Origin of the sequence: Mycobacterium sp. M26 (assembly GCF_001494595.1) — a bacterium.
GTDB lineage: Bacteria > Actinomycetota > Actinomycetes > Mycobacteriales > Mycobacteriaceae > Mycobacterium.
The window spans coordinates 1-55,158 of sequence record NZ_LN929907.1 but is presented as its reverse complement, the minus strand read 5'-3'; the positions used below and the strand labels follow the sequence as shown (position 1 = coordinate 55,158).

Here is a 55,158-nt window from a genome sequence, read left to right as displayed (position 1 = left end):
GCAACCGGTATCGATCGTTCGTAACGGGAACGGTGCTAGATCGTGGGGTCGTCGGGGACCTTCAAGTGAGTCCAGGCATCCGGTGAAATGATCCGGAATCCTCCGCCGACCTTCTCCTGAAGGATCAATGCGCCTCCGGAAGTTACCTTCATTCGATAGACGCCGGGTCGGTCGAATCCCACTAGACCTCTCGGTATCTGATCGTCCTTCCAGAAAATGAAGAAGTCCTCGTACCAGTCAGTCGCATCAATCGCCATGTCGTTAGTGTCCCGATTTTGCGCTTGAGGATGATGCGATTCAGAGTTTCAGACGCGTATCGACCGCGGTATTGCGGCGCTGACTCACTTCATTTGTCTACCGCGAGGCGCCTCACCTTTTGCCGCCGAAAGGCCGTTCGCGGATGAAAGCATGTCGCGTCCCGGTGAGAAGATCGTCCTTAAGGCGCTAGGGACTCAGATCCAGGCTCACATCTTCCGCCCCAGCGTTGGCATCCAAAGTCAGCGGAAGCGATTGTTATCGTCAAAGTTATGGACTTGCAGCAACAGGCTGCTCAGCAATTGGTTGACGCTCTGACGTCTCGCCACGTGAGTAGCGGACAGTCCTCGAGTGCACTTGGCTACACCGTATGGACCACCGATAACCCGGGCGTGCGAGTGCGTTTCGGGTATGACCACCTTCGTGGTCTCCTGGTTGAACTTTTGTCCGATGACGCTGGGGCCCAACGTCTCGACTATCCTTTGCCTACCCGAGAGTCGGCTGAGGGTCTAGCCAACTTCTTGTTGGCGAAGATCTCTGAGCGTGGCGGGTGACCCAGAACCCACTGACTTGCGACAATCTCCCACACGGCGCCTGCCGCAGGGGCGGGCTGATGTTAGAGCCGGGCAGACCGCCGGAACATACGTCCTAGAATTCGTTCCAGCGGTGTCCATTCAACGGAGAAATCCATCGCGCACCGTACCGGGTCCTGCAGTTCGCGGTGAACCCGTTCAAGCCCTGGGAAAACTGACCTTCCACGGCAATTCGGCCTGCCGCGTTTACCCCTGTGTTAATTAAGGGCATGACGCTGCCCGGATGGTGCTTCCGGTGATCGAGGCGGTGATCCTCATCCTCGCCGGTGTGGCTGCGGCGTTCCTCAATACGGCCGCCTCCAGCGGGTCAGCGGTGACGATCCCCGTGATGATCATGATCGGTGTCGAACCGGTGATCGCCAACGCCTCCAACCGGCTTCCGATCGTGATCGGCTGCGCCACGGCGATCTGGGCGTTCCACCGCGCCGGGCACCTGCCGTGGCGGGACGCTTCGCGATTCGCCATCCCGGCGGCGCTTGGCGCTCTGATCGGCGCCTCGCTGGCGTCGGTGTTCGATGACGTCCGCACCACGAACCTCGTCATCGTCGCGGTGGTGGTGGCACTGCTGCTGCTGTTCGCCAATCCGGCGAAATGGTTGGCAGCCGACCGCACGGATCGTCCGCCGAACCGCGGCCCGCTGGTCTTGGGGCTGATCGGATTGGTCGGGCTGTGGGCGGGGCTGATTGCCGTCGACTCGGGCACCTACGCCCTGGCGGCGCTGGTCCTGGTCGGGCGCTTTCCGATCCGCGAAGCCAACGCCATCAAAGTGACCGCACTCGGAGTGGCGGCACTAGTATCGCTCGCGGTGTTCTCCGGTAAAGGTGAAATCGACTGGCGGGTAGCCGGATTCCTTGCTCTGGGCTCCGTGGTCGGGGCATTCCTCGGTGCCCGGCTCGCACTCGGACCGCACGCGGCCACATGGGTGTTCCGGCTGCTGGTCCTCGTGCTCACCCTCGAGGTGGCCCACCTGGTGCTGGGCGTGGTCGCGCCTGAGCTTCTGAGCCCGGTGCGCTGAGGTTCAGCGGCTGTCGCGCTTGGCCTGCCGTCGGGCGCCGGTCGCGATCGAACCCGCCTCGCGCTTCTTGCGGCCCGGCGACTTTCGCGTCTGGTCCACCCGGGCGCGGCCCAGCGTCGCGACCTTGCCCTTGCCCTTGGCCGGCGGCTTCGGGGCGGTGCTGTCCTGCCGGGCCCGGGCCAGTCGTTCGGCCTTGAGCTCGCGGGCGCTGCGCTGGGCGGCGATGCCCAGCTGCTTGCTCACCCGGCCGAGCGCGCCTTCGAAGATCTCGGCCTTGGCGCCGTTGCGTTCGTTCGCCGAGCGCGCCGAGCCGCGGGCACCCTTTGCCGACACCTTGGCTGCGCCGGTGCGACGGTACAGCCCGACATATTTGTTGCGGGCGCGACGAATCCGCCGGTGCAGCTCCAGCAGGGCGTCCTCGTCGAGGTCGGCCAGCGCGGCTGGTTCCGTTTCGCGGATCAACAGAAACTCGGACTCGGTCAACGAGTTCAGCAGCTTGCTCATCTTTGCTTCATAGCGCGTCGGCGACGATTGCGTGCGAAAACGGCAGTGCGAAGCGTGATCTGCATTCACATCCTTTTCAAAGCCCCTTCCTAAGGCACGCTAGGCAGGTGGCTCGGATGATCGAGGTATGACCGATACACCAGAGCGGGTCGAGGAACCCGTTACCGGACCCGTCGCCACCCTGCCCCCGCCGCCTCCGCCGCCCCCGGACCCGTCCCCCCCCTGCCCCCCCCGCCTCCGCCGCCCGCCTACGTGGCGCCGGTGCCCGAGCGCCCCAACCGGCTTTATCAGGTGGCCGCCTGGGTGGCCATTGTCGCGGGCGTCATCTTCATCGTCGGCGCGGTGTTCTTCACCGGCTTCGCGCTCGGCCGCCACAGCGGCAACGACGGCGGCTGGCGCCACCACTACTCCGAGATGCGGGACCGCGGTGACCGTCCGATGATGCCGATGATGCCGGGCGGTCCTGGCGGTTTCGGCCCGGGTGGACCCGGTGGCCCTGGTGCCTTCGGACCCGGTGGCCCTGGCGGCTTCGGACCCGGTGGCCCCGGCCAGGGACCGGGATTCGGTCCGATGATGCCGGGCAGCGGTGGGCCCGGTGCTACCGCGACGCCGACACCTCGCCCCTGACCTGATACCGACGAGAGCCCAGTGCCCCCGCGCTGGGCTCTCGTCGTTGTCTGGGGGCCGGCCGAAGTGGGTACACCCCGGTGATGACCGAGAAGTATGCGACCACCGATGCCGGCGCCCCGGCTCCCAGCTTGGAGCATTCCCTGACCGTCGGCCCGGACGGACCGATCCTGCTGCAGGATCACTATCTGATCGAGCAGATGGCCAACTTCAACCGGGAACGCATCCCGGAGCGTCAGCCGCACGCCAAAGGTGGCGGCGCCTTCGGCACGTTCGAGGTGACCCACGACGTCAGCGCCTTCACCCGGGCCGCGTTCCTGCAGCCCGGCATCACGACCGATATGGTGGCCCGGTTCTCCACGGTCGCCGGTGAGCGGGGCAGCCCAGATACCTGGCGTGACCCGCGCGGATTCGCGCTGAAGTTCTACACCTCCGAAGGCAACTTCGACATGGTCGGCAACAACACCCCGGTGTTCTTCATCCGCGATCCTATGAAGTTCCAGAACTTCATCCGCTCGCAGAAACGCCTGCAGTCGAGCAACCTTCGCGACCACCACATGCAGTGGGACTTCTGGACGCTGTCACCGGAGTCCGCGCACCAGGTCACCTGGCTGATGGGGGACCGCGGTATCCCGAAGACGTGGCGGCATATGAACGGCTACTCCAGCCACACCTACAGCTGGCTGAATGCTGCCGGTGAGCTGTTCTGGGTGAAGTACCACTTCAAGAGCGACCAGGGCATCGCGTTCCTCACCCAGGAGGAAGGTGACGAGATGGCCGGCACTGACGGTGACGCCCATCAGCGCGACCTGTTCGACTCGATCGACGGCGGGGACTTCCCGAGCTGGACCCTGCACGTCCAGATCATGCCGTTCGAGGACGCGAAGACCTACCGGTTCAACCCGTTCGATCTGACCAAGGTGTGGCCGCACAGCGACTACCCGCTCCACGAGGTCGGCCGGATGACGTTGAACCGCAACGTCACCGACTACCACGCGGAGATCGAGCAGGCCGCCTTCGAGCCGAACAACATCGTGCCGGGCACCGGGCTCAGCCCCGACAAGATGCTGTTGGCCCGCGGGTTCTCCTACAGCGATGCGCACCGGCACCGACTTGGCGTGAACTACAAGCAGATTCCCGTCAACACCCCGAAGGTGGAGGTGCACAGTTACTCCAAGGACGGGGCGATGCGCATCCGCAATGTCACCGACCCGGTGTATGCGCCGAATTCGATGGGCGGGCCGCAGGCTGATCCGGCGCGCGCCGCCGAAGTGCACTGGGTGTCCGACGGCGACATGGTGCGCACCGCCTACGCCCTGCGCGAGGATGACGACGACTGGGGCCAGGCCGGCACGCTGGTGCGGGAGGTCCTCGACGACGAGGCCCGGGAACGGCTGGCGCACAACATCATCGGCCATGTCTCCAAGGGTGTGAAAGAGCCGGTGCTCTCGCGGGTGTTCGAATACTGGCGCAACGTCGACCCCGACCTCGGCAAGGCCGTCGAAGAGGGTGTGCGGGCAAACCTGGAGGGGTAACGCGCGCCGTCGGCTGGCATGATCGATCACATGCGTGTGAAGGTCAGCGGCTGCGCCGCCGCGGCGGCCGCGCTGGCCGGTCTGGTCCTGGCGATACCGGCGGCTGCGCGTCCATCGGATCCGGGTGTGGTGTCCTACGCCGTCCTCGGCAAGGGTTCGGTGGGCAACATCGTCGGCGCCCCGATGACCTGGGAGTCGGTGTTCACCGACCCGTTCCAGGCGTACTGGGTGGATCTGCCGGTCTGCAATAACTGGGCCGACATCGGCCTGCCCGAGGTGTTCTACGACCCCGACCTCGCCTCCTTCAACGGAGCCGTGACGCAGACGTCGGCCACCGATCAGGGCCACCTGGTCAAGCAGGCGATCGGGGTGTTCGCCACCACCGACGCGGCCGCCCGCGCCTACCACCGAGTGGTCGACCGCACGGTGGGCTGCTCGGGTCAGACCACGGCCATGCACCTCGAGGACGGCACCACCGAGGTGTGGACGTTCAACGGGGCGGCGCCCAGCGCCACCGACGCGGTGTGGGTCAAACAGGAAGCCGAGAATGACCGGCGCTGCTTCACCCAGACCCGACTCCGGGAGAACGTCCTGCTACAGGCCAAGGTCTGCCAGTCCGGTAACGGCGGCCCCGCGGTGAACGTGCTGGCCGGTGCGATGCAGAACACCCTGGGTCAGTAGCGGTAACGATCCGCCACTTTGGGTACACGTCACAAACGTGTCGCTCGATCAGCGGGGAGTTTTGTCGGTGCGGGCTGGAAGATGGATCTCATGACGTTCGCCGTCACGTCCCAACCGGGCCGACCGCGCTGCGGGCCGGAGGCTGGCGAGCACGTGCTGACGGACTCGACCTCGGCGGCTCTGCACATCGCGGGGGCATCGCTGTTCGACAGCCCGGTGGGCCGAGTCGGCCTGGAACTCGAAGCGCACTGCTTCGACCTGGATGATCCCCATCGCCGCCCGGGCTGGGCCGAACTGCGGGACGTCATCGCCACGGTGCCGCCGCTGCCGGGCGGCAGTGCGATCACGGTCGAGCCGGGCGGGGCCATCGAGTTGTCCGGCCCGCCGCTGGACGGTCCGGCGCCGGCGATCGCGGCGCTGGCCCGCGACCGCGACGCCCTCCGGTCGGTGTTCGAGCAGGCCGGTCTCGGACTGGTGCTCCTCGGCGCCGACCCACTGCGCAAGGCCCAGCGGATCAACCCCGGCGACCGGTATCAGGCGATGGAGCGGTTCTTCATCGCCACGCGCACTGCCGGGGCGGGCGCGGCGATGATGACGTCGACGGCCTCCATGCAGATCAACCTCGACGCCGGTCCTCGGGAGGGCTGGGCCGATCGGGTGCGCCTGGCCCACGCATTGGGCCCCACGATGGTCGCGATCTCTGCAAACTCTCCGCTGCTGGCGGGCAAGTTCACCGGCTGGCAGTCCAGCAGGCAGCGGGTGTGGGGGCAGCTGGACTCCGCGCGGTGCGGCCCGATCCTGGGCGCCAGCGGGGACGACCCGTGCACCGATTGGGCGCGCTACGCGCTGAAGGCGCCGGTCATGTTGGTGAACACCCCGCAGGCGGTGCCGCTGACCACCCACGTGCCGTTCGCGGACTGGGCCGACGGTCTGGTCGACCTCGACGGCAGGCGGCCCACCACCGCCGATCTGGACTATCACCTGACCACCCTGTTCCCGCCGGTCCGCCCGCGCGGCTGGCTGGAGATCCGCTATCTCGATAGCGTTCCCGACGCGCTGTGGCCGGCCCTGGTGTTCCTGCTGACCACCCTGCTCGACGATCCGCAGGCAGCCGACCTGGCCGCCGAGGCCGTCGAACCGGTGGCGACGGCGTGGGACCTGGCCGCCCGGGTGGGCCTGACCGACAAGCGGCTCTACACCGCAGCCAACCGGTGCGTGGCCGCCGTCGCCGATCGGGCGCCCGCGGAATTATCGGAGTCCATGGCGCGGTTGGTGCACAACGTGGAAGCCGGCCGCAGCCCCGCCGATGACATCGCCGACCGGGTGATCCGCAGCGGGATCGTGCCCGCCGTGCGACGGCTGGCCAGGGAGCAGGAGTGATCTCCCGCGAAGTGCTGGCCCGCGACCTCGACCGGGCCCGGCAGCGCACGCTGGCCCTCACCGACTTCGACGACGCCGAACTGCACCGCCAGTACAACCCCCTGATGAGTCCGCTGGTGTGGGACCTCGCCCATATCGGCCAGCAGGAGGAACTCTGGCTGCTGCGGGACGGCAACCCGGATCGTCCCGGGATGTTGCCCGCCACCGTCGAGGGTCTCTACGACGCGTTCGTGCACAGCCGGGCCAGCCGGGTCGACCTGCCGTTGCTGTCCCCGGCCCAGTCCCGGGCCTACTGCGCGACGGTGCGCGCCGCCGCCCTCGACGTCCTCGACGCGGCACCGGAGCACGACGAGGAGGTCGGGTTCCGCTTCGGGCTGGTGATCAGCCACGAGAACCAGCACGACGAGACCATGCTGCAGGCGCTCAACCTGCGCACCGGCGCCCCGATCCTCGGGCCGCGGACCGCGCTGCCCGCGGGCCGCCCCGGGGTGGCCGGCACCTCGGTCCTGGTTCCCGGCGGGCCGTTCGTCCTCGGTGTCGACGCCGAGGACGAACCGCTCTCGTTGGACAACGAGCGACCCGCCCATGTGGTCGACGTGCCGTCCTTCCGCATCGGCCGGGTGCCCGTCACCAACGGCGAGTGGCGGCAGTTCATCGACGACGGCGGTTACGCCCAGCCGCGGTGGTGGTCGACGCGCGGGTGGGAGCATCGGGTCCAGGCTGGGCTGAGCGCGCCGCAGTTCTGGAACGCCGACGGCAGCCGCAGCCGCTTCGGTCACGTCGAGCAGATTCCCGACGACGAACCCGTCCAGCACGTCACGTTTTTCGAAGCCGAGGCCTACGCGGCGTGGGCCGGTGCCCGCCTGCCCACCGAGATCGAGTGGGAAAAGGCGTGTGCCTGGGACCCCGACACCGGAACCCGGCGCCGCTACCCGTGGGGAGCCGAGGCACCCACCGCGCGGCTGGCCAACCTCGGCGGTGATGCGCTCCGCCCCGCCCCGGTCGGCGCCTACCCGCAGGGCGCCTCGGCCTACGGTGCCGAGCAGATGCTCGGCGAGGTCTGGGAGTGGACCACCTCGCCGCTGCGGCCGTGGCCGGGTTTCACGCCGATGATCTACCAGCGTTATTCCGAGCCGTTCTTCGACGGCGACTACAAGGTGCTGCGGGGTGGATCGTGGGCGGTGGCCGCCGACATCCTGCGGCCCAGCTTCCGCAACTGGGATCACCCCATCCGGCGGCAGATCTTCTCCGGTGTCCGATTGGCGTGGGACGTCTGATGTGCCGTCATCTGGGGTGGCTGGGCGAACCGGTGTCGGTGGCCTCGCTGGTGCTCGACCCACCGTCGGGCCTGCTGGTGCAGTCCTATGCTCCGCGCCGGCAGAAGCACGGTCTGCTCAACGCCGACGGGTGGGGTGTGGGCTTTGTCGACGCCGGCGGGCAGGAGCGAAGCGACTCGGGGATCGGGCACGGCGGGCAGGAGCGAAGCGACTCGGGGATCGGGCACGGCGGGCAGGTACGACGGTGGCGCAGTGCCGCCCCGCTGTGGGGGGATGCGTCCTTCGCCTCGGTGGCTCCTGCGCTGCACAGTGGCTGCGTGGTGGCCGCCGTCCGTTCGGCCACGATCGGCATGCCGATCGAACCCAGCGCGTCAGCCCCGTTCACTGACGGCCGATGGTTGTTGTCGCACAACGGGATTGTCGATCGAGCAGTACTTCCACTCACGTCGGCTGCTGAGTCCACCGTCGACAGCGCGATCCTGGCCGCGTTGATCTTCGAGCGCGGCCTCGACAGCCTCGGCGACACCGTCGTCGAGGTGGCCGCCGCCGATCCGAATGCGCGGCTGAACATCGTGGCGGCCAACGGTTCCCGGCTGCTGGCCACCACGTGGGGCGACACTCTGTCGGTGCTCGAACGCGACGACGGCGTGGTACTGGCCAGTGAGCCCTATGACGACCACCCGGGCTGGCGGGACATCCCTGACCGCCACCTGGTCGAGGTCAGTGAACGTCGCGTGACCCTGACCCCGCTGAGAGGATCGTCGTGACCTTCACGCTGTCGAACTTCCTGGCCGCCGACGCCGCAGCGCAGGCTCTGCGCAGCGACGTCCGCACCGGATTGCAGCAGAGCCCGAAATCCCTGCCGCCCAAGTGGTTTTACGATGCGGTGGGCAGCGATCTGTTCGATCAGATCACCCGCTTGCCGGAGTACTACCCCACCCGCGCCGAATCCCAGATCCTGCGCGCCGAGTCGGCTGCCATCTCCGCCGCCAGCGGCGCGGACACCCTGGTCGAACTCGGCAGCGGCACCTCGGAGAAGACCAGGATGCTGCTGGCCGCCCTGCGCGAGCACGGATCGCTGCGCCGCTTCATCCCCTTCGACGTCGACGCCGGTGTTCTGGAATCTGCCGGTGCGGCACTGCAATCGGAGTTCCCGGGTCTCGAGATCGACGCGGTGTGTGGCGACTTCGAGGAACACCTGGCCAAGATCCCGGGCGGCGGGCGGCGGCTGTTCGTCTTCCTCGGCTCGACCATCGGCAACCTGACCCCCGGGCCGCGCGCGGAGTTCCTGTCTTCGCTGGCCGACGTGCTGGAGCCAGGTGATTCCCTGCTGCTCGGCACTGATCTGGTCAAGGACGCCGAGCGGTTGGTCCGCGCCTACGACGACAGCGCGGGTGTAACGGCGCAGTTCAACCGCAACGTGCTGGCCGTGGTGAATCGCGAACTCGATGCCGACTTCGCCGTCGAACAGTTCACCCACGTCGCCCGGTGGAACGCGGACGAGGAACGTATCGAGATGTGGCTGCGTGCCGACACGCCGCAACACGTCCACATCGGGGCACTGGACCTCAGCGTCGACTTCGGCGAAGGTGAACAGATGCTGACCGAGGTCTCCTGCAAGTTCCGGCCGGACGCCGTCGCGCGCGAACTGGCCGATGCCGGGCTGCGCCGCACCCACTGGTGGACCGATCCGGCGGGGGACTTCGGCCTCTCGCTGGCCGTGAAGTGAGCGACCTCCCACAACGCTGGCGCGCCGCCCGGCTGCCGGCGGCCGGGGTGCACCTGGACAGCGCCGCCTGTTCCCGTCAGAGCCTGGCCGCCATCGAGGCTGGCACCGCACACGCCCGCCACGAGAGCGAGGTCGGTGGCTATGTCGCGGCCGAGGCGGCCACCCCGGCGCTCGATGCCGGCCGGGCCGGGGTCGCCGCACTGACCGGAATGTCCTCGGGCGACGTGGTTTTCACCACCGGCTCGGGTAACGCGCTCGACCTGCTGCTCGGGGCCTGGCCACTGGCCAGGACGGTGGCCTGCCTGCCCGGGGAGTACGGGCCCAACCTCGCGCAGTTCGCCGCACACGGGTTCACCACCTCGCCGCTCCCGGTCGACGGCCTGGGCCGACTGGATCCCGATGCCGCCGCAGCAGCGCTGAAGGCCGCGCCGCCGGCACTGGTGCACCTGACGGCTGTCGGCAGCCACCGCGGCGTGGTGCAGCCGGTGCCGCAGCTGGCCACGCTCTGCCGCGACCTCGGACTCCCACTGGTGGTCGACGCCGCGCAGGCGCTCGGGCAGATCGACTGCGTGGTGGACGCCGATGCCGTCTACTCCTCCTCCCGCAAATGGATGGCCGGTCCCCGCGGGGTCGGGGTGCTGGCCGTCCGCCCAGCCCTAGCCGACCTGCTGCGCTCGCCGCAGTGGGCCGGTGAGCTGTCAGCGTTGCAGTGCCTGGAGCTGGGTGAAGCCAATGTAGCTGCCCGAGTGGGTTTTTCGGTGGCCGTGGGGGAGTACCTGGCGGCCGGTCCGGACTCGGTACGCGAGCACCTGATCGGGCTCACCCGGGCCGCCCGGGGTGTGCTGGCCGAGGTCCCCGGCTGGCGCGTGGTGGAACCCGAGGACGAGCCCAGCGCCATCACCACGCTGACCCCGACCGACGGCGCCGACCCGGCGACGGTGCGGGCCCGGCTGATCGCCGAGCACGGCATCGTCACCACTGCCGCCGGGGTGGAGCGGGCTCCCATGGAGATGCAGACGCCGGTGCTGCGGGTGTCACCGCACGTCGACAACACCCTGACCGACATCGAGGTACTGGCCGCCGCGTTGGCCGCGCTGGTCTGACACCCTCAGCCCAGGAACTCCGCCAGCGCTTCGCGTACGGCGGCGGACTGCGAGCGGTCCTGCAGTTCGAGCAGAGCCGCCTCGGCCGTCATCGCCACCCACAGGTGCGCACTATGCAGGGGCTGGCGGCGCCCGAGGGCCTGGAAGTCTTCTGAGCAGACCGTCGCGAACGTGGCATTGCGGTGGCTGATCTCCTGCGCCACAGCGGGTTCCGCACGGGCTTCCAGGAGAAGCGCCCGAATCCCACGTTGCTCCAGGCAGTAGTCGAGATAGGTTGCGCTGCCGGCCAGCAGCCGTTCCCGCCCGGGTGGCAGGGCGGTCGACACCTCGGCGATCTGCTCGGCGACGCGGTCGTGGAACTCGCGATGGAGTGCGAGTAGATAGCTCGCCCGATCGCCGAAGTGGTGGAAGAAGCTGCCCTTGGACACACCGGCTTCCTCGACCACGAGGTTGGCGCTCAGCCCGGTCAGTCCGGTCCGCTCGGCCAGCCGTAACCCGGCGTCGATCAGCTTGGCGCGGGTTTCGGCGGCGGCGGCCTGGCGTCCGGTGAGTGGTTGTGTCGGCACGCTCTCGAGGATAGCATCGTCATTGACCGACCGGTCGGTCAATGAAAGGGGCGATCATGCCAGTAGTCGAAACCCGGGTTGGTCCGGTCGCCTATTCGGTCGACGGAGACGGGCCGGTGGTGGTGGCCCTGCACGCCGCCCTGCACGATCGGCGTGACTTCGATGCCGTCACGCCCGCACTGGCCCGGCACTATCGGGTGATCCGGGTGGACTGGCCCGGCCATGGTGAATCACCTTTCCCCCGAGCACCTTTCGATCCCGGTGCCGCGGTGTATGCCGACGTTCTCGACGATGTCATCGCAGCCCTCGACCTGCCACCCGCGGTGTACGTCGGTAACTCGGTCGGCGGCTTCGCCGCGGCACACCTCGCGCTGAGCGCACCGCAACGGGTGGCCGGTCTGGTCCTGGTGGACACCGGCGGATTCCTCGGCAGCCCGCTGACCAACGCCTACTGCCGGCTGCTCGGCACACCCGCGGTGCTCAAACGGGTGCTGCCGCGGTTCGTGCGCAGCTACCTGCAGGCGCACAGTGAGCACGACCAGGCCGTCCTGCAGCGGGTCGGCCAGCGGGCGCGCAGCGCCGAGGGGGTGGACCTGGCCGCTGCGCTGTGGCGCAGTTTCGCCGCGCCGGAGGCCAGCCTGCGCGGGCGCGCCGACCAGATCGGTGCGCCGACCCTGATCGTGTGGGGAGCCCGCGACACCGCGATCCCGCTTCGGTTCGGCCGGGCCACCCAGCGGGCGATCCCCGGCTCACGGCTGGCGGTGTTCGATACCGGGCACCTGCCGTTCTCGTCGCAGCCGGAGCAGTTCCTCGGCGTGGTCGAGCCGTTCCTGGCGGAGGTCAGCTCGCCTTGTGCGCGCTGAGCAGATAGGCCGGCATCATCATCCGGCCCTTCTCGTCGGTGTCGAACGGCGGCGGGCCGGCGGGCATATCGGGGAATTCCGGCTTGTGCGAATGGATCTTGGCCGGCCTGACCTCGTCGATCACGAAGTACTTCGACACCGCGCTGCGTAATTCGTCCTCGTCGACCTCGTTCGGCTTGGTCTCGATGTCGGGCGGGAAGGCCCCTTTGGCGAACACCAGGATGTAGTAGTGCGCACCCGGGGCGGCCGCCCGGTGCACCGACTGCAGATAGCCGTCGCGCAGCTCAACGGGCAGCGAGTGGAACAGCGTGCTGTCGATGATCGTGTCGAACCGGCCGTCGAAACCGGTGAACGCCGTGATGTCGTCGCAGACGAATGTCGCGCTGGGCAGTCCGCGTTCCTCGGCGGCCCGGGTGGCGGCGGCGATCGCGGTCGGGGAGACGTCGATACCGACCACGGTGTAACCCTGCGCGGCCAGCGCCAACGCCAGCTCGGCATGCCCGCAGCCGGCGTCGAGCACCTCGCCGGTGACCTTGCCGCCGGCGATCAGTGCCGCCAACTCGGGCTGCGGCTCACCGATGTTCCACGGCGGGGGACCCGGAAATGCTCCGTCCTGCCGGTACGCGCTGTCCCAATCCATCACTTCGTTAGCCATGGAAACGACGCTACTCCGCCATCCGGCTCAGCCGGGTTGCTCCCAGGTGTGCACCGGCGCATTGCTGTGCATCAGCTCGCAGTAGCGCCGCAGCATCTCGGCCAGCGCCTGCGGCCGGGCCATCCCCTGCTCCTGCAACGCCCGTACCGTTGCGACCTGCCACGCCGACCCGTTGCGGCCGGTCTTGGCCCGGCCCTCGATCACCCCGAGGTAGCGATCCCGCACCTCGGCCGCCACCTTCCAGCGGCGCAGACCTTCGTCGGCCATCGGCAGCAGGGTGCGTAGCACCAACTCGTCGGCGGTCACCTCACCCAAGCCCGGCCAGTACAGCCGGCCGTCCAAACCGTTGCGGGCAGACTCCAGGAAATTGTCATGTGCCGCAGTGAAACTCATTTTCGTCCACAATGGACGGTCCTCTTCGGACAGGTAGCGCAGGGCCCCGTAGTAGAACGCCGAGTTGGCCATCATGTCGACGACGGTGGGCCCGGCGGGCAGCACCCGGTTCTCCACCCGCAGGTGTGGACGGCCGTCCACGACGTCGTAGACCGGACGGTTCCAGCGATACACCGTGCCGTTGTGCAGCCGCAGTTCGGGCAGATGCGGGGTGCGCCCGGCCGCCAGTTCGGCCACCGGATCCTCCTCGGACAGCTCGGGTAGCAGCGACGGGAAGTAGCGGACGTTCTCCTCGAAGAGGTCGAAGATCGAGGTGATCCAGCGCTCCCCGAACCACACTCGCGGCCGCACCCCCTGCGCCTTCAACTCGTCGGGCCGGGTGTCGGTGGCCTGGGCGAACAGTTCAATGCGGGTCTCCGCCCAGAGTTGGTGGCCGAAGAAGTACGGCGAGTTCGCGCCCAGCGCCAACTGCGGGCCGGCCAGTACCTGGGCGGCGTTCCAGTTGCTGGCGAAATCAGCCGGCGAAACTTGAAGATGCAATTGCATACTGGTGCAGGCGGATTCGGGCGCGATGGACTCCGCATGCAGGCTCAGCCGTTCTGGGCCGGCGATATCGATCAGGATGTCCTCGCCGCGGGCGGTGAAGATCGAGTCGTTGAGGGCCTGATAGCGCATCGACGGACTCATCCAGTGCCCGGTCAGATGCTGCGGCATCAAGGTCGGCAGGATGCCGATCATCACGATGTGCGCCCCGTCGGTGTTGGCCTTCGACTCCGCGGCGTTGAGGCTGGCGCGGATCTCGTCCTCCAGTTCCAGCGCGGTCCGGCCGGGCAGGCGTCGAGGCGGAACGTTGAATTCGATGTTGTAGGCGCCCAATTCGGTTTGATAAGCCGGGTCGGCGATCGCGGCGAGCACCTCCTGGTTGGACATCGCCGGCTGATAGCCGGCATCCACCAGGTTGCATTCGATCTCCATCCCGGTCAGCGGCCGGTCGAAGTCGAAACTGGACTGAGCCAGCATGGTTTCGAACACGTCCAGGCACAGCTGCACCTTGCGCCGGTACTCCTGCCGGTGCGCCCGGTTATAGCTGGCGTGCTTGACCTCTTCGCCCACGGGGTCGATGCAACCGGTTCGGTGCCGAGCGCGCAAGCAAATCGCCGAGATCAGCCCCGGCGGCGGACCACCACTGTCTGCCGGTCGAAGTGGCTGCTGCTGACCTCGACGTCGACCCCCGCGTAGTCACCCAGAGCCTGCAGTGCCGAGCGGCTGTAGGCCCGCAGCGAGCTGATCAGCCCGTCGTGCGCGAACGGCCACCACAGCGCGAATGGCGCGAACGTCGCGAGCTTCACCAGGTGCAGTGGCGAGGGCAGCCGCGGGAGATCGATGACCACCAATTCGGTGGCCACCCGGGTGCCCTCAGCGAAGACGCGGGCCGCCAGGTCCGGCGGCAGGTGATGAAACGACAGCGCGAAGACCGCCAGGTCGTACGCGTCGTCGGGGGCGTCGATCGCGGTCGCGTCGATGGTGCGGATGGTGGCGCGCGGGTGCTCGCCGAGGTCGGAGGCCGCCATCGCCGCCACCGATTCGGGGTTGATGTCGGACACCGTGACCTCGACGGTCGGGTGTTGTTCGAGCAGGATGCGCGATAGCGCACCGTGCCCGGCGCCCAGTTCGAGGATCTTCGGGTCGGGGACGTCGGCGACCTTCTTGAGCACCAGTGCAGCGTTGTGTTCGTGCTCCCGGAACAGCGAGCCCATCACGTCCAGCGCGCGGATCACGCCGCGCTTAACCTTGTCGTCGACGTCGTCGCGGTCCAGGTATTCGGGACGGTCGGTTTCCAGCATCCGGTCCAACCAGGACGCATCCGGGCCGCCCCGGGGCATGTCGGCGATGTCGGCCACTGGCTTTGCCACGTAGGCCATCATGGACGATGCACCGCCACCTTTTCTAGGAGCACTGTTGGCCGACTTCGTCGCATCCATTGACCAGGGCACCACCAGCACCCGCTGCATGATCTTCGATCACAACGGTCTGGAGGTGGGGCGCCATCAGCTCGAGCACGAGCAGATCCTGCCGCAGGCGGGCTGGGTGGAACACAACCCGGTGGAGATCTGGGAGCGCACGCAGACGGTCGTGCAGTCGGCGCTGAACGCCACCAAGCTGCGGGCGGGGGACCTGGCGGCACTCGGTATCACCAACCAGCGCGAGACCACCCTGGTGTGGAACCGCAAGACCGGCCGGCCGTACTACAACGCGATCGTCTGGCAGGACACCCGCACCGACCGCATCGCCACCGCGCTGGATCGTGACGGCCGCGGTGACGTGATCCGGCACAAGGCAGGCCTGCCGCCGGCGACGTACTTCTCCGGCGGCAAACTGCAGTGGATCCTGGACAACGTCGACGGGGTGCGTGCGGACGCCGAGCGCGGTGACGCGCTGTTCGGTACTCCGGACACCTGGGTGTTGTGGAATCTCACCGGTGGTGCGGCAGGGGGCGTGCACGTCACCGATGTGACCAACGCCAGCCGGACCATGCTGATGAACCTGGAAACCCTGGACTGGGACGACGAACTGTTGTCGTTCTTCGGGATTCCGCGGGCGATGCTGCCCGAGATCCGGCCGTCGTCCTCGCCGGACCCCTATGGCATGACGCATCCGGCCGGGCCCACCGGCGGTGAGGTGCCGGTGACGGCGAGCCTGGGTGATCAGCAGGCCGCGATGGTGGGCCAGGTGTGTCTGGCGCCGGGTGAGGCCAAGAACACCTACGGCACCGGCAATTTCCTGCTGCTCAACACCGGCGAGAAGATCGTGCGCTCGAACAATGGTCTGCTGACGACGGTGTGCTATCAGTTCGGAGACGCGAAACCTGTTTATGCCCTTGAGGGTTCGATCGCGGTGACCGGATCTGCCGTGCAGTGGCTGCGCGATCAGCTGGGCATCATCAGCGGCGCGGCCGACAGTGAGACGCTGGCCGCGCAGGTGCCCGACAACGGCGGGGTGTACTTCGTGCCGGCGTTCTCCGGGTTGTTCGCGCCGTACTGGCGCTCCGATGCGCGCGGTGCGATCGTGGGCCTGTCCCGGTTCAACTCGAATGCTCATGTGGCGCGGGCGACGCTGGAGGCGATCTGCTATCAGAGCCGCGATGTGGTCGACGCGATGGAGGCGGACTCCGGTGTGCACCTGGAGGTGCTCAAAGTCGACGGCGGGGTGACGCTCAACGAGTTGTGCATGCAGATCCAGGCCGACGTGCTGGGAGTGGACGTGGTGCGACCGGTGGTGGCCGAGACCACCGCGCTGGGCGCGGCATATGCGGCGGGCCTGGCGACTGGCTTCTGGGCGGATCCTGATGACCTGCGGGCGAATTGGCAGGAGGACCGCCGGTGGTCGCCGGCCTGGACTGAGGGGCAGCGGGCCGACGGCTACGCCGGTTGGCGTAAAGCGGTGCAGCGCACGCTGGATTGGGTGGACGTCTCGTGATTTCGGCGCGGTTGGCGTCGCTCAGCGACGCCAACCGCGCCGAAATCATTACTCCGATTCGCCGAGGATCTGGTAGATCTCGCGGCGCGCAGTGTTGACGATGTCGACGATGCGCTGTTGCTGCTCGGGGCTGGCGGTGTGGGCTGACTGCTTGACCGCGCCGAACAGCTTGCCCACTGCGTCGCGCAGATTGAGCTCGCCGGGATCGGTGTCCTCGGCGATCTCCTCCCACGGCGGGGTGGTGATCTTCTCGGCGGCGGCACGGCCGTCCTCGGTCAGCTCGAAAAGCTTCTTGCTGCCCTCGGTTTCGGTGCCGACGATGACGCCCTCGTCGACGAGCAACTGCAGGGTGGGGTAGACCGAGCCGGGGCTGGGCTTCCACACACCGTTGGTGCGCTCGGCGATCTCCTGGATCATCTCGTAGCCGTGCATCGGCCGTTCGGTGAGCAGAGCCAGGATCGCGATCCGGACATCACCGCGCCGGCCGCGACCGCGACCACGCCCGTGTCCGCGGCGTCCGTCGCGACCGCGACCACCGCCGGGTCCGAACCCGAAGCCGGGACCGAAACCCGGACCGAAGCCGGGGCCGAAACCACCGCGCGGCCCGAAACCGGCCGGACCGTCACCGGCGGCCATCTGCTCGCGGACGTGCTCCCGGAAGTGCCGGCGGCCATGCCGACGGCCGGGTCCGGGCGGGGCGAAGCCGAAGCCGGGACCGAAACCAGGCCCGAAGCCGCCGGGACCGGGGTGACCCGCATGCGGGCCGTTGAACTGGGGGAATGGGGTGCTCATTGCACTCTCTCTTTCTCGACGGGAAACGCCGAGTGCGCTTCCGATACGTCAACGATATATCGGAAACTATCGCGATGCAACGATCAATGTCAGGAGCGGCGGTCGATCTCCTCGACCAGCCAGCGCGCCCACTCGGCTTCCATGGCCTGTGCGCGCAGCCCGTACTCCAGCGCCGCCCGGCCGTAGAAATCGGCGTCGGAATCGTCCCAGTCGACCGAATCCCGAAGCTGCTCATAGCGTTTGCGCTCAGCGGTGGCCTGCTCGGCCACCGCTGCAACGTGCTTGCGGGCCTGCCCGGCCGGCATCTCGCCGAGGAGGAACACCCGCAGTAATTCGGCGCTGCGATACGGCGGGTCGTCCTGCGGGTTGGTCATCCACCGCAGCAGGTCTTCCCGTCCGGCGTCGGTGACCCGATACTCCTTGCGGCCGCGCGGGCCGATGTCGGTGACCTCGATCAAGCCGGCATCGGCGAGCTTGTTCAGTTCCCCGTAGAGCTGGCTCTGCGTGGCCGGCCACACGTTGGCCATCGAATACTCGAAGCGTTTGAGCAGGTCATACCCGCTGCCGGGCTGTTGGGCCAGCAGTCCCAGTGCCGCGTACCGAAGACTCACCCGACCATCGTAGAGCGCGACATGTCAGAAGTGGAATGTCACGGCTGTGCGACGGTCATCTTCATCGCGGAATGCTTGGCCAGCAGGTAGTACAGGCCGAACGCCACACCACAGCCGATGAACCAGGAGTACTGGGCCGCGGTGTGCATCCCGTAGACCGAGCCGGCGAGCAGCACCGGGACGACCGCCAGCACCGCACCCACCGCCGTGGAGATGACCGCGACCGGGTTGTAGCCCTTGGTGTACCAGTAGCTGCCGCTGGTGCTCATGGTGAACAGGTCGTCGACGGCGACGTGCTGCTTGCGCACCAGGTAGAAGTCGGCGATCAGGACACCGAACAGCGGGCCGATGAAGGCGCCCAGGATCTCCAGCGTGTAGTGGATGACCTCCGGGTTGTTGTATAGGTTCCACGGGGTGATCAGTACCGAGCCGACGGCGGCGATCATGCCGCCCGCGCGCCAGCTGATCTTCTGCGGGCTGACGTTGGAGAAGTCGAAGGCCGGGCTGATGAAGTTGGCGACGATGTTGATGCCGATGGTCGCGATCGTGAACGTCAAGGCGCCCAACACGATCGCGAAGGTGCTGTCGATACGGGCTACCGTCTGCACCGGGTCGGTGATCAGCTCACCGAAGACCGGAACGGTGAGCGAGGCCGTGACCACCACCAGTACCGAGAACACCAGGAAGTTAACCGGCAGGCCGAGGAAGTTGCCCTTCTTGACTGCGGCGAACGACTTTCCGTAGCGGGAGAAGTCGCCGAAGTTCAGCATCGGGCCCGAGAAGTACGACACCACAAGGGCAATGGCGCCCAGCATAACCGGGATCGATTCCAGGCCGGTGTAGGTCACCGAACCCAGGTTCAGGTCGATCGCGCCCCAGCCCGCCTTGTGGATCAGGTAGCCGCAGAGGATGAACATCACCACGTAGACCGCGGGGCCGCAGAAGTCGATGAACCTGCGGATCGACTCCATACCCCGCCAGAACACGCACGCCTGCAGTACCCACAGCAGCATGAAGCTGCACCAGCCCAGCAGCGGCAGACCCAGGAAGCCGTACTGATTCACGTCCGCGTAGGGCGCCAGACCCGGAAAGAGCTTGAGCAGCACCACATCCAGTGCGGCCGAGGCCAGGTAGGTCTGGATGCCGTACCAGGCAACCGCGATCAGTCCACGGATGATCGCGGGGATATTGGCACCCAGGACACCGAACACGCTGCGGCAGATGACCGGGTAGGGAACCCCCGTCTGCTGGCTGGGTTTGGCCACCAGGTTGCAGAACACGTTGACGATCACGATGCCGATCAGCAGGGCGACGAGCACCTGCCAACTGGCCAGACCCAGCGCGAACAGACTGCCCGCGGTGACGTAGCCGCCGACGCTGTGCACGTCGGACATCCAGAACGCGAAAATGTTGTAGGACGACCAGCTTTGCTTGGCCAGCGGGGCCAGGTCCTCGTTGGTCAGGCGAGGGTCGTAACCCGGTTTGATCAGGCCGCCGCCGACCGGGTGGCCGGCTGCCTCGACGAGATCGTCGGCGCCCGCCCGGGCGGTGGGAGGGAGGTCGCGCGTCTCGGTCATGGCAGGCTCCGTCGGATCAATCAACAGGACGATGCCGGAACCGTATCGGCGCCATATTGCCGGGCCGTTGCAGGAAAGCTATATTTTGCGGCCTACGGCTCGTCGGCCACCAACCCGCTGTGCGCGGGCAGGGTGGACACCACGGCGTTGAGCCGCTGGTGATGTAACGCGCTGGTGGACAGTAGTTGCTCGACATCGCGGTCCAGGAACGCCTCGAGCATGATCCGATGATCCTGGTGCAGCAGAGCGCGCTGGGACTGCTCGACGTGCACCATCAGTTGTACGGGTTCGGTGATGTTCCAGGCGTATTCGAGCATGTGTAGTAGCCGCAGCATCTGCGACGGCCGGGCCAGGCCGAGGTGGAAGTGTCGGCTCTGCCGGTGGTAGGTCTGCGGATCACCCTCTGCCAGAGCGGTTTCCAGCTGCATGTTGATATCCAGCAGTTCCCGGCGGTCGGCGTCGCCGGCACGCTCGACGGCGGCCGAGAGCGCCGCGGACTCCAACGTCTGACGCACGATGTACATCTCGGCCAGCTCGCTGGCCGTCAACTGGGCCACGGAGTAGCCGAAGTTACGCCGGTGCTGGATCAGTCCTTCGCCGGTCAGGGTTTTCAGTGCCTCCCGGACCGGGATGTGGCTGACCCCAAACGCGTCGGCAACCTCCCCGACGGGCACCGCGGTCCCGGGCGGCAGAGCGCCGTCGAGGATGACCCGGCGCAGTTCGTCGAGAATGTCCTGCTGCGAGCAGCCGACCGGGCGCACCGCGAGCCGGAACAGCAGCGCGGAGTGCCGACGATCGGGCATCCGAACATCTTCGTCGCACCGGCATGGATGCGCGCGCCGAGCGTGTCTAGCCGCTGCGGGCCACCCGGGTGTGTGCGGTCAGCAGCACATGGTCGTAGACCGACCGGGACGGCAAGCGCTCCCCGTACTCCAGGGCGCGGACGTCGATCAGGATCTGCTCGGCCAGCAGCCGCAGCTTGGTGTTGGTGGTGCCCGACCGCCAGCGCAGGATCTCGAAGGCACGCTCGGCGTCCACCCGGTAGATCAGCATCAGCATGCCTTTGGCCTGCTCGATCATGGCCCGGTTGGTGGCCACCTCGGCGACGGCGGCCGCGATATGTTCGTCGGCGCTGCGCTGGACCGGGGTGACGTCGACGTAGTGGCCCTCGCTGCCGACGATCGTGCCCGTCTCGTCGCGGAGATGGGAGCCGACCACGACAACTTCGTGGACCTCCCCGCGGGTGTCGACGATGCGGTGCCTGCTGCTCCAGGGCTGGTGGGAATGGCGAACCGCCGCCAACACGCCACGCACCATGTCGACGTCGTCGGGGTGCTTGTGCGACATCACCAGCTCGGTGGTCGGGGTGACGGTGTCCGGCTGGTAGCCGTGCAGCCGCGCCACCGCGGGGGACCACTCCCACCGTTCGTCGGCGAAGTAGAACCGAGTCCAGCCCACAGCGTCAGCCGGGTCGCCTCCCCCGTCAGACGGCATGATCGAAACCTACCCAGCGGATGCCGCCGCTGCTCGGGTAGCAATCAAGCTGTACCGAATTCGGATAACCGTTCACTATTGACATGTCATTCTTGGACTGTCAAAGTGGACGGCATGACCGACGTCACAACGGACTCCGCCAATCTGCCCACCGAAGGACAGTTCTTCGAACGCGGCAACTACGCGCCGGTGCCCGACGAGCTCACCGACGAAGCCCTTGTTGTCGAGGGCGCCATCCCGCCCGAGCTCGACGGCTGGTACCTGCGCAACGGCCCCAACCCGCGTCAGCCCACCGGGCACTGGTTCACCGGCGACGGGATGATCCACGGCGTGCGCATCGAAGGCGGCGCAGCCAAGTGGTACCGCAACCGCTGGATCCGTACCGACAGCTTCACCGACCCGTTCCCGCTCTACAACGAGGACGGCACCCGCAGCCTGAATGCGTCGGTGGCCAACACCCACGTCATCAACCACGCCGGCAAGACGCTGGCGCTCGTCGAGTCGTCGCTGCCCTACGAGATCACCAACGAACTCGAGACGGTCGGCTGCTACGACTTCGACGGCAAGCTCAACGATGCGATGACCGCGCACCCGAAGATCTGCCCGACCACCGGGGAACTGCACTTCTTCGGCTACGGCAACATCTTCGAGCCGCACGTCACCTATCACCGCGCTGATGCCAACGGTGAGCTGACCATCAACCGGCCCGTGGAGGTCGGGGCGCTGACCATGATGCACGACTTCGCGATGACCTCTGGGCACGTGATCTTCATGGACCTGCCGATCGTGTTCAATCTCGACATCGCCATTCAGGGCACCGGCGACATGCCCTACCGGTGGGACGACAACTACGGCGCCCGCTTCGGTGTGCTGCGCCGCGACGACCCGTTCGCCGAGATCCGCTGGTTCGAGATCGACCCGTGCTACGTGTTCCACGTCGCCAACGCCTACGAATCCGGGGATTCGATTGTGCTGCAAGCGGTCCGGTACCCGGAGCTGTGGCGGGAGAACGGCGGGTTCGAGGCCAGTGCCGTGCTGTGGAGCTGGACCATCGACCTCAAGTCCGGCACCGTGACGGAGCGCCAGCTCGACGACCGGGCGGTGGAGTTCCCGCGGATCGACGACCGGCTGGCGGGCTTGCCCGCCCGCTACGCGGTGTCGGTGGGCGACGCGAAGCTGGTCCGCTACGACCTCGAGACCGGCGACGCCGTCGAGCACGCCTTCGGGACGGCGTCCTCACCCGGCGGTCCCGGCGAGGCGGTGTTCGTGCCGTCGTCCTCGGGTCCGGCTGACGAGACCAACGGCTGGTACCTCGGCTACGTCTACGACCCGGCCCGTGACGGTAGCGACCTGGTGATCCTGGACGCCGCCGACTTCGCCGCCGACCCGGTGGCCCGCATCCGGTTGCCGCGTCGAGTCCCGTACGGCTTCCACGGAAACTGGATAGAGGCCTAGTCAGAGGCGGTTTTGGGAGCCTCCGTCCGCAGTGCGTCCGCAGTGGCGCCCAGCGCCTGGTCGAGAAGGTCGGCGGCAGCCTTTCGGGTGCGGTCGTCGGCATCGGGCCAGAGGTGTGCATAGGTCTTGAGGGTCTCGGTCGCCGACATGTGCCCGAGCGCCCGCTGAACCGTCACAACGTCGCAGCCGGCCGCGATGAGACCGGAGGCGAAGAAGTGGCGCAGCTCGTGCAGCCGGTAGGTCATGTCACCGCGGGCAGCGCGCCACGCCCGCCCCACTGTCGCCGCGTGTACTGGTAACGCGTCGTTGAGGCGGCCCGGAAACACCCACCGCGACGGATCGTCTCCGGGGCGGCGCCGTGCCACGTGCTCCGACAGCAGTTGGGTCAGGCGCTCCGGGATGTACACCGTGCGTTCGGACCCGTACTTGGGCGGCCGCAACTCCATCTGGCCATCGTCGGTCCACTGAACCTGGCGGCGGACGTGCAGCTCCCGCCGAAGGAAGTCGATATCACCGACCTGGAGCGCGGACGCTTCCCCGCGGCGCAGTCCCGCGAACGCGCACACCGCAATGAACACCCCGATCCACTGCTCTGTCTTGAGCATTGCGCCGACCTCGGACACCGCCGGAATCTGCATGGCCGCAGCAGCTTTCCGCTGCCTCGGCAGCCGCACCTTGTCCGTGACATCGCGGGCCATCAGGCGATCTCGCAGCGCCGCCCGCAACACCGTCCGTGCGTTCGTGAACCTCGTCTTGATGGTCGACGGCTCCAGGTCGGCGTCCTGCATCGACTTCACCCACGCCTCGACGTGGGACGGCCGCAGGTCCGCGAAGGGCACGCTGGCGAACGTCACGGACCGAGACATCTGGTCCATGACGTGCCGGGTACTCGTCTCCCACACCTGTCGTGGTGCCCAGTCCTTGTAGAAGCTGGAGAACGTCACCTTGCCTAACGCGGGGTCAATGTACGAGCCTGTCTCCTGTGCCGCCACGATGCCGTTGAGCCATGATGTTGCTTCGGTCTTGGTGCGGAACCCCTTGGCGTGCTCGCGGCCGTCCTCATCGACATACCTTGCCCGCCAGCGCAATCCCTTGCCGTCGAGCTTCGATGGGACGGTGGCGGTCGTGCTGTCGGGCATCCGGACCGTCTTCGTCCAACGGTCCTCGACACCAGCGCGGCGATTACGAATCTGAGGCATCGTCACCTCCGACGTGAATGTATGGGTCGTCGATGTCTCGGACTTCCTTAGAAATCATTCGCATTAAGCGTGTGAAATCGTATTCCTCGATCTGATCAATTGCGTTGGTGCACAGATCGATTACATAGTCGATGTCTACTCTGGAATACTGTCCAGCGACCGCCTTGCGAACGTCGGATCGTATGAGAACCGACTGAAGGTGGTCGACGGAATCGGCGGCTGTTCCTAGCGCATCGCGCAGCCGGGAAGTGGCGTTCTCAAGGTCAGTACACGCCGAGTAAAGGGCGCCCAACGGATTATCGTCGAAATTCAGCAACTCCTTTAGTGAAACGCCTAGAGCATGTGCGATCGCGGTCGCTTCCCGAAGCCGGGGGTCTCGACTGCCATTTTCTATTCGCGTTATTGCCGATGTATCTAGCTTGACTCCTAGTTCAGCCAGCTTCTCCGATAGTTCGCGCTGAGACCATCCAGCGCCCTCGCGTTGTGTTTTGACGCGCTTGCCGAATCTGTCTGCAGCGATCGCCCAGAGCTCGGTGTCGGCCGGTGCCGCCTCGTTCTGCATGACTGCAGCGTACAGCGTTGGTTGCAGCAGCCTCGGTTTGGAGATACTGTCTTGTTGCAGTGTCACTGCATGAGAGCAGTGACCAGTAGAGGGAGTTTGTAATGACAGCTGACGAGCTGCTGCACACCAACCAGGTGCAGGAGCAGTACGGGATCAACGCCGGAACCTTGAGGTTCTGGCGCAGCACGAACCAAGGACCGGCGTCATTCACTCTCGGCCCGCGCGGCCGTGTGGTGTACCGGCGATCGGAGATCGAGCGGTGGTTGGCCGAGCAGGAGAAGGCCACGAAGCGCGGCGGTGGCGATGCGGCCTAGCCCAGAGCGAAGACACCCGGTGGTTCCACAACAGGCGACAGCGCCCGCACCGGTTAGCCATCTAGCCCAAGCCGATCAGGCCGACCTCGGTTTGATCCCAGACTCGGACCACACCGAGATCCTGATAACGCGAAAGGCGCCGGTTGCCGCCGACGCCCTTCGGAAGAACACCCACTCCAACACCCATGAAGAAAGCAGGTAACACCATCATGGCTGCACCGAAGAAGAAGATCAACAGTGCCCTGGCTAGCTCTGAGCCGGCGGTCGATCTTGAACCGGTAGATCTCGACCCCCGAGCACCCGAGTTGGATGCCTGGGAACGGCTCTGCGAAAAGGCCAACGGCGACGGCACGCTGTACCACGGCGGTGACGCCTCAACCATCATGACGATTCCCCGACCGATCTGGGCAGATCCGGATAAGGACGCGGTTGGGCGTTCGATGCTCGTCACGTGCTACAAGTCAACGGCGGCATACGTCACCTTCAGCCACCAGACCGGCAAGGCCGATGGCGACTACTGGTACAGCGCCGGAATGTACGTGTCGGCGAAATGCTTCGACGACGGTGAACCGCTCATCGGAATCTCCTACAGCGACGCCGACATGACCAGTGGAGAGTGGAATAAACCCACCACAGCCAACTTGACCCCGGCAGAAGCACTCGAACTTGCCGACGTACTGCGAGCCGCAGTAGCCCTGTTCGGTGTTGAAGCATGACGGAAGCGAAGACGGAGGTCCGCCCCTTAGCCGGGGCGGGCTCTCCCGCGTCTCGACAGGTGTCCTGGTGGCCTGTCCATGATTTCATCACTGCCCTTGTCCATCAGGCCAATTGCGGGCCGATCCCGGCTGCTGGCACACCCGCGTGGTGCGAACTGGGAGACGGTGATCCGCGCAAGTTGTTGGCGGTCGCCGTCGCAGGTGAGCACCACGTCTTGCGGGTGGAGATCGCCCAGGAGGCGATGGCCGAGGCGTCCCGCGCGGTATCCGCCAGCCCCAACTGGCGCACCCGACCCCGAGGTAGCTCATACATCGCACGCCGCAAGGAGATCGCGTGACAGATCAACACCCCGACGACCCCGGCCCCCAGGAGCCGGGCAGCTCGACACGACGACTGGTAGTCACGCCCGGTTCCCAGGTCAAAGCCAAACGGCTGGTGTGGTGGGAGCTGGGCCTAATCCTGCAGTACGCCATCAACTTGCTGGCTGCCCGCGAAGGCAAGGGCAAGAGCACTGTCGCTTCATCGTGGGCCGCCCGCGAGACCCGCAACGGCGGCACCGTGTTGTGGATCGGCACCGAGGAATCCCGCGAGGCCGCCATCGTGCCCAGGCTCATCGCAAACGGGGCCAACATGGACCGCGTCATCTTCGTCGACGTCCAGACCGACCTCGGCACCGGCGCGCTGGTGTTCCCGCTCGACCTCCACCGCATCGAACAGGTCATCCGCGAGCACAACGTCACCATGATCTTCCTCGACCCCGCCAAGGCCGTCGTCCCGCCAGGGTTCTCCGGTAACGACGACATCGCCGTCCGGCAGTACCTCGAACCGATCGCGGCGCTGGCCGACCGCTGCAAGGTCACGATCATCGGCCTGGCCCATTTCGGCAAGCGGGTCGGTGCCGATTCCGGGCAACTCATGCTCGGCTCAGTAGCGTGGTCTCAAGTCGCCCGCTGCGTCCTGTCCATCGCCGAAGATCCCGACACCGGCACCCGCGTCCTGACCAACACCAAAGCGAACTACGTCGGCACGGACCGTTCGGTGGAGTTCCGCATCGTCTCGACCACCGTGCACACCGACGACGGCCCCACCGAGATCGGGTCTGTCGAATGGCTCGGCGATACCAGCTTGGACGCCCGAGACCTTCTCAGCGGTGACAGCGACGACGATCCCGGCGAACGCACAGCCGCCGAGCACTGGCTACAGGACTACCTCACCGAGAACGGAGCAACGCCGTCAAAGGTCGTCAAGGCCGAGGCGGCCAAGGAGAAGATCAGCGAGCGGACCCTCAAACGTGCCAAGAAGGCACTCGGTGTTATCGACGAGTCGTCAGGCTTTCCGCGGACCTCGACGTGGAGCCTGCGCAGTGGGGCCAACACCAGTCAGGCCACCCCGTCTCGTGGCCCAACTGGCCCGACTGGCCCAACTGGCCGCGACCAGCGGGAACAGGATGGCCCCACTGGTGGCCCCACTGACGAATCCACCAGTGGGGCCACGCCGTGCGCGTCTGGCCCGACTGTGGAACGGACAGTGCCCACACCGCTGACCGTGCGCCGTCATCACCTCGGAGGGCGGCGCACGATCCGCTTCCGGGGCCAAGAAGTACCCCGCTGCTACGTCTGCGGCAAGGCCGTAACCGCCGGCCAAGGTGATGCACACCTGGCCTGCACCAGCAAACAAGAGCAGACGGCATGAGCACCCGCCGCGTCATCTTCCCGCCCACCGACTATTGGACCCAATCCAAGGAGAACACCATGACCGACAACTATGCCGACACCCCCACAGCAGCCGACGCCCGACGCGCCTCCGCGATCACCATCCACCACCGCCGAGGCAACACCGAGGGACTGCTCACAATCGCCCACGAAGCCAACGAGAACCACCGAACCACCGAACTGGTCTTGGCCATCCTCGACCTACACCGCAACCCCCTGACCGAGCTGCGCACCCCCAACGGCATCGACCTCATAGGCCGCCACGTCCAAGAACTAGCCGACCACTCAGGACTCGTCGACGAGCCCACCGCCGCCGACGTCGGCCGAGCCGCATCACTACTCGACAGTCACGGACGCAACGACACCAACGGCATCAACCAAGCCATGCAGAGTGCCTGCAACGCCGGTAGATCCACCCAACTACTCCTCGGCCTCCTCGACCTCTATGAACACCTGATGCCCGAGCTGTCCTCTGCAGCTGGTCTCGACTGGCTCAACCGGTGCACCACCACCTTCGCCATCGAGGAGGTCCAAGACCAGTGATGATCAACGCATTCAACGGTGTCGAACCGTGACCCGTCCCTGCCTCGACTGTGGTGTGCCGACAGCCTCGACCAGGTGCACCGGCTGCCGCGGGTACGACAGCCAATGGGAGCGGCTCAGCCAACGCGCCCGCCGGTTGCAGCCCTTCTGCTCCGACTGCGGTGCCACCGAGAACCTGCAGGCAGACCACAGCCCCGAGGCGTGGGCACGTCGAGCAGCGGGCAAGGCCATCCGGCTCAAGGACATCGACGTGGTGTGCGGCCCCTGCAATGTCGCCCGAGGACAAGCACGCCCAGAACCGTTGCAGCACACCAGTATCCGCAGGTCAACAGGTGGGGGGACGCCCCGAGCAAACGCCCTGCTCGGACCGCCCAGCCAAACTCCCAGTTACACACCGCGGGGAGGTGCACGTGCGCGCGGGGCCTAAAGCTGCGCCGAAGGGTGCGCCGTTGCCCCTGGACGAGCTGCCTGAGGGTGGTTCAGAGCGGGTGGCGGCGTTCATCGAGACGTACTGCCGGGTGGTCAAGGGTGGCAAGGGCAACCCGGCGGGTGAGCTGATCCGGTTGCGGCAGTGGCAGCGGGACTTCCTGGGCGATGTCTACGACCAGACTCCGAGGCCCCGTCAGGGTTTGTTGTCGGTGGCCCGCAAGAACGGCAAGAGTCTGCTCGGTGCGGGGATCGCGCTGTACCACTTGTATGCCGACGACGAGGAATCTGCCGAGGTGCTGTTGGCCAGCTCGGATCAGCGGACCGCGGAAGTCATCTTCAAGGTGGCCCGCCGCATGGTCGAACTCGATGAGCGGCTGACCGGGGTCACGCAGATCTTCCAGGACAGGTTGTATGTGCCCGAGACGGATTCGGTGCTGGAACCGCTGCCGGCGAACGCGAAGAATCTCCAGGGCCGCAACCCGAGTTGCAGCCTGATCGACGAGGTCCACGTCACCGATGCCGACACCTGGGACGCGCTGGCGTTGGCTGGTGGCACTCGTGCCCGCCCGCTGACACTGGGCCTGTCGACCGAGGGGCCGGACGATCCCGACAATCTGATGAGCCGGTTGGTGGAGCACGGCCGGTTCGGTGGTGATCGGTCGTTTGCGTTCCGGGAGTACACCGCGCCGATTGGCTGCGAGCTGACCGACCGCACCGCGTGGGCTGCGGCGAATCCGATGCTTGGTGACACCCTCGACGCCGAGCACTTGGCCACGGTGCTGGGCACAACTCGAGAAGCGGCGTTCCGCAGGTTCCATCTGAATCAGCGGGTGAGCGCGGCCGGTTCGTGGCTGCCTCCGGGTGTGTGGGATGGGCTGTCGACGGGCCAGCCGGTCCCGGCGGGTGCCGAGGTGGTGTTGTCGTGTGACGGCTCGTACAACTCGGACGGCACGGGCCTGGTGGTGGCCACGGTCAGCAAGACACCGCACCTCGACGTCCTGGCTTACTGGGAGCCACCCGAGCGGGCTGACGACTGGTCGGTGCCGCTGCATGACGTGATGGACGAGATCCGCAAGGCGTGCCGCAAGTACCGGGTGACCGAGGTGGTGTTCGACCCGTTCCGCTACGCCCTGGTGATGCAGAGCCTTGAGGCCGAACGTATCCCGGTGGTGGCGTTCCCGTGGTCCCCAGCCCGGATCACCCCCGCGACCACCGAGCTGTTCCGGGCTGTCGTGTCCGGTGAGGTGACCCATTCCGGTGACCCGCGTTTGGCCCGCCACGTCGCCAACGCTGTCCTGCGGGAGGACGCCAAGGGTGTCCGCTTGGACAAGGCCAAGCGGGGATCTAAGGCCCGTATCGACCTTGCAGCGGCGATGCTGCAAGCCCACGCGCGTGCCACCTGGCGTGCGACGAAGAAACGAAATCGAGTGAGGAGCTTCGCATCATGAATCAATCCGATGTCCTACTGGCGCTGCTACAGCGGCTCAACGAACCGTTGGCCCGCTACGCCGATCTGGACCGTTACTACACCGGCAAACAGCCGCTAGCTTTCTTGTCTCCGGAGGCAAAGGTGGCTCTGGGCAACAGGTTCGGCATCATGGCCTCCAACATTCCGCGGCTGGCGGTGACGGCGCTGGCCGAGCGGCTGCGCATCACCGGCTTCTCCGGGGGCACCGAGCTGTGGGCAGACTGGATTCGTAACGACCTCGACCAGACCAGTGGTGTCGCCCATCGTGAGGCCCTGCTGCTTGGGGAATCCTACGTCATTGTGTGGGCAGACCGATTCGGCCGGCCCCAGGTGACCGTCGAGTCGGCCAAGCAGGTGGCGGTGCTGACCGATCCGGGCAGCCGCGAAACCTTCGCTGCGATCAAACGCTGGGAGGACACGAGCCTCAAGACCACCGAGGCCGTGATGTACCTGCGGGACAAGATCGTGCGGCTACGCGCCGAGCAACAGGGCGCGGTGGCCAACGGCTTCAAGACCATTGACGAGATCGCCAACCCGCTCGGTGTGATCCCGGTCGTCAACCTGCGCAACACCGACCGCATCATCGGCGAGTGGGGCTCATCGGAGATCGACGACCTACGGCCCCTGGTCGATGCCCTCAACAAGAGCCTGGCCGACATGATGGTGACCTCCGAATACGTTGGCCGTCCTCGGCGTTGGGCCACCGGCATCGAGCTGACCGAGGAACCGGTGCTCGACGACGACGGTAACCCCGTCCTCGACGAGGACGGCCAGCCGATGACGAAGGAGGTCAACCCGATCCCCGAGGGTCACCGGGCGATGATCTCGGAGAACCACGAAGCCAAGTTCGGTCAGCTCCAGGCCGCCGACCTCGCCGGGTATGAGGCCAGCGTCCGGGTCATCCTCGGCCAGATCATGGCAGTGTCCACGCTGCCCGCTCACTACGTCGGAGTGTTCACCGACAACCCCGCCAGCGCCGACGCGTTGCGGGCCGCTGAGGCATCGCTGACGGCCCGCGCTGAGGCCCGCCAGCAGACGTTCGGACGCGCCTGGGAACAGGTAGCCAGACTGATGATCGCCGTCCGAGATGGCCGTGACCCCAGCCTGATCGACGACATCCGGGTGCACTGGGCCGACGCCGCCACCCGCTCGGTATCCCAGGAGGCCGACGCCGTGGTGAAGCTCTACCAGGCCGGTCTCCTCCCAGCACCGTACGCACTGGGCAAGCTCGGCTACCCCGACGACGAGATAACCAAGATTCAGACGTCGGGAACCACCACACCACAAGGAGATTCCAATGCGGCTTAGTGCCCGAGAGGTGAGCCCAATGGTCATCGTCACCCACGAGTCCGTGAGACCTATCCGCATGCGCACCGGTGGCCTGACGTTCTCGATGGACACCGCCGAAGCCCTCGACCTGGCCAATCAACTGGCCGACGCCGTAACCCGAATCAATGAACAACGAAAGGTCCAATCATGACCGACACCACCACCACTGAGGTCCCCGAAGAACCCCAGACCGAACCCACTGACGAACAGACCGAAGCCCCCGAGGGGGACATCTCAGATGCGACCCCTGACGAGCCCGACGCCTTCCCCCGCTCCTACGTCGAGGATCTGCGGCAGGAGAACGGACGCTACCGGCAGCGCGCCCAGCAGGCCGACACCCTGGCCCAACGGCTACATACCGAACTGGTCCGGGCCACAGGCAAACTGGCCGACCCGACCGACCTGCCGTTCGACGAGGCCCACATCGACGATCCCGAGGCACTGGCCGCCGCGGTCGATGATCTGCTCGCTAAGAAGCCGCATCTGGCGTCCCGCAAGCCATCCGGCGACATCGGGCAGGGCCAGCGCGGCGCGACATCGGAGCCATTCTCACTGCTCGGACTGCTCAAACAGCGCACCTAGTAGACCATTTGCGCGTTTCATGTCACACTGATGTCAGTGGCATATCTGTGCCCCGGGCCTGGCGCCCACTCCGATTGACGTCCTGGCGACGTGTCGAAATCCCCAATCCGACACCAATCGTTAGGACTCAATCGTGGCCATCGAAGTCACCTCGGGTAACTCCACCCTCATTCAGTCGCAGGTAGCCAACCTGCTCGTCCAGCCGCTCGAACAGGCCAGCACGTTCCTGGCCGCCGGCCCCGTCGTGCTCGATTCCTCGAGCCCGGTCCGGGTGCCCCGCATCGCCAACGGTGTCACTGCCGGGTTCGTCGCCGAGGGCGCCCAGATCACCGATGGCGACGTCGCTTTCGACGAAGTGACCCTGCTGCCCTCCACTCTCAAGGGCCTCAAGGTTCTCGTCAAACTGTCCAACGAACTGATCCGCACCAGTGTGGTCGGCCTCGAAGCCGTCCTACGCACCCGCCTGGTCACCGACGTCGCCAACGCCCTCGACGCCGCCCTCTGGGACGGTGCCGGTACGTCCAACACCATCAAGGGCATCCTGCGGGCCAGCGGCATCGCCACCGGCACACTGGACCTCACCGACCCCGACTCTCTGATCGACGGACTGGCCACCGCCCAGGGCAACAAGGTCAACCCGAGCCACTGGGTGATGACCAGTGCGTCATTCGCCGCGCTACGCAAGCTCAAGGTCGGCACCAGCGACGCCCGCTACCTGTTCGACCCCAGCACCATCCAGAACGGCACCGAGCTGCGGCTGCTGGGCCTGCCGGTCATCATCACCGACAACATCCCCGCAGTGTCGACGAAGAACCGCGTAGCCCTGGTCGACTTCTCCAAGGTCGTCGTGGCCCGCGACGTCAACGCCGAGGTGAAGATCCTCGACCAGACATGGGGTGACTACGACAGCATCGGTATCCGCGTCGTATCCCGCTGGGACACCGCCCTGCTGCAAGCCAAAGCCGTCACCCTGCTGACCGAGGCCTAGTCGGTGTACGTTTCTGGCGCTGATGTCGCCGCGTTCCTCGGCCAGGGCACCGACCCCGCGTTGGTCGCCCTGGCCGGGGAGGTGGTGCCCGTCATCACCGCAATGGTGCGGTCCTACACCCGCGGCCGAGGCTTCGCAGACGGGGAGCCCAACGACGAGCTGGCCGCGGTCATCACCACCGCCTCCGCCCGCATGGTCGCCAACCCCGAACAGCTCCAAAGCAAGGTGGGTTCCCTCGAAATCCGTGGCGGCTTCCAAGGCTTCACCCTCGCCGAGACGTTCGTGCTCAACCGCTACCGCAGGACCGCGCTGTGATCCTCCACGACGACGTCACCGTGCAGTTCCAGGTGCCCTACGACCCGCCCGTCTACGACGACTTCGGCGTGGAGCAGTTCGACACCGTAGACCAGACAGTCCGCGCCGAGGTGTTCCCGCTCGGCACCGAAGTCGTCGTGCGGGATGCCGCCGTGTCCAGCCGCTACCGCATCGTCCTGGCCCCCACCGTGGACATCCCGCCCGGCATCGGCGACGCCCTGCGCCTCGGGTGGGGACCATTCGTCATCGACCCCGCCGACAGCGCCACCGGACTACGGGTCGACGGCACCGTCGAACGCCACACCGTCCGCGGCCGGCTGCACCACTACGAACTCATCACCAAAACCGTGGAGTAGGTAAAGACCGTCCGCAGCGCGTCCGCAGTAGTGTCAATTCAGGCCGTTTGCTGCCAACGCTATCAACGTATCTGAGCTGCGGTGACTGCTCGATTCAACACCGACCAACATTGCCAAACTCGCAGGATTCAGTACCACGGAAACTGGATCAGCGCCTAGCCTTCGGGCATGGATGACTTCGGTGCGCTGCCCGGGGTGGCACTTGTCGTCGGCGGCACCGGCGGGATCGGCTCCGAGATCGTGCGGACCCTCGCGGCGCGCGGCTCCCGGGTGGCGTTCACCTATCACGGCAACGAGGCCAAGGCGGACATCCTCGCCGAGGCCGTCGGCGCCACCGACCACCGGCTGGAGTTGAGCGACGCCGCCGACGTCGCCCGAGTGGTGGGGTCGGTCGCCGAGCTGGCCGGCGGTCTGCACACCGTGGTCTACGCGGCCGGCCCGCATGTGCCGATGCGGCACCTGAGCACCATCGCTTCCGAGGAGTTCGGCCGCCAGATCACCACCGACACCGGCGGTTTCTTCAGTCTGGTCGCCGCGGCGCTGCCGCACCTGCGCGCCACCCGGGGCAGCCTGGTCGCCGTGACCACCGCGGCAACCCGGCGGTTCGCGGTACGCGACGGGCTCTCGGTGGCGCCGAAGGCCGCCGTCGAGGCGTTGATCCGGGGTATCGCCGCCGAGGAGGGACGCTTCGGGGTGCGCGCCAACTGTGTAGGCCCCGGAATGCTCGTGGACGGCAACGCCGAACGCCTGATGGCGGACGGCGATTTGGACGAGGCCGCGCTGGAGGCGGCCCGGCGCAACACCCCACTGCGGCGGTTCGGCTGTGCCGCTGACGTGGCCGAGGCAGTGTGCTTCCTGGCCTCGCCGAGAGCCGGGTTCATCACCGGCCAAAAGCTCGACGTGGACGGAGGTTACGGTGCCTGAGGTGGATCGCTTGGCGGATTTCGCCGCCATCCGGGAAGTGGTGACGATGTACTGCCGCGGCGTCGACCGCCTGGACCTCGACCTGGTCCGGCAGGCCTACCACCCCGGCGCGGTCGACCATCACACCGGATTCGACGGCACCGTCGAGGATTTCGTCGCTTGGCTTGGCAAGAACCTTCGCTACCTCACCGGGTCGATGCACCTCATCGGCAATCACCAGGTGGAGTTCGTCGGCGACGATGTCGCGATCAGCGAAACATACTGTGTTGCAACGCATTGGGGCAGAGACGATCAGGAGCGGTCCAACTTCACCAGTGGGGTGCGCTACATCGACCACATGGAGCGCCGGGCGGGTCGCTGGGCCATCGTCGAGCGCTGGGCGGCGCGGGAATGGACCCGTCGCGAGACGTTCGTCCCGCCGGAGCGGCCCGGACCGCGGGGCAGCCGCGACGACACCGACCCGCTGTACCGGCTGAAGAGACGGTTCGGTGAGCCATCCGGCGGGTAGCCGAGGTTCATGACCGCATCGAATGTCACCGACCGCAGGCGGCTGTGGACCAACTGGCTGCTGGCGCTGTCCACGATCCTCGGCGCCGCGGCCGTGCAACTGCTGGCCATGGGTGCCGTGATGAGCACGGCGACGTGCAGTGAGCCGAGCTGTCCGAAACCGAGCGGGTTCGTCTACGGGCTGCTGATCTATACCCCGCCCGCGGTCGCAGTGATCGCGATCGTGCTGTCCTTCTTCACCGCCGGGCACCGACGAGGATTTCTGGTACCGCTGATCGCCTGGGCGGTGATCCTCGTCGACATCGTGGCCCTGGTGGCGACCTTTTCCTAGCTCGCCGGGGTGAGCGCCACGATCGGGATCTCCCGGTCGCCGGCGGTCAGCTCGTAGTCGCCGTAGGAGGCGATGAACTGTTTGGCCAAGCCCCACAGCCGGTCGCGTTCGGCGCCGGTGGGAATCTCGGCGACGAAGCGGCCCTGGTAGCCACCTGCGGTCACGGTGACCTCGGGATGGGCCTTGATGTTGTAGTACCAGCCGGGGTTGCGCGCGCCGCCGTAGTTGGAGGCCATGATGATGACCCGGCCGCGGTCGGTGAAGTACGTCAGCGGCGTCACGCGCTCCCGGCCCGACTTCGCGCCCACCGTGGTCAACAGCAGACCGGGTGTCACCAGCGTCGACGACAGCCGGCCGCGGGTGAGGCGCAATAGCGGCGGATCCAGTTTGGGTGAGACTTCGCGCAGCACCCATTTACCCAGCCGGGTGCGCACGACCGCGACGCCGAATCGCCGGGCCAGTGACGGGGCGGTCGGATCGACTTCGGGAAGGGACATGGAACGGATCGTAGCCAGCGCGATCGATCAGCTCGGGGGAACGAAGCCATCGGTGCGCGGCGGCTCCGGCGGCGCGGGCTGCGGAGGCAGCGGTGGGGCGGGTTGCGGTGCTGCCGGAGCGGGCGGGTAGGCGGCGTAGGTGGGTGGCGCTGGGGGCGGCGCGGCCGATGGTCGCAGCCGTGCCAGTTCGCGGCGGTGCCGTTCGGCGAGCACGGCGGCCAGCACGTACTGCGGTGGTGCGCCGGGCGGCGGTGGCGGCGAGATACGGGCCACCACCTCCGAGGCGATCCGGTAGGCCATCTGGTCACGAATCGGCGGATCCAATTGCGCTGCCCGGGAAAGGAATTGACGGGCCAGCTCAGCCTGCTCCGGTCCCAGGCCGGACAGTTCGAGGGAGGCTGCCCACCAGGCCAGGGCCGGCGGCATCACCGGTGGCGGAGCGAGTTTGGGGCCGCGCTCACTGATGACCACCGTGCCGGCGAACACATCGCCGATGCGTTTGCCCTTCGGGGAGGCGAGGCTGCAGATCACGGCCGGACCGCCGAAGAACATCCAGATCTCCACGAACCCGGACAGTGCGCGAAACAGCGCCTGGCGGAAGCGTTCCGGGCCGCCGTCGTCGGACACCACCCGCAGACCCATGACCATCTTGCCGATCGATCGGCCCCGGGTGGCGGTCTCGATGATGATCGGATAGCCCACCAACGCCAGTACGGTGAAGATGATCATGATCGCCGCGCTCAGTGCCTCGTCGAACTGGACCACCGTGGCCACCCACAGCATCATCCCGATCAGGTAGGCGATCATCACGATGAAGATGTCGATCAGCGCGCTGACCGCACGCACCGGCAATTGAGCGATCTGGACGTCGAGGACCACAGCGTCCCCGGTCACCACCGTCTCGGGTACCGGCATCATGCCGACCAACGCTACTAGTCTCGTCCGGGTGGACGTCGACGCATTCGTCCTGGCCCACCAGGACAGCTGGGACCGGCTCGAGCAGCTGGTCAAGCGCCGCCGTCGGCTGACCGGTCCGGAGGTGGACGAGCTCGTCGACCTCTACCAGCGGGTTTCCACCCATTTGTCGATGGTGCGCTCGGGTTCTTCGGACACCGTGCTGGTCGGCCGGCTGTCCACCCTGGTGGCCCGCGCGCGCTCGGCGGTCACCGGTGCGCACGCTCCGCTGTGGAGCGAGTTCGTCCGGTTCTGGACGGTGTCGTTCCCGGTGGTGGCCTACCGCGCGTGGCGGTGGTGGCTGGCCGCCGCGGTCGCATTCTTCGTCGTCGTGGTGATCATCGGCATCTGGGTGGCGGGCAGCCACGAGGTGCAATCCGCGCTGAGCACGCCCGAGGAGATCGACCACCTGGTCAACCAGGACTTCGCCAACTACTACCGGGAGAACCCGGCGGGCTCGTTCGCGCTGCGGGTCTGGCTGAACAATTCGTGGGTGGCCGCGCAGTGCATCGCGTTCGCGATCCTGCTCGGCATCCCGATCCCGTGGGTGCTGTTCCAGAACGCGGCCAACCTCGGTGTGACGGGTGGGCTGATGGTGCACGCCGGGAAGTCCGATGTGCTGTTCGGGCTGCTGATCCCGCACGGTCTGCTGGAGCTGACCGCGGTGTTCCTGGCCGCGGCGGTCGGGATGCGGCTGGGCTGGACGGTGATCTCACCCGGCGACCGGCCGCGCGGGCAGGCGCTGGCCGAGCAGGGCCGGGCGGTGGTCGCCGCGGCCGTGGGGCTGGCCGTGGTGCTGCTGATCTCGGGCCTCATCGAGGCGTTGGTGACGCCGTCGCCGCTGCCGACGTTCCTGCGCATCGGCATCGGGGTGGCCGCCGAAGCGGCCTTCCTCGCCTACGTCATCTACTTCGGGCGGCGCGCCAGCCTCGCCGGGGAGACCGGCGACCTCCAGGACGCGCCCGACGTCGTGCCTACTGGGTGACGTCCGGGACCCCGTCGCCGTTGGCGTCGCTCGACGGGACCAACGACGACTGTGTCACGACGAAGGTGCCACCCCGATTGGGATCCGGTTCGTCGAAGTAGACGTTCTTGAGGTTCCAGGTGGTGTTGCCCATCTTCAGCGTGAAGTCGCCGTAGTCGCGGAGGATCGGCGCCGCCACCAGGATGGTCTCCTTCTTCCAGGGTGGAATCGTCATATCGATCTCCTGGGAGAACGTCTTGGCCTCGGTCCAGGTGTGCTGGAACCTGACCTGAACCTGGAAAGTCACCTTCTCGAAGATCGCCTTCTCCACGTTGCCGACGGTGAGCTGCACGCTGTCCTGGACCTGCTCGGTCACCGTCCGGGTGGCTGTGGTCTTGAGCGTGATGGGGGTGTCGGTCTTGTTCTCCAGCGCGTTGCCGTACTGCTTTGCCTTGGTGTACGTGGCCAGCTCAGTGGTCGCGGTGAAGTTGCAGGTGGCCTGCGAACCGTCGTAGCACAGACCATTGAGCACCTGGGAGATGCCCTGCGCCTGAGAGTTCACGCTGGCGTCCAGGGTGATGACGGAACCGGGCTTGTCGAGTATGGCGACCTTGTAACCGGGGATGGCCTCGCACTGATTACCACCAGTGTCGCAGCGGGCGATATGCCGGGTGGTGTTGACGTTGTAGAGGACGACGGTGATGGGACCCGGCGCAGTGGGGACGTCGAAGATCGGCTCGACGAGGTTGTCCTTGAAGCCGTAAACGACGACCTCGAAGTCGAGGTAGGTCCCCGGCGAGACCACGGTCCCGGGACCGGGAGCCGGCTGCTCCAGCTTGCCGTCAGACGCGAACCCGGTGAGGGTGATCGCTTGGCTGGAGAGGTTGTAGACCTTGTAACCCTTGGTGGACCCCAGGATCGGTGTGGTGGCCGTAGGAGTCGGCGTCAGCGTCGGCGTGACCGCGAGGTTCGTAATCGTGCTGCTGTAGAGGTGGGTGACGTAGACGTGGGCGTTGTCGGCGGCAGCGACGACGGCGGTCGGACCACCGTCCGACGTCGTCTCCAGTCGGGTGGTCAGCGTGTTGGTGGCGGTGTCGATCACTGCCACGGAATTGGTATAGCGCTGCGCGACGTACACGTGCTTGCCGTCCGGGCTGACGGTGATGCCGGACGGCTCCCCGCCAACGGTGATGCTGGCGACGACGGTGTTGAACGTCGGTGAGTCCGGGTTGGTGTCGATGACCGACACGCTGTTGCTGAGGGAGTTCGCGACGTAGGCGTAGCTGCTGTTGCCGTTGGGACCCGGGCCGAACGCGATGGCAGACGGCCGGCCACCGACGGCGATCGTGGTGACGAGGTTGTTGGTGGCCGGGTTGATCACCGAGACGGTGTCGTCCTCGGCGTTGGTGACGTACACCCGGCCCGTGGCGTCGACGCCGATGGCTGAGCCGCCCTGGCCGACCTGCGTCGTGCCGAGTACGGCTCCCAGGCTGGCGCCGGTGAGGCTGAGCAGGCTGGGGTCGACCGTCGCGACCGAGCCCAGTCCGGTCGCTTCGTCGGCACCCAGCACGTAGACACGACTTTCATCGGCCGACACCCCGATGCCGGTGGCCGACCCGTCGAGATCGACATAGCCGGTGACCGTGGCGGTGAGCAGAACCACGCCCTGGGGGCTGGTGACGCTTCCGATGCTCAGGACCGAAAGACGCTTGACGTCAACGGGTGTGGCACCTACACCACTGGCGGTGTAGGTGTCGTCGCTGGTGAAGTACACCTTGTCGCCGGCGGAGTTGGTCGCCAGAGCGGTCACCTTCGGAGTGAAGGACACCGGGCCGCCGACTCCAGCGTCGAGGACTGAGATCTCGACCGGGACCGTCCCGATGATCTGGTTGTAGGTGGCACTCGTGGAGTCGGTGTCCAGGACCGAGATGCTTCTGTCGGTGTTGAGCACAAAGGCGCGCTTGCCGTCACCGCTGATCACGACCGAATGCGCTCCGGTGCCGGTCGGGTTCGCAATTCCCTCAACCGGCGGAGTCACCGCGATCGAGACGGGCACGGTGATCGTTCCGGATTCGCCGAACAGGTGGAATGCCGTGTCGCGCACGGTCACCGTGAACTGGTCCAACCCCCCGGATGCCTGCAGGGCAGCGTTGGGCGTGTAGGTGAACGTCCCGTTGGAGTTGATCACGACGGTGCCCTGTGTCGGCGCGGTCGCAACGGTGTAGGCCATGGTGTCGCCGTAGCGGTTGGCCAGGTTCACCGAGCCGATCACGGTGCCGGTCAGGCTCTGGGTGATCTGCACCGGCGAGGCCGTCGAGTTCTGATAGGCGAACGTCTTCTCCAGCTCGCGGCGGATGGCCACCAGGGTGAGGATGATCTGCGCCCCGATGGGGTCGACGGGATCGCTGACGGTTGACTGATCCCCACTGAGCCAGGACACGACGCTCGTGAGAATGCCCGACACCGACTGGTTGGCGGTCGCCGATGCGCTCGCGGTCACCGACGTCCGGGCCGCTGTGGCAACAGGATTGAACGATCCGGTTGCCGATGCCGGACTGGGCGTGATTGCACTGAAGGTCGTGGCCTCGGACGTGGCGCTCGCGTCGTCGGCCGACGCTGTGGGCTCGGTGTCTTCGTCCTCGGTGGCGACCGCTGCGGTCGGCTTGGACACCGACGTCGTGATGGTGGCTGCACTGCGCTTCTTGCTCGCCGCGCTGCTGCTCGCGCCCGCCTTCTGCTTGGCGGCGCGGGCCGATCCCCCGTGGCTCTTCGACGCCGAACCTCCCGACGACGAGGAGCCCGAATCACCGGTGTCAGCGGCCGCGGTCCACGGGCAGGCAACGACAGCCAGGCCCAATCCGGCGGCGAATACGGAGGCGGTGATTCGGGAGGAAACCGTTGCCGGTGCCATGGCACTCCTTGCGACTGTGACGAAGCGGGTAGCGGTCAGCGTAGGCACTAGTTTGCTATCGCAAGAAGAATTTCGCTGACTCAGCGGTAAATTCCTGTCGACCACCGCGGCTCGCGGGGGGTGGGCCGCGCTACAGCCGGCCGGTGGCCTTCATCGCCAGATAGCGGTCGGCCAACGCGGGAGCGAGATCCTCGGGTGCGGCGTCGACCACCTCAACGCCCTTGTGCCGCAGCCGCGATGCGATGCGGCGGCGCTCATTGCGGGCCCGCTCGGCCGCGGCGGCGTCGTACACCTGCGCCGCGTCTGACCGCCCGGCCGCCAGCTGGTCGACACGCGGATCGGAGACCGCGGCCACGATCACCTGATGCTTGGCCGATAGCTGCGGCAGCACCGGCAGCAACCCTTCGTCGAGTGCCGAGGCGTTGAGGTCGGTCAGCAGTACCACCAGCGCCCGTCGGCGCACCCGTCGCTGCACCGAGGCCACCATCGCGGTGGCGTCGGATTCGATCAGTGCCGGCTCCAGCGGCGCCATGGCGTCCACCAACTGGGCCAGCAACTCGCTGCGTGAGGCGCCGAACACCGCAGCCCGGGTGACCCGGTCGTGGGCGAGGAAGTCGACGTGATCACCAGCGCGCGAAGCCAGGGCCGCCAACAGCAGTGCGGCGTCCATCGACCAGTCCAGCCGTGGCCAGCCGCCGGGATCGCGGGCGGTCGGGTCCAGCCCGACGCGGCCCGCCGATGTGCGGCCGGTGTCCAGCACGATCACCACCCGGCGGTCCCGCTCCGGTCGCCAGGTGCGCACCACCACGTCGGCGCGCCGGGCGGTGGCCCGCCAGTCGATGGAGCGCACGTCGTCACCCACGACATACTCACGCAGCGAGTCGAATTCGGTGCCGTGGCCACGGATCAGCACCGGCAGCAGCCCGTCGATCTCGCGCAGCTTCGCCAGCCGCGACGGCAGATGTTTGCGGGACAGGAACGGCGGCAGGATGCGAATCTGCCTGGGCACCTGATGCGAGCGCTGCCGACCGGCCAGGCCGAGTGGTCCGATGGAGCGCACGGTTACCACCTCTGAGCGCTGGTCCCCGCGCCGGCGCGGGGACAGTGTGGTCGCCACGGTGTCGGTCCGGCCGGCAGGCACGGTCAACTCGTGCGACCGGGGTTGCGCACCCGCGCTGGGCGGCCACGCGTCGCGCAGCAGGCCGCGAAACCGCCGGGACCCGTCGTTGTGGACCAGCAGCAGGGCCGCCACCGGCTGGCCGAGCCGTGCCGAGGTGTCACCGGCACGCGCGATCCGCAGCGTCTGGGGGTTGCCGGCCAGTGCGACGTCCACGGCTACCGCGGCAAGCAACGCCAGCAGCGCAACCCCGAAAGCCAGTGCGGGCCAGGGCGCCAGCGCGATCGGCAGCACACAGACAAGGGCCACCAGCCCGGCGCGGCCGGTGAGGACCACTACCGTGGTACCGGTACAGCGGCCAGAATGCCGTCGAGCACGCCGTCGGGGGTGGCTCCCTCGAGTTCGGCCTCCGGCCGCAGCCCGATCCGGTGGCGCAGTGTCGGGCGCGCCATCGCCTTGACGTCGTCGGGGGTGACGTAGGTGCGGCCTGACAACCAGGCCCACGACCGTGCCGTGCCCAGCAGCGCGGTGGCACCGCGTGGTGACACCCCCAGTTGCAGCGACGGGGAATTCCGTGTGGCGCCGACGATATCGACGATGTAGCCGAGCACCTCGTCGGCGATCAGCACCTGCTTCACCGCGGCACGGCCCGCGGCCAGTTCGGCGGGACCGGCCACCGGGCGAATCGCGCTCAGATCGCGCGGATCGAAGCCCGCGGCGTGCCGGCCCAGGATCGCAATCTCCTGATCGCGCGGCGGCAGTGGCACATTCAGCTTGAGCAGGAAGCGGTCGAGCTGTGCCTCGGGCAGCTGATAGGTGCCTTCGTATTCGATCGGGTTCTGGGTGGCGGCAACGATGAACGGGTCCGGCAGCAGTTTGGGGTCACCGTCGACGCTGACCTGGCGTTCCTCCATGGCCTCCAGGAGCGCGGCCTGGGTCTTGGGCGGGGTGCGGTTGATTTCGTCGGCGAGCATCAGGTTGGTGAAGACCGGACCCTCCCGGAACACGAATGCCGCGGTGCGTGCGTCGTAGACCAGCGAGCCGGTGACGTCACCGGGCATCAGGTCCGGGGTGAACTGCACCCGCTTGAACTCGAGCTGCAGCGCGGCGGCCATGGCCCGCACCAACAACGTCTTGGCAACGCCGGGAACACCTTCCAGCAGAACGTGGCCCTTGCACAGCAGCGCGATCACCAGACCGCTGACGACGGCGTCCTGCCCGACCACCGCCTTGGCGATCTCGGCGCGCAGCGCGAGCAGGGCGTTGCGTGCCGCGTCGTGCTCGGCGGTCGGGGAGGGAGGTGGTGCGAAGTGAGTCACGTTGTCGTGACCTGCCTTTCGATGTCGTCGAGAGCGTGAGCCAGATGCAGAAGATCGGCGTCGGTGGCCGGGACCGGACCGAACAGGATGTGGGCCACCGTGTTGGCGTCCCCGCGATAGCGCTGGGCGACCGCCGAGGCGATGGCAGCGGGAGAGGCGTTGGCGCCCAGACCGAGTCGGGGCGTCAGCCGCTGCAGCGTGGCGGTCCGCAACGCTTCGGCCGCCTGGTCACGGGCGCGCCGGGACCGGTAGAGCCGGGCGCGACCCTCCACGGTCTCCGAGGCGCGGACCACCACCGGAAGCTTCTCGGCCACCAGCGGACCCAGGCGGCGTCCCTGCCACAGCGCCAGCAGCACCACCACCAGGCACAGCTGCCAGATCACCCAGCTCACGGCATCGGGCACCAGGTCACCGATCTCCGAGCCGCCGGAGGCGCCACCTTCGGCTTTCTGCGGCGCGTACCAGATCAGCCGCGGCCGCTGGCCGGCGAGATTCATCGCCAACGCGGCGTTGCCCTCCTTGAGCAGCGCTCCGTTGGTCATGAAGTCCGAACTGCCGACGACGGTGACGGTGCGGCCGTCAGCGCGGTAGCGGACGAGGGCACCGCCATAGCAGCGGGTGAGGTCGACGTCACCGACCTTCTCGTAGGCGTCGCTGGCACCGAACTGCACGACGCCGGCCCGATTCGCTTCGCGCAGATCACAATCCGGCTCGTCATTGAGCACACTGGCGCCGCCGATCCGGATACCGGGAGCCAGGGCTTCCCGGACCCGGGCGGTGGGTTCGAGCAGCAGCCGGTCACCGGGTACCGCGGCCAGCCGGCCGAGCAGATCCTCGCCCCGGGTGAAGTAGGTTTCAGCAGCCAGCAGCAGGGTGTCGGGCCGGGCTGCCCGTTCCACGTCGGCGACGTCCTTGGCGACGATCACCTCAACACCGCGGTCCCGCAGCAACGTGACCAGCGCATGGGCGCCGTCCGACGACGTCGACTCCGGATCCATCCGCCCGCCAGGCCGCGGTGCGGTGAGGTAGGCGCTGACCGCGGCGACCACAGAGATCACGATCAGACCCAGGGCGAGCCAACGTCCGGTGCGCCAGCGCTGGCCGATGGTGGTGCTCACCGCAGCGGAGTCCACGTGTCGGTGACCGCGGCTGCCACGGCGTCGGCTCCTGCCGGTGCGGTGTGGCGGCGCAGCGCGTCGTCCAGGTCGGCGACCATCCGGTAGTTCGCCTCGGTGCCGGGCTGCTCACCGTATGTGACGTCGTTGAATGCCGTTGCTGCGCGGCCCAGCTCGGCGGCGAACCCGGGTAGCAGTTCGCCGGCATCACGGGCCAGCTCGTTGGCGGTGCGCCCCGGCACCGGGTTGAGCGTGCCGGCCTCCTCCAGCTGGCGTGCCACGGCGCGCAGCCGATGCCGGATGGCTGATGCCCACTGACCTTGTGCGGCATAGCTTTCCGCGGTCGCCCGGTGTTCAGCCGCCGACAGCTCGTGGGCACCGAACAACCCTGCTCCACCGCCGCGGTTGGTGCGCATGGTCCGTCGCGCGATGTGGACCGCCACGACGAATGCGATGGCCACCAGGATCGCCAGGACCGCGATGGTGAACCAGCCGCCCGGAATCGATCCGCCCTTGACGATCAGCTGGTTGATCAGGTCATCGAGCCATTCGGTGATCCGGTCGGTCAGCGACGGCCGCGGGTAGATCGGCTTGGCCAGCTCGCGCTGCGCCAGCTCGTGGGCGGTCTCACGGTCGATGTCGATGGTCGGCACGGTGATCGGCTCTCAGCGCCCCGGGGTGAGCCAGAGTGCGTCGCCGGCTTCGGTCTCGGCGGGCCCTCGCGCAGCGCCGGTCTGCAGCACCAGATCGAACGCCTCCGCCCGGATGCGGATGTCGGTGTAGAGCAGCACCACCACACCGGCGTTGAACGGTGCGGTGACGATCTGCCCGACGGCGCTGCCGACCGCAGCGATAGCGGTGGCCAGGATGAACGGACCCGAGGTCTCGGCGTTGATCAACGTGAGCTGGCCGGCGATGCTGAACGGCACCGCCACCGCGCCGGCCACCACGGCGGCGACCAGACCTGCCAGCAGCCGGATCCCGAGAACACGCCAGAAGTGGTTGCGCACCAAGCCGAATGACCGGCTGATCGAGTCCATCACCGACTTGCGTTCCAGAACGATCGCCACCGGCGCGAACGCCAGCGCGGTGTACAGGTACAGCAGGGCGGCGATCATCGCCAGCACCAGCGGGATTCCCAGCAGCACCGCGGCGCCGGTGTTGGCGGCGAACGCGATACCGAAGATCGCTCCGACGACGGCACCGATGATGACCACGGCGGCAACGACTTCCAGCGCGCTCAGGCCGATCAGCGCCCACAGCCGTCCGCGGACCCGCTGCCAGGCTTCCCCGACAGTGATGGTGGACCCGAAGACGGCCCGGCCCACCACGACGGTCAGCATGCCGGAGAGCAGGATCGCCGACAGTGCTGTCGCGATCCCACCGGCGATGCTCGAGGCGGCCGAGCCGACCAGCATCGGCGTCGAGAGCTCGTCCCCGCTTTCGGCCCCCACCCGCCCGGCGTAGGCCAGCGGGCCCAGCCCGGCGTAGGCCAGCGGGCCCATCTGCAGCAGCAGCGCCAGGATCTGGGTGATGATCACGACCACCGCCGTCAGACCCAGCGTCGCCTTCGGGTTGGCCCGGATGTAGCCGACCGCCCCGTTGAAGATGTCGCTGAGGGACAGCGGCCGCAGCGGGATGACGCCGGGTTTAAGTGCCACCGGCGGAAGGAAGCCGTAACCGGGCGGCGGATACCCGGGCGGCGGGTAGCCCGGTGGTGGGTAGCCCGGCGGGGGATATCCGTACGGGGCGTAGCCAGGCGGCGCGGCGTAGGGCCCGGCCTGCGGGTACCCGGGTGGCGGGAACGGCGGCTGACCAGGCCAGCCCTGCGGCGGGCCGCCCGGACCGGGGGGTGGTGTCGTCACAGGACGACGCCCCCGACGTCGTTGCTCATGAACCCATCCTGTCGAGAGGCGGGGTAATTCTCAACGTCCGCCCATTCCGGGCGCGTAGCGTTTGCGCCATGGCGGAGCTCAAAGACCAGCTGAGATCGGACCTCACCGACGCGATGAAGGCCCAGGACAAGTTGCGGACCGCGACATTGCGGATGCTGCTTGCGGCGATTCAAACCGAGGAGGTGTCGGGCAAGCAGGCCCGGGAGCTCTCCGACGACGACGTGCTCAAGGTGCTGGCCCGCGAGTCCCGCAAGCGCAGCGAGGCCGCCGAGATCTACACCCAGAACGGGCGCGGTGAGCTCGCTGCCGAGGAACATGCCGAGGCGCGGATCATCGACGAGTACCTGCCGACGCCGCTGACCGAGGCGGAGGTCGCCGACGTGGTCGACACCGCCATCGCCCAGGTGGCCGAGGAGATCGGTGAGCGGCCGTCGATGAAGCAGATGGGTTTGGTGATGAAGGCCGCCACGCTGATCGCGGCGGGCAAGGCCGACGGCTCCCGGCTGTCGGCGGCGGTCAAAGACCGGCTCTGAGCTACGGCAGGTAGTGCGCGGCGGCGCGTGCCACCCGCCCGTCGGCGTCGAAGAAGAACACCTCGACCACCGGCCCGCGCAGGCCCTGGTAGTGAACGGCGACGCTGTCCGCGCCGAGGAACACGTCGATCAGTGTGAAGTGCAATTCGGGTGCCTTCGCCAGTGCCAGCCGCCAGTAGTCGGCGACCGCCCGCTTTCCGTGCAGCACACCGGTGGCCTCCCCGGCCAGATCGGCGATGCGTGGCGAGGACATGGTGAAGTCGTCGCTGTAGTGGGCGAGGATTCGGTCCAGATCGTGGCTGTTCCACGCTGAGATCCATTCCTCGGCAAAGCGATGCGCGGTAGCACTGGTGAGCATGTCGGCAGCATAGAACTCCCGCGCAACCCGTTTTGTGTTCTGAGGTGCGGGTACCCGTTGGCCATGACGCGTTTCGGATACACCCTGATGACCGAGCAGAGTGGGCCCAAAGAACTTGTCCGGTATGCCATTTCGGCGGAGCAGGCCGGCTTCGATTTCGAGGTGTCCAGCGACCACTACTCGCCGTGGCTGGTATCTCAGGGCCACGCTCCCAACGCCTGGACGCTACTGGGTGCCGTCGCCCATGCCACCGAGAACGTGGATCTCTACACCTACGTGACGTGTCCGACCATGCGCTACCACCCCGCCGTCGTCGCCCAGCAGGCCGCGACATTGCAGATCCTGGCCGACGGCCGGTTCACCCTGGGACTCGGATCGGGCGAGAACCTCAACGAACATGTCGTCGGTAAGGGCTGGCCGACGGTCCAGCGTCGCCACGACATGCTCCGCGAAGCGATCGTGATCATCCGGCGGCTGCTCAGCGGCGACCTCGTCGACCACAGGGGGGACTACTTCGAGGTCGACTCCGCCCGGCTCTGGGACGTGCCCGAGGAACCGGTGACTCTTGGTGTGGCGGTTTCCGGGCAGCGTTCCCTCGATGCGTTCGCCACCGCGGGCGATCACATGATTGCCGTGGAGCCCAACCGCGACCTGGTCGACGGCTGGCACAGCGCCCGGCAAGCCACCGGACTGCCCGGCGGTGGCCGCGTGATCGGGCAGATTCCGATCTGCTGGGATCCCGACCGCGACGCCGCAATCGCGCGCGCCCACGACCAGTTCCGGTGGTTCGGTGGGGGCTGGGCGGTCAATGCGGATCTGCCGACCCCGGCCGGCTTCGCCGGTGCCACCCAGTTCGTCACCCCGGATGCCGTGGCCGACAGCATTCCGTGTGGGCCAGATCTGGACGCCATCGTCGAGGCGGTCAGTGCCTACTGGAAGGCCGGATTCACCGATATCGCCCTGGTTCAGATCGGCGACGACGGCCAGGAGGAGTTCCTCGCCAAGGCCGCTGAGCCGCTGCTGGCCGCGCTGCGCGACGCCGCGTCCTGACGTCGAATCTGTTGTCCCCAGCAGCGTTTGGCGCACTCGGCCGAGGGTAACCACGCCAGATCCCAACAGCCGAGAAGGGGAAACATGTTCATTCACAACAAAGATCTGCAGTTCGAGGTGCGGGTCAGCCAACCCGATCCGCGCTTCGCCCGACTGCTCCAGGAACAGTTCGGCGGAGCCAACGGCGAGCTCAAGGCTGCCATGCAGTACTTCACCCAGGCATTCCTGTTACGCGACAAGAACCCGAAGATGTACGACCTGTTCATGGACATCGCCACCGAGGAGCTCAGCCACCTCGAGATGGTCGGTTCGATGATCACCATGCTGCTCGACGGTCTCAACGACGATCTCAAGCTGGCCAATGAGGTGTGCGACTGGATGCCCGCGGTGGGCAGTCCCGACGGTCGCGATCAGGTGATCCACCAGGTCGCCAACAACCCGTTGTACTTCGTGCTCACCGGCGGCGGACCGGATGTCAGCAACTCCGCGGGCGTGCCGTGGTCGGGCTCCTACGTCAACGCCAACGGAGATCCGTCGGTGGACCTGCGCAGCAATCTGGCCGCCGAGTCGCGGGCCAAGATCGTTTACGAGTACCTCAAGCAGTTCACCGACGATCCCGGCGTGCAGGACACCCTGACCTTCCTGATGACCCGTGAGGTGGCGCACTACCAGCAGTTCACCGCGGCGATCAACGAACTGCCGGTGAACTTCCCGCCGGGCCACCTCGCCGGGGACGACCGCTTCCAGAACGTGGCGTTCAACATGTCCAACGGTGACGGTGATGTCCGCGGTCCGTGGAACCAGGGCCAGGGTCCGTGGCCCGACGGCATGGAGTGGCAGTACGTGCAGAACCCGTCCGAGCAGTGGCTGGGATCTGATGCCCGGCAGAATCAGGGCGACCAGCGCAGCCCGGGCGGTACACCCAACGTGGACAGCGAGAAGCCGTTCACCCACGAACAGCGCATCGCGACAAGCTGATTCACCGAAAAGGCCGGCCCCGTCGAGTGACGGGGCCGGTTTTCGTCAACGGCTCTGCGGATCCGGCGGATTCTCCCCGGCCCGGCCAGATACGGCGTCGCGTACATGGTCGACGACAGCCGCGGCGGTACCCATGGTCTTCTGCACCAACGAGTGTGGCGGGGTATCCGGGTGTGGTCTGGTCGGCGCTGCCTTCTTGGCCACTTCGAGTTTCTCACCCAGGCTGGCCAATTCGGCGGCACCGACCGCCGCCGCGAACAACGGCCAGACGTGGTCCTGTTCGAACGCGATGTGCTCACGGCCGGCTTTGATGAACTCGGTCAGCGCCTCGTGGTAGTCGGCCTCACCTGGGTTGCCGTCCTCGAGCCGCTGCAGCAGCTTCTTGCCGGCCTGCTCCTGACCCAGGGCGCGGTCGGCCAGCTCGTCGCCGTTATCCAGCGCCTGGCGCACCGCGGGCCAGAACAACTGCTCCTCGATGGCCTCGTGCTGCGACTCGGCGATCACCAGATTGGTCACCATCGTCTGCAGGCCGCTCTCGACGGCACCGGTGCCCTTCGGCGCGCCGTCCAGCACCTCGAACATGCCCAACACACTCTCGTGGTCCGCCCGCAGAAAACTCAACGCATCCATCGTCTCCCCTTCGTCATTGTGTGGTCGTGCGCACATACCCGGCGGCAGGGGGTTGAAACGACAACCGACCGGTTATCCCCACGGCCATGACCGACCGGACTTCGGACGAGGACGACCACGCCGACTACACCGACGACCATCAGGAAGACCGAACGACTGACCGGCCCGAACGACCCGCCGACGACCCCACCCCCGACGTCGCCGACGTCCCCGACTTCGAGCCGCCTGACTAAGCCCGACTAGTCCTCGGCGTCTCGTCCTTCGCGACTGCTGCGGTACGCCAGGGACCGGAAGTCGCGCAGCCAGTCGGGCCACACCGACACATCCGGTGCGCTGTGGCGGACCGGATCGAAGGACACGTCGTGCTCAGCCGGGTCGGCTATCACCTCATTCAGGGTGAGGGTGGCCAGTGGGGTGAAACCTGCTGTGCCGCAGGATTGTTCGACGTGAAAGTCCAGACTGCCACCGTTGATCGCCGCACGCGCGGCGTCCAGGGACAGTCCGCCGTCCACCGGAGTTGTCAGCTGAGCCCGGATCCACCACAGGTCCTCGCCGTGGCGCAGGGGCAGCAGGCTGGAGTACGGCGCGGCCGACCAGGATGTCACCGCGCGCAAGAGCACCCGGTTGGGTACCGCATCGGCACCGCCGAAACCCGCACTGACCAGCAGGACATCCCACGGCGTGGCGGCGAACGGGCCGGGCGGCATCCGCCAGGCCAGCCCGGCGGCATCGGGGAGTGCACCGGGGGTGCCCACGGCCTTGGACAACCGGCCCACGATCGCACCTGATTCCATCGGCAGTCCTTCCCCGGGAGGGGCCAGTCGCTCGACCGAGCCGTTGACCAGGACACCGGTGGGATGGAACAAGCGGCGACGGCGAAGGGCTGCTCCGGCGGCGATCGGCACGCTTGCGAGATCAGAAGCTTTCATGGCAGTGAGCTTCCCGGTTCGGCGGCGGGGCAAACCACGAAATGGTTTAGCACAACGGTAATCGGGCATGTCTGTCAGCAGCGCCGTGGTTTCACAACGGCTTCGATCTCGAAAGGCCGATGTTGACCATCCTCTATCCTGACGTCCAGGATTCGGTTGCCCCGACAACGGGTGTGTATGCCCCCCAGCAGGATTCGATGCTTCTGATCGAGGCGATGACTGTCGCCGCTGATGTGGCCGGCCGCCGTGTGCTGGACATCTGCACCGGCAGCGGCGTAGTCGCCATTGCGGCCGCTCAACTCGGCGCGCACAGTGTGACCGCCCTGGACATCTGCCCGCGCGCGGTTGACTGTGTGCAGGCCAACGCCCAGCGTGCCGGTGTGACCGTCGACGCACAGGTGGGCACGGTGACCGGGATGGTGCGTGGCACCCCCTACGATGTGGTCGTCGCCAATCCTCCTTATGTGCCAACAGGTCCTGACTCGCATCTGGAGCGCATCGACACCGAAATCGGTCCGTCGCATGCCTGGGATGCCGGTCCGGACGGCCGGATGGTGCTCGACCCGCTGTGCGAGGCAGCACCGGCGCTGCTGGCCCGGGGTGGCACGATGTTGATCGTGCACTCCGAGTTCGCCGATGCGGGCCAGACCGTGCGCCGACTGGAGCAGGGCGGCCTGCGGGCGGAAGTCGTTTTGACACAGCTCATCCCGTTCGGTCCGGTCCTTCGGAACCGGGCGCGCTGGATGGAGCAGATCGGCATGCTGCCGGTAGGCCGGCGCGAGGAGGAACTGGTCGTGATCAGAGCGGTGAAGGCGTGACCGGCAGCGAGCCCCGACTGGTTCGGATCGTCCCCTCGGGCCCGATGATGATCCAGGGACCCGTGCGTATCGAACTGGCCGACGGGACCGTCGTCGAATCCGACCGGTTCCAGGTCGCTATCTGTACCTGCAAGCGCAGCAAGAACTATCCGCTGTGCGATACCAGCCACCGGCGCCGTCGTCGTAAGGGCGACGACGAAGCCTCAGCCGATCGGCTTACGTAACGAGCTCTCCCCGTCGGTCCAGCACCGCATCAGGTGCCGGGCCAACCGGTCCTCCACGACCTCGTGGGCCCGGATTCCGAAGATCACGTCCCGGTTGAGCCCCGGCTCCCGGCTCACCAGATCGCCGACGACGTCGGTGCGCACCACCTGCTCGTGCACAGCGTCGGCCTCGACGTGCTCGCGGTAGAAGGCCACGCAGGTCTCCGGTGCGCCGAGACGCTCCAGTGCCTCGACCAACCGCCGCGAACCAGGCGAGGAGGTGATCTCGGTGGAGGCGAAATGGCCGATGGCGCAACCACGGTGCTTGCGATGTAAACCGAACAGCGACATCAGGTTCACCACGGCCAGCGAGTCGGCAGGCACCGCGTCGAGGTAGCCGAGGTAGGTGGCGTCCAAGCCGGCGGCGACCATCAGGTCGGCGAACAACTGCTGGTGCACCTGCTCACCGCGGCCACCGCCGAACTCGTCGTACTCGACGGCGACGAACGCCGCCTTGGCCTGACCGGTGAGCCGGGGAATGGCCCAGGCGTGCGGATCGCCTTCCTTGAGGTGATAGAGCGAGCGGTGTACGAAGTACTCCTGCATCTGCTCCCAGGTGCCCTTGTCCCGCAGGTAGTAGGACGGGCCGGAACCATCGACCGGTTCCACTGTCAGCCGCTCCATCTCGGCGGCCGCGGTCTCCTCCAGCCCGATATCCCCGACATCGTTGCGCACCGCGCTCAGGAAGGTCTCTTCCAGCCGGGCACGTAGGTGCAGCAGGCCCGGGTTCCACTCCCAGCCGTTGTCCACCCCGGCGAAACCGCGGTAGTGCAGTTCGTAGCAGACGTAGAGGCTGAGCTGGACGTCGATGCCGTAAGGGTCGGAGTCGCCGACGGAGGCCTCGACGTGGTTGAGGTGGGCTCGCGGGGCGCGCTCGGTCAGCAGGTCGAGCACGGCCATGGACAGCGGGCCCCGCGGCGCCGGAAGGTAGGGCTGCAGGGCGAAGGGGGCGAGCGTCACCCCTGTCGGCTTCCCTGCCTGGTGCTTCGCTAAACCCCGTGCGTCACATCGGCCACGGCCGGCGGCGGTACGGTGAGGGCTGCTCGAACCCGGAGGTTGTCATGGACGCAGACGTCATCGTCGTCGGGGCCGGCCTGGCCGGTCTGGTCGCCACGCACGAACTGACCAGCCGCGGCAAGAAGGTCGCCCTGGTGGACCAGGAGAACGCCGCCAACCTGGGTGGACAGGCGTTCTGGTCCTTCGGCGGGCTGTTCCTCGTCGACACCCCCGAGCAGCGTCGGCTCGGCGTCAAGGACTCCTTCGAGCTGGCGTGGAACGACTGGCGCGGCAGTGCCCAGTTCGACCGCCTCGAGGACGAGGACTCCTGGGCGGTTCAGTGGGCCCGCGCCTACGTCGAGTTCGCTGCCGGCGAAAAGCGATCATGGTTGCTCGGTCACGGAATCAGCTTCCTGCCCACCGTGGGCTGGGCCGAGCGCGGTGACCTGCGCGCCGACGGCCACGGCAACTCAGTGCCCCGATTCCACGTCGCGTGGGGCACCGGCACCGGTGTCGTCGAGCCGTTCGTCAACTCGGCGCTGGCCGCTGCCGGCCGCGGGCTGGTGACCTTCTACCACCGGCACCGGGTGGACGAACTGCTGATCAGCGACGGTGCCGCCACCGGGGTGCGCGGCACGGTCCTGGCACCCGACGATGCGGTGCGCGGGGCACCGTCCAACCGAGATGTGGTGGGCGACTTCGAGATTACGGCCCAGGCGGTCATCGTCACCACCGGCGGCATCGGCGGCAATCACGACATCGTGCGCCAGTACTGGCCGGACCGGATGGGCACTCCGCCGGCGTCGATGATCACCGGGGTGCCGGCCTACGTCGACGGCAGGATGCTCGATATCGCCGCGGGCTCCGGGGTGCGCCTGGTCAACCGAGACCGGATGTGGCACTACACCGAGGGCATCCAGAACTGGGATCCGATCTGGCCCAAGCACGCCATCCGCATCCTGCCCGGACCGTCCTCGATGTGGTTCGACGCCCTGGGCAGGCGGCTGCCGCACCCCTACCTGCCGGGCTACGACACCCTGGGCACGCTGCGCTACCTGCGCACTAACCCGGAGATCGCCGGTTATGACCACAGCTGGTTCATCCTCACCCAGAAGATCATCGAGCGGGAGTTCGCGCTGTCCGGTTCCGAGCAGAACCCCGACATCACCAATAAGGACCGCACAGGGTTCCTGAAGGAGCGGCTGCTGACCAAGGGCGCGCCGGCGCCGGTGGAGGCATTCAAGCAACACGGCGCCGACTTCGTCGTCGCGGGCACCCTTGAGGAACTCGTCGCCAAGATGAACACTCTGACCGACGAGCCGTTACTCGACGTGGCCAGCATCCGGTCCCAGATCGAGGCGCGGGATCTGCAGATGGCCAACCCCTACGCCAAAGATGCTCAGGTGCAAGGTATCCGGAACTCCCGGCGCTATATCGGCGACCGGATCGGCCGGACGGCGGCCCCGCACCGGATCCTCGACCCGGACGCCGGTCCGCTGATCGGCGTCAAGCTGCACATCCTGACCCGAAAGACGCTGGGCGGCATCCAGACCGACCTGTCATCGCGGGCGCTCGGCCACGACGGTAACCCGATCGGCGGACTGTACGCCGCAGGCGAAGTGGCCGGGTTCGGTGGCGGCGGTGTGCACGGGTACAACGCGCTGGAGGGCACATTCCTCGGCGGCTGCCTGTTCTCCGGCCGTGCCGCCGGTCGGGCCGCCGCCGACGCGGTGTGAATTTGGTTCGAACCCGTCCGTTGGCGTCGGTTGTGGTGTACGACAAAAACTGGGGTGTCCAAGGCGCGGTAAGCGCCGGGGAAGGACGGGTCGGGACATGCGCGAGGAATCAACGACAACTCCACGCTGGCAACTCAATCGGCGCACGTTTCTGATAGCGGGCGTCGCTGCCGGCGCCGGTGCGACGCTGGCGTCCTGCGGAAAGAACACCGGCCCGGCATCGATCCTGAGCACCCAACCCACAGCGGTGCCCGAAGATCTGATGGCGGCGATCAATGCCGCCGAAGCTGCCCGGCCGCACACCGGCAAGACGGTGAGCGCCACTCTGAATCCCGGTCCGGTTAAAGTCGATATCGGCGGCCGGGTCGTGGACACGCTCGGCTACACCGACGCGGTACCCGGCCCGCTGATCCGGGCCAACGTCGGTGATGAACTCCAGGTGACCGTCAACAACAAACTGGACAAGCCGACGTCGATGCACTGGCACGGCATCGCGTTGCAGAACAATATGGACGGCGCCATGCCGGCCACCCCGAATATCCCTGTCGGCCAGTCCTTTACCTACCGGTTCTCGGTTCCCGACGCCGGCACCTATTGGGCGCACCCGCATGTCGGCGTCGAGGCCGACACCGGGCTGTATCTGCCGCTGATCGTCGACGACCCCAAGGCGCCGGCGAATTACGACGCCGAGTGGATCGTCATGCTCGACGACTGGACCAGCGGTGTGGGCAAGTCCCCGCAGCAGATTCTCGACGATCTGGTCAAGGGCGGCATGGCCGGCATGGGCATGGGAATGGGCGGCGGCGGCGGAAGCAAGCTGCTCGGTGGCGATCCCGGCGATGTGATCTACCCGTACTACGTCGTCAACGGCCGGATACCCGAAGCCCCAACGACATTCGCCGCCAAACCGGGCCAGCGCATCCGGTTGCGAATCATCAACGCCGGCGCCGACACCGCGTTCCGTATCGCGTTGGCCGGTCACTCGATGACCGTCACGCACACCGACGGCTTCCCGGTGGTACCCACCGAGGTCGACGCGCTGCTGCTGGGCATGGGGGAGCGGTACGACGCCATCGTCGCCGCGGGTGACGGCGTGTTCCCGCTCGTGGCCGTCGCCGAAGGCAAGAACGCAGCCGGGCGGGCACTGCTCACGACGGGGGCGGGGTCTGCGCCTGCACCCGGATTCACCCCGCCGGAACTCAACGGGCGGGTCGGCACCATCGAGATGTTCACTGCC

62 protein-coding genes are annotated in these 55,158 nt (G+C 67.2%); 37 read left to right on the top strand and 25 right to left on the bottom strand.

The annotated features are described in order from the left end of the window. Positions 1-35: 35 nt before the first annotated feature. Positions 36-257, bottom strand: a complete 222-nt coding sequence (locus BN3385_RS00350; RefSeq protein ID WP_059014018.1) for a hypothetical protein — start codon at positions 255-257, stop codon at positions 36-38. An 814-nt stretch (positions 258-1,071) separates the two neighbouring features. On the opposite strand from BN3385_RS00350, the gene BN3385_RS00345 reads away from it, so the two are divergent. Then, the gene (locus BN3385_RS00345) at positions 1,072-1,863 is read left to right on the top strand and encodes a sulfite exporter TauE/SafE family protein (protein WP_059014016.1); all 792 of its coding nucleotides are present in this window, start codon (positions 1,072-1,074) and stop codon (positions 1,861-1,863) included. A gap of 3 nt (positions 1,864-1,866) precedes the next feature. Here the strand turns inward: BN3385_RS00345 and BN3385_RS00340 are convergent, their stop codons facing one another. Further along, positions 1,867-2,367, bottom strand: a complete 501-nt coding sequence (locus BN3385_RS00340) for a hypothetical protein (RefSeq protein WP_059014014.1) — start codon at positions 2,365-2,367, stop codon at positions 1,867-1,869. 261 nt (positions 2,368-2,628) lie between these two features. Between BN3385_RS00340 and BN3385_RS00335 the strand changes: the two genes are divergently transcribed. From BN3385_RS00335 to egtE, 8 genes are all read left to right on the top strand, one after another. Then, entirely contained in the window at positions 2,629-2,994 is a 366-nt protein-coding gene (locus tag BN3385_RS00335; RefSeq protein WP_156432466.1) for a hypothetical protein, read from the top strand. A gap of 83 nt (positions 2,995-3,077) precedes the next feature. Continuing rightward, positions 3,078-4,529, top strand: coding sequence for a catalase (locus BN3385_RS00330; protein WP_059014012.1), 1,452 nt, complete (start codon positions 3,078-3,080; stop codon positions 4,527-4,529). A 30-nt stretch (positions 4,530-4,559) separates the two neighbouring features. Next, positions 4,560-5,210 carry a sensor domain-containing protein gene (locus BN3385_RS00325; RefSeq protein WP_059016246.1) on the top strand — a complete coding sequence of 217 codons (651 nt, stop codon included), beginning with the start codon at positions 4,560-4,562 and terminating at the stop codon, positions 5,208-5,210. Positions 5,211-5,300: 90 nt separating this feature from the next. Continuing rightward, positions 5,301-6,590, top strand: a complete 1,290-nt coding sequence (gene egtA / locus BN3385_RS00320) for an ergothioneine biosynthesis glutamate--cysteine ligase EgtA (RefSeq protein WP_082690350.1) — start codon at positions 5,301-5,303, stop codon at positions 6,588-6,590. Next, complete coding sequence (gene egtB / locus BN3385_RS00315; RefSeq protein ID WP_059014009.1) at positions 6,587-7,867, top strand: ergothioneine biosynthesis protein EgtB; 1,281 nt, start codon at positions 6,587-6,589, stop codon at positions 7,865-7,867. The genes egtA and egtB overlap by 4 nt, the downstream gene beginning before the upstream one ends. Beyond that, positions 7,867-8,634, top strand: coding sequence for an ergothioneine biosynthesis protein EgtC (locus BN3385_RS00310; RefSeq protein WP_059014007.1), 768 nt, complete (start codon positions 7,867-7,869; stop codon positions 8,632-8,634). The genes egtB and BN3385_RS00310 overlap by 1 nt, the downstream gene beginning before the upstream one ends. Then, positions 8,631-9,596: an L-histidine N(alpha)-methyltransferase gene (gene egtD, locus BN3385_RS00305; protein ID WP_059014005.1), complete on the top strand. Its 966-nt coding sequence runs from the start codon at positions 8,631-8,633 to the stop codon at positions 9,594-9,596. Before BN3385_RS00310 ends, egtD begins: the two co-directional genes overlap by 4 nt. After that, on the top strand, positions 9,593-10,699 hold the full coding sequence (gene egtE, locus BN3385_RS00300; protein WP_059014003.1) for an ergothioneine biosynthesis PLP-dependent enzyme EgtE: 1,107 nt from the start codon (positions 9,593-9,595) through the stop codon (positions 10,697-10,699). The genes egtD and egtE overlap by 4 nt, the downstream gene beginning before the upstream one ends. 5 nt (positions 10,700-10,704) lie before the next feature. Here egtE and BN3385_RS00295 read toward each other — a convergent pair whose 3' ends face one another. Then, positions 10,705-11,265 (bottom strand): TetR/AcrR family transcriptional regulator, encoded by a 561-nt coding sequence (locus BN3385_RS00295; protein WP_059016244.1) that lies wholly within the window; start codon positions 11,263-11,265, stop codon positions 10,705-10,707. A 56-nt stretch (positions 11,266-11,321) separates the two neighbouring features. On the opposite strand from BN3385_RS00295, the gene BN3385_RS00290 reads away from it, so the two are divergent. Further along, entirely contained in the window at positions 11,322-12,128 is an 807-nt protein-coding gene (locus BN3385_RS00290) for an alpha/beta fold hydrolase (RefSeq protein ID WP_059016243.1), read from the top strand. On the opposite strand, the gene BN3385_RS00285 is transcribed toward BN3385_RS00290, so the two are convergent. Genes BN3385_RS00285 through BN3385_RS00275 form a run of 3 tightly spaced genes read right to left on the bottom strand, consistent with a single transcriptional unit; the run spans position 12,106 to position 15,098 of the window. Then, entirely contained in the window at positions 12,106-12,783 is a 678-nt protein-coding gene (locus BN3385_RS00285) for a class I SAM-dependent methyltransferase (protein WP_059014001.1), read from the bottom strand. The two genes, BN3385_RS00290 and BN3385_RS00285, sit on opposite strands and share 23 nt — an antisense overlap. Positions 12,784-12,810: 27 nt before the next feature. Beyond that, entirely contained in the window at positions 12,811-14,289 is a 1,479-nt protein-coding gene (locus BN3385_RS00280; protein ID WP_059013999.1) for a glutamate-cysteine ligase family protein, read from the bottom strand. A gap of 50 nt (positions 14,290-14,339) precedes the next feature. Next, positions 14,340-15,098 carry a class I SAM-dependent methyltransferase gene (locus tag BN3385_RS00275; protein ID WP_059016242.1) on the bottom strand — a complete coding sequence of 253 codons (759 nt, stop codon included), beginning with the start codon at positions 15,096-15,098 and terminating at the stop codon, positions 14,340-14,342. Between the two features lies 1 nt (position 15,099). On the opposite strand from BN3385_RS00275, the gene glpK reads away from it, so the two are divergent. Then, on the top strand, positions 15,100-16,653 hold the full coding sequence (glpK, locus tag BN3385_RS00270) for a glycerol kinase GlpK (RefSeq protein ID WP_197415099.1): 1,554 nt from the start codon (positions 15,100-15,102) through the stop codon (positions 16,651-16,653). 48 nt (positions 16,654-16,701) lie between these two features. On the opposite strand, the gene BN3385_RS00265 is transcribed toward glpK, so the two are convergent. The 5 genes from BN3385_RS00265 to BN3385_RS00245 all read right to left on the bottom strand — a co-directional run bounded on the left by BN3385_RS00265 (position 16,702) and on the right by BN3385_RS00245 (position 21,127). Beyond that, the gene (locus BN3385_RS00265) at positions 16,702-17,445 is read right to left on the bottom strand and encodes a PadR family transcriptional regulator (RefSeq protein WP_059013995.1); all 744 of its coding nucleotides are present in this window, start codon (positions 17,443-17,445) and stop codon (positions 16,702-16,704) included. 89 nt (positions 17,446-17,534) lie between these two features. Further along, positions 17,535-18,056 carry a PadR family transcriptional regulator gene (locus BN3385_RS00260; protein WP_059013993.1) on the bottom strand — a complete coding sequence of 174 codons (522 nt, stop codon included), beginning with the start codon at positions 18,054-18,056 and terminating at the stop codon, positions 17,535-17,537. 38 nt (positions 18,057-18,094) lie between these two features. After that, positions 18,095-19,633 (bottom strand): NCS1 family nucleobase:cation symporter-1, encoded by a 1,539-nt coding sequence (locus BN3385_RS00255; protein ID WP_059013991.1) that lies wholly within the window; start codon positions 19,631-19,633, stop codon positions 18,095-18,097. 92 nt (positions 19,634-19,725) lie between these two features. Next, a complete protein-coding gene (locus BN3385_RS00250; protein ID WP_059013989.1) occupies positions 19,726-20,436 on the bottom strand; it encodes a GntR family transcriptional regulator in 711 nt (236 codons plus the stop codon). Between the two features lie 46 nt (positions 20,437-20,482). Beyond that, complete coding sequence (locus BN3385_RS00245) at positions 20,483-21,127, bottom strand: PAS and ANTAR domain-containing protein (protein ID WP_059013987.1); 645 nt, start codon at positions 21,125-21,127, stop codon at positions 20,483-20,485. A 114-nt stretch (positions 21,128-21,241) separates the two neighbouring features. Here BN3385_RS00245 and BN3385_RS00240 point away from each other — a divergent pair, with 114 nt between their 5' ends. Then, on the top strand, positions 21,242-22,582 hold the full coding sequence (locus BN3385_RS00240) for a carotenoid oxygenase family protein (RefSeq protein ID WP_059016241.1): 1,341 nt from the start codon (positions 21,242-21,244) through the stop codon (positions 22,580-22,582). On the opposite strand, the gene BN3385_RS00235 is transcribed toward BN3385_RS00240, so the two are convergent. Together BN3385_RS00235 and BN3385_RS27390 are read right to left on the bottom strand one after the other, a co-directional pair. Then, entirely contained in the window at positions 22,579-23,721 is a 1,143-nt protein-coding gene (locus tag BN3385_RS00235; RefSeq protein ID WP_082690208.1) for a tyrosine-type recombinase/integrase, read from the bottom strand. The genes BN3385_RS00240 and BN3385_RS00235 overlap by 4 nt on opposite strands. A 43-nt stretch (positions 23,722-23,764) precedes the next feature. Then, on the bottom strand, positions 23,765-24,343 hold the full coding sequence (locus tag BN3385_RS27390; RefSeq protein WP_082690207.1) for a helix-turn-helix domain-containing protein: 579 nt from the start codon (positions 24,341-24,343) through the stop codon (positions 23,765-23,767). A gap of 101 nt (positions 24,344-24,444) precedes the next feature. On the opposite strand from BN3385_RS27390, the gene BN3385_RS00225 reads away from it, so the two are divergent. The 15 genes from BN3385_RS00225 to BN3385_RS00160 all read left to right on the top strand — a co-directional run bounded on the left by BN3385_RS00225 (position 24,445) and on the right by BN3385_RS00160 (position 34,858). Further along, positions 24,445-24,657, top strand: coding sequence for a helix-turn-helix transcriptional regulator (locus BN3385_RS00225; protein WP_059013982.1), 213 nt, complete (start codon positions 24,445-24,447; stop codon positions 24,655-24,657). Between the two features lie 185 nt (positions 24,658-24,842). After that, the gene (locus BN3385_RS00220) at positions 24,843-25,373 is read left to right on the top strand and encodes a hypothetical protein (RefSeq protein ID WP_059013980.1); all 531 of its coding nucleotides are present in this window, start codon (positions 24,843-24,845) and stop codon (positions 25,371-25,373) included. Beyond that, on the top strand, positions 25,370-25,711 hold the full coding sequence (locus tag BN3385_RS00215) for a DUF2742 domain-containing protein (protein ID WP_082690206.1): 342 nt from the start codon (positions 25,370-25,372) through the stop codon (positions 25,709-25,711). Before BN3385_RS00220 ends, BN3385_RS00215 begins: the two co-directional genes overlap by 4 nt. Continuing rightward, on the top strand, positions 25,708-27,066 hold the full coding sequence (locus BN3385_RS00210) for an AAA family ATPase (RefSeq protein WP_059013978.1): 1,359 nt from the start codon (positions 25,708-25,710) through the stop codon (positions 27,064-27,066). Before BN3385_RS00215 ends, BN3385_RS00210 begins: the two co-directional genes overlap by 4 nt. Then, positions 27,063-27,629 carry a hypothetical protein gene (locus tag BN3385_RS00205; protein WP_059013976.1) on the top strand — a complete coding sequence of 189 codons (567 nt, stop codon included), beginning with the start codon at positions 27,063-27,065 and terminating at the stop codon, positions 27,627-27,629. The genes BN3385_RS00210 and BN3385_RS00205 overlap by 4 nt, the downstream gene beginning before the upstream one ends. 449 nt (positions 27,630-28,078) lie before the next feature. Continuing rightward, entirely contained in the window at positions 28,079-29,506 is a 1,428-nt protein-coding gene (locus BN3385_RS00200; RefSeq protein ID WP_059013975.1) for a terminase large subunit domain-containing protein, read from the top strand. Further along, complete coding sequence (locus BN3385_RS00195) at positions 29,503-30,834, top strand: phage portal protein (protein WP_059013973.1); 1,332 nt, start codon at positions 29,503-29,505, stop codon at positions 30,832-30,834. The genes BN3385_RS00200 and BN3385_RS00195 overlap by 4 nt, the downstream gene beginning before the upstream one ends. 19 nt (positions 30,835-30,853) lie before the next feature. Next, positions 30,854-31,006: a hypothetical protein gene (locus BN3385_RS27930; protein ID WP_156432465.1), complete on the top strand. Its 153-nt coding sequence runs from the start codon at positions 30,854-30,856 to the stop codon at positions 31,004-31,006. Then, positions 31,003-31,437 (top strand): hypothetical protein, encoded by a 435-nt coding sequence (locus tag BN3385_RS00190; RefSeq protein WP_059013970.1) that lies wholly within the window; start codon positions 31,003-31,005, stop codon positions 31,435-31,437. Before BN3385_RS27930 ends, BN3385_RS00190 begins: the two co-directional genes overlap by 4 nt. Positions 31,438-31,570: 133 nt before the next feature. Beyond that, positions 31,571-32,425: a phage major capsid protein gene (locus BN3385_RS00185; RefSeq protein ID WP_059013968.1), complete on the top strand. Its 855-nt coding sequence runs from the start codon at positions 31,571-31,573 to the stop codon at positions 32,423-32,425. A gap of 3 nt (positions 32,426-32,428) precedes the next feature. Further along, positions 32,429-32,740: a hypothetical protein gene (locus tag BN3385_RS00180; RefSeq protein ID WP_059013966.1), complete on the top strand. Its 312-nt coding sequence runs from the start codon at positions 32,429-32,431 to the stop codon at positions 32,738-32,740. After that, complete coding sequence (locus BN3385_RS00175) at positions 32,737-33,096, top strand: hypothetical protein (RefSeq protein WP_059013964.1); 360 nt, start codon at positions 32,737-32,739, stop codon at positions 33,094-33,096. The genes BN3385_RS00180 and BN3385_RS00175 overlap by 4 nt, the downstream gene beginning before the upstream one ends. Before the next feature lie 168 nt (positions 33,097-33,264). Then, positions 33,265-34,020: an SDR family NAD(P)-dependent oxidoreductase gene (locus tag BN3385_RS00170; protein WP_059013961.1), complete on the top strand. Its 756-nt coding sequence runs from the start codon at positions 33,265-33,267 to the stop codon at positions 34,018-34,020. Position 34,021: 1 nt separating this feature from the next. Next, entirely contained in the window at positions 34,022-34,528 is a 507-nt protein-coding gene (locus BN3385_RS00165; protein ID WP_059013960.1) for a nuclear transport factor 2 family protein, read from the top strand. A 9-nt stretch (positions 34,529-34,537) separates the two neighbouring features. Continuing rightward, entirely contained in the window at positions 34,538-34,858 is a 321-nt protein-coding gene (locus BN3385_RS00160) for a hypothetical protein (protein WP_059013958.1), read from the top strand. Here BN3385_RS00160 and BN3385_RS00155 read toward each other — a convergent pair. Next, positions 34,855-35,355: a nitroreductase family deazaflavin-dependent oxidoreductase gene (locus tag BN3385_RS00155; protein ID WP_059013956.1), complete on the bottom strand. Its 501-nt coding sequence runs from the start codon at positions 35,353-35,355 to the stop codon at positions 34,855-34,857. The two genes, BN3385_RS00160 and BN3385_RS00155, sit on opposite strands and share 4 nt — an antisense overlap. Before the next feature lie 27 nt (positions 35,356-35,382). Then, positions 35,383-36,273, bottom strand: coding sequence for an RDD family protein (locus BN3385_RS00150; RefSeq protein ID WP_059013954.1), 891 nt, complete (start codon positions 36,271-36,273; stop codon positions 35,383-35,385). 28 nt (positions 36,274-36,301) lie between these two features. On the opposite strand from BN3385_RS00150, the gene BN3385_RS00145 reads away from it, so the two are divergent. Continuing rightward, a complete protein-coding gene (locus tag BN3385_RS00145) occupies positions 36,302-37,294 on the top strand; it encodes a stage II sporulation protein M (RefSeq protein ID WP_059013952.1) in 993 nt (330 codons plus the stop codon). On the opposite strand, the gene BN3385_RS00140 is transcribed toward BN3385_RS00145, so the two are convergent. After that, positions 37,284-39,713: a beta-propeller fold lactonase family protein gene (locus tag BN3385_RS00140; protein ID WP_156432464.1), complete on the bottom strand. Its 2,430-nt coding sequence runs from the start codon at positions 39,711-39,713 to the stop codon at positions 37,284-37,286. The genes BN3385_RS00145 and BN3385_RS00140 overlap by 11 nt on opposite strands. Before the next feature lie 13 nt (positions 39,714-39,726). Here BN3385_RS00140 and BN3385_RS27925 point away from each other — a divergent pair, with 13 nt between their 5' ends. After that, positions 39,727-40,263 (top strand): hypothetical protein, encoded by a 537-nt coding sequence (locus BN3385_RS27925; RefSeq protein ID WP_059013948.1) that lies wholly within the window; start codon positions 39,727-39,729, stop codon positions 40,261-40,263. Between the two features lie 51 nt (positions 40,264-40,314). On the opposite strand, the gene BN3385_RS00130 is transcribed toward BN3385_RS27925, so the two are convergent. From BN3385_RS00130 to BN3385_RS00110, 5 genes are read right to left on the bottom strand one after another with little or no spacing between them, the layout of a single operon-like run. Beyond that, positions 40,315-41,637, bottom strand: a complete 1,323-nt coding sequence (locus tag BN3385_RS00130) for a DUF58 domain-containing protein (protein ID WP_059013946.1) — start codon at positions 41,635-41,637, stop codon at positions 40,315-40,317. After that, positions 41,637-42,620, bottom strand: a complete 984-nt coding sequence (locus tag BN3385_RS00125; RefSeq protein ID WP_059013944.1) for an AAA family ATPase — start codon at positions 42,618-42,620, stop codon at positions 41,637-41,639. The genes BN3385_RS00130 and BN3385_RS00125 overlap by 1 nt, the downstream gene beginning before the upstream one ends. Then, positions 42,617-43,738 carry a DUF4350 domain-containing protein gene (locus BN3385_RS00120; RefSeq protein WP_502688027.1) on the bottom strand — a complete coding sequence of 374 codons (1,122 nt, stop codon included), beginning with the start codon at positions 43,736-43,738 and terminating at the stop codon, positions 42,617-42,619. Before BN3385_RS00120 ends, BN3385_RS00125 begins: the two co-directional genes overlap by 4 nt. Then, a complete protein-coding gene (locus BN3385_RS00115; RefSeq protein WP_059013940.1) occupies positions 43,735-44,388 on the bottom strand; it encodes a DUF4129 domain-containing protein in 654 nt (217 codons plus the stop codon). Before BN3385_RS00115 ends, BN3385_RS00120 begins: the two co-directional genes overlap by 4 nt. A 12-nt stretch (positions 44,389-44,400) precedes the next feature. Next, positions 44,401-45,600 (bottom strand): DUF7847 domain-containing protein, encoded by a 1,200-nt coding sequence (locus BN3385_RS00110; RefSeq protein WP_059013938.1) that lies wholly within the window; start codon positions 45,598-45,600, stop codon positions 44,401-44,403. A 98-nt stretch (positions 45,601-45,698) separates the two neighbouring features. On the opposite strand from BN3385_RS00110, the gene BN3385_RS00105 reads away from it, so the two are divergent. After that, a complete protein-coding gene (locus BN3385_RS00105; protein WP_059013936.1) occupies positions 45,699-46,163 on the top strand; it encodes a GatB/YqeY domain-containing protein in 465 nt (154 codons plus the stop codon). A gap of 1 nt (position 46,164) precedes the next feature. Here BN3385_RS00105 and BN3385_RS00100 read toward each other — a convergent pair whose 3' ends face one another. After that, a complete protein-coding gene (locus tag BN3385_RS00100; RefSeq protein WP_059013934.1) occupies positions 46,165-46,521 on the bottom strand; it encodes a nuclear transport factor 2 family protein in 357 nt (118 codons plus the stop codon). Between the two features lie 63 nt (positions 46,522-46,584). On the opposite strand from BN3385_RS00100, the gene BN3385_RS00095 reads away from it, so the two are divergent. Both BN3385_RS00095 and BN3385_RS00090 read left to right on the top strand, forming a co-directional pair. Further along, positions 46,585-47,571 (top strand): LLM class F420-dependent oxidoreductase, encoded by a 987-nt coding sequence (locus tag BN3385_RS00095; protein WP_059013932.1) that lies wholly within the window; start codon positions 46,585-46,587, stop codon positions 47,569-47,571. An 84-nt stretch (positions 47,572-47,655) separates the two neighbouring features. Then, the gene (locus BN3385_RS00090) at positions 47,656-48,549 is read left to right on the top strand and encodes a manganese catalase family protein (protein WP_059013930.1); all 894 of its coding nucleotides are present in this window, start codon (positions 47,656-47,658) and stop codon (positions 48,547-48,549) included. 45 nt (positions 48,550-48,594) lie between these two features. Here the strand turns inward: BN3385_RS00090 and BN3385_RS00085 are convergent, their stop codons facing one another. Continuing rightward, complete coding sequence (locus BN3385_RS00085) at positions 48,595-49,179, bottom strand: hemerythrin domain-containing protein (RefSeq protein ID WP_059013928.1); 585 nt, start codon at positions 49,177-49,179, stop codon at positions 48,595-48,597. A gap of 86 nt (positions 49,180-49,265) precedes the next feature. Here BN3385_RS00085 and BN3385_RS27920 point away from each other — a divergent pair, with 86 nt between their 5' ends. Beyond that, positions 49,266-49,412, top strand: coding sequence for a hypothetical protein (locus BN3385_RS27920; RefSeq protein ID WP_156432463.1), 147 nt, complete (start codon positions 49,266-49,268; stop codon positions 49,410-49,412). Between the two features lie 6 nt (positions 49,413-49,418). On the opposite strand, the gene BN3385_RS00080 is transcribed toward BN3385_RS27920, so the two are convergent. Continuing rightward, positions 49,419-50,108: a hypothetical protein gene (locus BN3385_RS00080; RefSeq protein WP_059013926.1), complete on the bottom strand. Its 690-nt coding sequence runs from the start codon at positions 50,106-50,108 to the stop codon at positions 49,419-49,421. A gap of 122 nt (positions 50,109-50,230) precedes the next feature. Between BN3385_RS00080 and BN3385_RS00075 the strand changes: the two genes are divergently transcribed. Continuing rightward, positions 50,231-50,926: a HemK2/MTQ2 family protein methyltransferase gene (locus BN3385_RS00075; protein ID WP_059016239.1), complete on the top strand. Its 696-nt coding sequence runs from the start codon at positions 50,231-50,233 to the stop codon at positions 50,924-50,926. After that, a complete protein-coding gene (locus BN3385_RS00070) occupies positions 50,923-51,150 on the top strand; it encodes a CDGSH iron-sulfur domain-containing protein (protein WP_059013924.1) in 228 nt (75 codons plus the stop codon). Before BN3385_RS00075 ends, BN3385_RS00070 begins: the two co-directional genes overlap by 4 nt. Here the strand turns inward: BN3385_RS00070 and BN3385_RS00065 are convergent. Then, entirely contained in the window at positions 51,130-52,089 is a 960-nt protein-coding gene (locus BN3385_RS00065) for an iron-containing redox enzyme family protein (protein ID WP_502688045.1), read from the bottom strand. The genes BN3385_RS00070 and BN3385_RS00065 overlap by 21 nt on opposite strands. Positions 52,090-52,250: 161 nt before the next feature. Between BN3385_RS00065 and BN3385_RS00060 the strand changes: the two genes are divergently transcribed. Next, the gene (locus tag BN3385_RS00060) at positions 52,251-53,921 is read left to right on the top strand and encodes an FAD-binding dehydrogenase (RefSeq protein ID WP_059013920.1); all 1,671 of its coding nucleotides are present in this window, start codon (positions 52,251-52,253) and stop codon (positions 53,919-53,921) included. A gap of 97 nt (positions 53,922-54,018) precedes the next feature. Beyond that, the coding region (locus BN3385_RS00055; RefSeq protein ID WP_059016238.1) for a multicopper oxidase family protein at positions 54,019-55,158 on the top strand (1,140 nt) is incomplete at its 3' end.

What these genes read in the sequence shown, in the direction of transcription:
- BN3385_RS00350 (WP_059014018.1), bottom strand. Translation starts at nt 257, where the DNA reads ATGGCGATTGATGCGACTGACTGGTACGAGGACTTCTTCATTTTCTGG.
- BN3385_RS00345 (WP_059014016.1), top strand. Translation starts at nt 1,072, where the DNA reads ATGGTGCTTCCGGTGATCGAGGCGGTGATCCTCATCCTCGCCGGTGTG.
- BN3385_RS00340 (WP_059014014.1), bottom strand. Translation starts at nt 2,367, where the DNA reads ATGAGCAAGCTGCTGAACTCGTTGACCGAGTCCGAGTTTCTGTTGATC.
- BN3385_RS00330 (WP_059014012.1), top strand. Translation starts at nt 3,078, where the DNA reads ATGACCGAGAAGTATGCGACCACCGATGCCGGCGCCCCGGCTCCCAGC.
- BN3385_RS00325 (WP_059016246.1), top strand. Translation starts at nt 4,560, where the DNA reads ATGCGTGTGAAGGTCAGCGGCTGCGCCGCCGCGGCGGCCGCGCTGGCC.
- egtA (WP_082690350.1), top strand. Translation starts at nt 5,301, where the DNA reads ATGACGTTCGCCGTCACGTCCCAACCGGGCCGACCGCGCTGCGGGCCG.
- BN3385_RS00310 (WP_059014007.1), top strand. Translation starts at nt 7,867, where the DNA reads ATGTGCCGTCATCTGGGGTGGCTGGGCGAACCGGTGTCGGTGGCCTCG.
- BN3385_RS00290 (WP_059016243.1), top strand. Translation starts at nt 11,322, where the DNA reads ATGCCAGTAGTCGAAACCCGGGTTGGTCCGGTCGCCTATTCGGTCGAC.
- BN3385_RS00285 (WP_059014001.1), bottom strand. Translation starts at nt 12,783, where the DNA reads ATGGCTAACGAAGTGATGGATTGGGACAGCGCGTACCGGCAGGACGGA.
- BN3385_RS00275 (WP_059016242.1), bottom strand. Translation starts at nt 15,098, where the DNA reads ATGGCCTACGTGGCAAAGCCAGTGGCCGACATCGCCGACATGCCCCGG.
- glpK (WP_197415099.1), top strand. Translation starts at nt 15,100, where the DNA reads ATGGACGATGCACCGCCACCTTTTCTAGGAGCACTGTTGGCCGACTTC.
- BN3385_RS00265 (WP_059013995.1), bottom strand. Translation starts at nt 17,445, where the DNA reads ATGAGCACCCCATTCCCCCAGTTCAACGGCCCGCATGCGGGTCACCCC.
- BN3385_RS00255 (WP_059013991.1), bottom strand. Translation starts at nt 19,633, where the DNA reads ATGACCGAGACGCGCGACCTCCCTCCCACCGCCCGGGCGGGCGCCGAC.
- BN3385_RS00250 (WP_059013989.1), bottom strand. Translation starts at nt 20,436, where the DNA reads ATGCCCGATCGTCGGCACTCCGCGCTGCTGTTCCGGCTCGCGGTGCGC.
- BN3385_RS00245 (WP_059013987.1), bottom strand. Translation starts at nt 21,127, where the DNA reads ATGCCGTCTGACGGGGGAGGCGACCCGGCTGACGCTGTGGGCTGGACT.
- BN3385_RS00240 (WP_059016241.1), top strand. Translation starts at nt 21,242, where the DNA reads ATGACCGACGTCACAACGGACTCCGCCAATCTGCCCACCGAAGGACAG.
- BN3385_RS00235 (WP_082690208.1), bottom strand. Translation starts at nt 23,721, where the DNA reads ATGCCCGACAGCACGACCGCCACCGTCCCATCGAAGCTCGACGGCAAG.
- BN3385_RS27390 (WP_082690207.1), bottom strand. Translation starts at nt 24,343, where the DNA reads ATGCAGAACGAGGCGGCACCGGCCGACACCGAGCTCTGGGCGATCGCT.
- BN3385_RS00225 (WP_059013982.1), top strand. Translation starts at nt 24,445, where the DNA reads ATGACAGCTGACGAGCTGCTGCACACCAACCAGGTGCAGGAGCAGTAC.
- BN3385_RS00220 (WP_059013980.1), top strand. Translation starts at nt 24,843, where the DNA reads ATGAAGAAAGCAGGTAACACCATCATGGCTGCACCGAAGAAGAAGATC.
- BN3385_RS00215 (WP_082690206.1), top strand. Translation starts at nt 25,370, where the DNA reads ATGACGGAAGCGAAGACGGAGGTCCGCCCCTTAGCCGGGGCGGGCTCT.
- BN3385_RS00205 (WP_059013976.1), top strand. Translation starts at nt 27,063, where the DNA reads ATGAGCACCCGCCGCGTCATCTTCCCGCCCACCGACTATTGGACCCAA.
- BN3385_RS00195 (WP_059013973.1), top strand. Translation starts at nt 29,503, where the DNA reads ATGAATCAATCCGATGTCCTACTGGCGCTGCTACAGCGGCTCAACGAA.
- BN3385_RS27930 (WP_156432465.1), top strand. Translation starts at nt 30,854, where the DNA reads ATGGTCATCGTCACCCACGAGTCCGTGAGACCTATCCGCATGCGCACC.
- BN3385_RS00190 (WP_059013970.1), top strand. Translation starts at nt 31,003, where the DNA reads ATGACCGACACCACCACCACTGAGGTCCCCGAAGAACCCCAGACCGAA.
- BN3385_RS00170 (WP_059013961.1), top strand. Translation starts at nt 33,265, where the DNA reads ATGGATGACTTCGGTGCGCTGCCCGGGGTGGCACTTGTCGTCGGCGGC.
- BN3385_RS00160 (WP_059013958.1), top strand. Translation starts at nt 34,538, where the DNA reads ATGACCGCATCGAATGTCACCGACCGCAGGCGGCTGTGGACCAACTGG.
- BN3385_RS00155 (WP_059013956.1), bottom strand. Translation starts at nt 35,355, where the DNA reads ATGTCCCTTCCCGAAGTCGATCCGACCGCCCCGTCACTGGCCCGGCGA.
- BN3385_RS00150 (WP_059013954.1), bottom strand. Translation starts at nt 36,273, where the DNA reads ATGATGCCGGTACCCGAGACGGTGGTGACCGGGGACGCTGTGGTCCTC.
- BN3385_RS27925 (WP_059013948.1), top strand. Translation starts at nt 39,727, where the DNA reads ATGCCCGACACCGACTGGTTGGCGGTCGCCGATGCGCTCGCGGTCACC.
- BN3385_RS00105 (WP_059013936.1), top strand. Translation starts at nt 45,699, where the DNA reads ATGGCGGAGCTCAAAGACCAGCTGAGATCGGACCTCACCGACGCGATG.
- BN3385_RS00100 (WP_059013934.1), bottom strand. Translation starts at nt 46,521, where the DNA reads ATGCTCACCAGTGCTACCGCGCATCGCTTTGCCGAGGAATGGATCTCA.
- BN3385_RS00095 (WP_059013932.1), top strand. Translation starts at nt 46,585, where the DNA reads ATGACGCGTTTCGGATACACCCTGATGACCGAGCAGAGTGGGCCCAAA.
- BN3385_RS00090 (WP_059013930.1), top strand. Translation starts at nt 47,656, where the DNA reads ATGTTCATTCACAACAAAGATCTGCAGTTCGAGGTGCGGGTCAGCCAA.
- BN3385_RS00085 (WP_059013928.1), bottom strand. Translation starts at nt 49,179, where the DNA reads ATGGATGCGTTGAGTTTTCTGCGGGCGGACCACGAGAGTGTGTTGGGC.
- BN3385_RS27920 (WP_156432463.1), top strand. Translation starts at nt 49,266, where the DNA reads ATGACCGACCGGACTTCGGACGAGGACGACCACGCCGACTACACCGAC.
- BN3385_RS00080 (WP_059013926.1), bottom strand. Translation starts at nt 50,108, where the DNA reads ATGAAAGCTTCTGATCTCGCAAGCGTGCCGATCGCCGCCGGAGCAGCC.
- BN3385_RS00065 (WP_502688045.1), bottom strand. Translation starts at nt 52,089, where the DNA reads ATGGCCGTGCTCGACCTGCTGACCGAGCGCGCCCCGCGAGCCCACCTC.
- BN3385_RS00060 (WP_059013920.1), top strand. Translation starts at nt 52,251, where the DNA reads ATGGACGCAGACGTCATCGTCGTCGGGGCCGGCCTGGCCGGTCTGGTC.